This window comes from Paenibacillus sp. FSL W7-1279 (genome assembly GCF_037969845.1).
Taxonomy (GTDB): domain Bacteria; phylum Bacillota; class Bacilli; order Paenibacillales; family Paenibacillaceae; genus Paenibacillus_AQ.
Map to the genome: position 1 here is coordinate 5,303,733 of NZ_CP150215.1, position 57,671 is coordinate 5,361,403.

Annotated in this window: 48 protein-coding genes and 1 tRNA gene (2 of these 49 cut by a window edge); 14 read left to right on the plus strand and 35 right to left on the minus strand. The window is 51.8% G+C overall.

The genetic code is table 11. From position 1 onward, the window contains the following. Together MKY82_RS23995 and MKY82_RS24000 are read right to left on the minus strand one after the other, a co-directional pair. A protein-coding gene (locus MKY82_RS23995) for an HAD-IA family hydrolase (RefSeq protein ID WP_194543839.1) crosses the window boundary here: on the minus strand, positions 1–403 show its 5' portion. The gene continues 227 nt to the left of window position 1, outside the view; only the first 403 of its 630 coding nucleotides appear in the window; its start codon is at positions 401–403; its stop codon lies off the left edge, out of view. 22 nt (positions 404–425) lie between these two features. Continuing rightward, positions 426–977, minus strand: a complete 552-nt coding sequence (locus MKY82_RS24000) for a hypothetical protein (protein WP_339294536.1) — start codon at positions 975–977, stop codon at positions 426–428. Between the two features lie 852 nt (positions 978–1,829). On the opposite strand from MKY82_RS24000, the gene MKY82_RS24005 reads away from it, so the two are divergent. From MKY82_RS24005 to MKY82_RS24020, 4 genes are read left to right on the plus strand one after another with little or no spacing between them, the layout of a single operon-like run. Further along, positions 1,830–2,993: a betaine/proline/choline family ABC transporter ATP-binding protein gene (locus MKY82_RS24005; RefSeq protein WP_339294537.1), complete on the plus strand. Its 1,164-nt coding sequence runs from the start codon at positions 1,830–1,832 to the stop codon at positions 2,991–2,993. A gap of 1 nt (position 2,994) precedes the next feature. Further along, positions 2,995–3,660 (plus strand): ABC transporter permease, encoded by a 666-nt coding sequence (locus MKY82_RS24010; RefSeq protein ID WP_194543842.1) that lies wholly within the window; start codon positions 2,995–2,997, stop codon positions 3,658–3,660. Then, positions 3,657–4,610 (plus strand): glycine betaine ABC transporter substrate-binding protein, encoded by a 954-nt coding sequence (locus tag MKY82_RS24015; protein WP_194543843.1) that lies wholly within the window; start codon positions 3,657–3,659, stop codon positions 4,608–4,610. The genes MKY82_RS24010 and MKY82_RS24015 overlap by 4 nt, the downstream gene beginning before the upstream one ends. Positions 4,611–4,622: 12 nt before the next feature. Continuing rightward, positions 4,623–5,321 carry an ABC transporter permease gene (locus MKY82_RS24020; RefSeq protein WP_339218765.1) on the plus strand — a complete coding sequence of 233 codons (699 nt, stop codon included), beginning with the start codon at positions 4,623–4,625 and terminating at the stop codon, positions 5,319–5,321. A 63-nt stretch (positions 5,322–5,384) separates the two neighbouring features. Here MKY82_RS24020 and MKY82_RS24025 read toward each other — a convergent pair whose 3' ends face one another. The 9 genes from MKY82_RS24025 to MKY82_RS24065 all read right to left on the minus strand — a co-directional run bounded on the left by MKY82_RS24025 (position 5,385) and on the right by MKY82_RS24065 (position 17,186). After that, positions 5,385–6,002: an alpha/beta hydrolase gene (locus MKY82_RS24025; RefSeq protein ID WP_339294538.1), complete on the minus strand. Its 618-nt coding sequence runs from the start codon at positions 6,000–6,002 to the stop codon at positions 5,385–5,387. Positions 6,003–6,081: 79 nt separating this feature from the next. After that, a complete protein-coding gene (locus tag MKY82_RS24030; protein ID WP_339294539.1) occupies positions 6,082–6,609 on the minus strand; it encodes an ATP-binding protein in 528 nt (175 codons plus the stop codon). Positions 6,610–6,931: 322 nt separating this feature from the next. Further along, the gene (locus tag MKY82_RS24035) at positions 6,932–8,671 is read right to left on the minus strand and encodes an ABC transporter ATP-binding protein (RefSeq protein WP_339294540.1); all 1,740 of its coding nucleotides are present in this window, start codon (positions 8,669–8,671) and stop codon (positions 6,932–6,934) included. Next, entirely contained in the window at positions 8,640–10,472 is a 1,833-nt protein-coding gene (locus MKY82_RS24040) for an ABC transporter ATP-binding protein (RefSeq protein WP_339294541.1), read from the minus strand. The genes MKY82_RS24035 and MKY82_RS24040 overlap by 32 nt, the downstream gene beginning before the upstream one ends. Further along, positions 10,462–11,685: an MFS transporter gene (locus tag MKY82_RS24045; protein WP_339294542.1), complete on the minus strand. Its 1,224-nt coding sequence runs from the start codon at positions 11,683–11,685 to the stop codon at positions 10,462–10,464. The genes MKY82_RS24040 and MKY82_RS24045 overlap by 11 nt, the downstream gene beginning before the upstream one ends. Continuing rightward, entirely contained in the window at positions 11,682–11,951 is a 270-nt protein-coding gene (locus tag MKY82_RS24050) for a hypothetical protein (RefSeq protein ID WP_194543850.1), read from the minus strand. Before MKY82_RS24050 ends, MKY82_RS24045 begins: the two co-directional genes overlap by 4 nt. 162 nt (positions 11,952–12,113) lie before the next feature. Continuing rightward, on the minus strand, positions 12,114–13,466 hold the full coding sequence (locus tag MKY82_RS24055) for a HAMP domain-containing sensor histidine kinase (RefSeq protein WP_339294543.1): 1,353 nt from the start codon (positions 13,464–13,466) through the stop codon (positions 12,114–12,116). Further along, a complete protein-coding gene (locus MKY82_RS24060) occupies positions 13,459–14,142 on the minus strand; it encodes a response regulator transcription factor (protein ID WP_339294544.1) in 684 nt (227 codons plus the stop codon). The genes MKY82_RS24055 and MKY82_RS24060 overlap by 8 nt, the downstream gene beginning before the upstream one ends. Positions 14,143–14,531: 389 nt before the next feature. Then, entirely contained in the window at positions 14,532–17,186 is a 2,655-nt protein-coding gene (locus MKY82_RS24065; protein WP_194543853.1) for an adenosylcobalamin-dependent ribonucleoside-diphosphate reductase, read from the minus strand. A gap of 411 nt (positions 17,187–17,597) precedes the next feature. Here MKY82_RS24065 and MKY82_RS24070 point away from each other — a divergent pair, with 411 nt between their 5' ends. The 3 genes from MKY82_RS24070 to MKY82_RS24080 all read left to right on the plus strand — a co-directional run bounded on the left by MKY82_RS24070 (position 17,598) and on the right by MKY82_RS24080 (position 21,597). Continuing rightward, positions 17,598–19,355 (plus strand): SNF2-related protein, encoded by a 1,758-nt coding sequence (locus MKY82_RS24070; RefSeq protein ID WP_194543854.1) that lies wholly within the window; start codon positions 17,598–17,600, stop codon positions 19,353–19,355. A gap of 1 nt (position 19,356) precedes the next feature. Then, positions 19,357–20,319, plus strand: coding sequence for a YqhG family protein (locus MKY82_RS24075; protein ID WP_339294545.1), 963 nt, complete (start codon positions 19,357–19,359; stop codon positions 20,317–20,319). A 144-nt stretch (positions 20,320–20,463) separates the two neighbouring features. Then, positions 20,464–21,597: a hypothetical protein gene (locus tag MKY82_RS24080; RefSeq protein ID WP_339294546.1), complete on the plus strand. Its 1,134-nt coding sequence runs from the start codon at positions 20,464–20,466 to the stop codon at positions 21,595–21,597. Between the two features lie 213 nt (positions 21,598–21,810). Here the strand turns inward: MKY82_RS24080 and MKY82_RS24085 are convergent, their stop codons facing one another. Then, complete coding sequence (locus MKY82_RS24085; protein WP_071221747.1) at positions 21,811–22,011, minus strand: YqzE family protein; 201 nt, start codon at positions 22,009–22,011, stop codon at positions 21,811–21,813. A 151-nt stretch (positions 22,012–22,162) separates the two neighbouring features. Here MKY82_RS24085 and MKY82_RS24090 point away from each other — a divergent pair, with 151 nt between their 5' ends. Beyond that, entirely contained in the window at positions 22,163–22,966 is an 804-nt protein-coding gene (locus MKY82_RS24090; protein ID WP_194543856.1) for an N-acetylmuramoyl-L-alanine amidase, read from the plus strand. Between the two features lie 299 nt (positions 22,967–23,265). On the opposite strand, the gene MKY82_RS24095 is transcribed toward MKY82_RS24090, so the two are convergent. Both MKY82_RS24095 and MKY82_RS24100 read right to left on the minus strand, forming a co-directional pair. Next, a complete protein-coding gene (locus tag MKY82_RS24095; protein WP_194544900.1) occupies positions 23,266–24,153 on the minus strand; it encodes a divergent polysaccharide deacetylase family protein in 888 nt (295 codons plus the stop codon). A gap of 318 nt (positions 24,154–24,471) precedes the next feature. Further along, a tRNA-Leu gene (locus tag MKY82_RS24100) sits at positions 24,472–24,555 on the minus strand. A 181-nt stretch (positions 24,556–24,736) separates the two neighbouring features. Between MKY82_RS24100 and MKY82_RS24105 the strand changes: the two genes are divergently transcribed. Beyond that, on the plus strand, positions 24,737–25,156 hold the full coding sequence (locus MKY82_RS24105) for a hypothetical protein (protein WP_194543857.1): 420 nt from the start codon (positions 24,737–24,739) through the stop codon (positions 25,154–25,156). An 82-nt stretch (positions 25,157–25,238) separates the two neighbouring features. Here the strand turns inward: MKY82_RS24105 and MKY82_RS24110 are convergent, their stop codons facing one another. The 4 genes from MKY82_RS24110 to MKY82_RS24125 form a co-directional block, all read right to left on the minus strand. Further along, positions 25,239–25,568 (minus strand): carboxymuconolactone decarboxylase family protein, encoded by a 330-nt coding sequence (locus tag MKY82_RS24110; RefSeq protein WP_071221734.1) that lies wholly within the window; start codon positions 25,566–25,568, stop codon positions 25,239–25,241. A gap of 69 nt (positions 25,569–25,637) precedes the next feature. Next, the gene (locus tag MKY82_RS24115) at positions 25,638–25,856 is read right to left on the minus strand and encodes a hypothetical protein (RefSeq protein WP_071221735.1); all 219 of its coding nucleotides are present in this window, start codon (positions 25,854–25,856) and stop codon (positions 25,638–25,640) included. Positions 25,857–25,973: 117 nt separating this feature from the next. Then, positions 25,974–26,303 carry a hypothetical protein gene (locus MKY82_RS24120; protein ID WP_071221736.1) on the minus strand — a complete coding sequence of 110 codons (330 nt, stop codon included), beginning with the start codon at positions 26,301–26,303 and terminating at the stop codon, positions 25,974–25,976. 218 nt (positions 26,304–26,521) lie between these two features. Further along, complete coding sequence (locus MKY82_RS24125; RefSeq protein ID WP_071221737.1) at positions 26,522–27,091, minus strand: xanthine phosphoribosyltransferase; 570 nt, start codon at positions 27,089–27,091, stop codon at positions 26,522–26,524. 249 nt (positions 27,092–27,340) lie between these two features. Between MKY82_RS24125 and MKY82_RS24130 the strand changes: the two genes are divergently transcribed. Further along, the gene (locus tag MKY82_RS24130; RefSeq protein ID WP_194543858.1) at positions 27,341–28,387 is read left to right on the plus strand and encodes a hypothetical protein; all 1,047 of its coding nucleotides are present in this window, start codon (positions 27,341–27,343) and stop codon (positions 28,385–28,387) included. Between the two features lie 48 nt (positions 28,388–28,435). On the opposite strand, the gene MKY82_RS24135 is transcribed toward MKY82_RS24130, so the two are convergent. From MKY82_RS24135 to MKY82_RS24145, 3 genes are read right to left on the minus strand one after another with little or no spacing between them, the layout of a single operon-like run. Further along, the gene (locus MKY82_RS24135; protein ID WP_339294547.1) at positions 28,436–31,648 is read right to left on the minus strand and encodes an AAA family ATPase; all 3,213 of its coding nucleotides are present in this window, start codon (positions 31,646–31,648) and stop codon (positions 28,436–28,438) included. Further along, positions 31,645–32,952 (minus strand): DNA repair exonuclease, encoded by a 1,308-nt coding sequence (locus MKY82_RS24140; RefSeq protein WP_194543860.1) that lies wholly within the window; start codon positions 32,950–32,952, stop codon positions 31,645–31,647. Before MKY82_RS24140 ends, MKY82_RS24135 begins: the two co-directional genes overlap by 4 nt. Before the next feature lie 9 nt (positions 32,953–32,961). Next, positions 32,962–34,098: a glycosyltransferase family 4 protein gene (locus MKY82_RS24145; RefSeq protein ID WP_194543861.1), complete on the minus strand. Its 1,137-nt coding sequence runs from the start codon at positions 34,096–34,098 to the stop codon at positions 32,962–32,964. A 109-nt stretch (positions 34,099–34,207) separates the two neighbouring features. Between MKY82_RS24145 and MKY82_RS24150 the strand changes: the two genes are divergently transcribed. Both MKY82_RS24150 and MKY82_RS24155 read left to right on the plus strand, forming a co-directional pair. After that, entirely contained in the window at positions 34,208–35,371 is a 1,164-nt protein-coding gene (locus MKY82_RS24150) for a GGDEF domain-containing protein (protein WP_194543862.1), read from the plus strand. Between the two features lie 192 nt (positions 35,372–35,563). Beyond that, positions 35,564–36,952 carry an RsmB/NOP family class I SAM-dependent RNA methyltransferase gene (locus tag MKY82_RS24155; RefSeq protein ID WP_339294548.1) on the plus strand — a complete coding sequence of 463 codons (1,389 nt, stop codon included), beginning with the start codon at positions 35,564–35,566 and terminating at the stop codon, positions 36,950–36,952. Positions 36,953–37,158: 206 nt separating this feature from the next. Here the strand turns inward: MKY82_RS24155 and MKY82_RS24160 are convergent, their stop codons facing one another. The 13 genes from MKY82_RS24160 to MKY82_RS24220 form a co-directional block, all read right to left on the minus strand. Beyond that, positions 37,159–37,308 (minus strand): hypothetical protein, encoded by a 150-nt coding sequence (locus MKY82_RS24160; RefSeq protein ID WP_220687571.1) that lies wholly within the window; start codon positions 37,306–37,308, stop codon positions 37,159–37,161. Further along, on the minus strand, positions 37,305–37,532 hold the full coding sequence (locus tag MKY82_RS24165) for an MbtH family protein (protein ID WP_220684352.1): 228 nt from the start codon (positions 37,530–37,532) through the stop codon (positions 37,305–37,307). Before MKY82_RS24165 ends, MKY82_RS24160 begins: the two co-directional genes overlap by 4 nt. Beyond that, positions 37,516–44,751: an amino acid adenylation domain-containing protein gene (locus MKY82_RS24170; protein ID WP_339294549.1), complete on the minus strand. Its 7,236-nt coding sequence runs from the start codon at positions 44,749–44,751 to the stop codon at positions 37,516–37,518. The genes MKY82_RS24165 and MKY82_RS24170 overlap by 17 nt, the downstream gene beginning before the upstream one ends. A gap of 12 nt (positions 44,752–44,763) precedes the next feature. Next, positions 44,764–45,741, minus strand: coding sequence for an isochorismatase family protein (locus tag MKY82_RS24175; protein WP_339296713.1), 978 nt, complete (start codon positions 45,739–45,741; stop codon positions 44,764–44,766). 20 nt (positions 45,742–45,761) lie between these two features. Further along, positions 45,762–47,414, minus strand: coding sequence for a (2,3-dihydroxybenzoyl)adenylate synthase (locus MKY82_RS24180; RefSeq protein ID WP_339294550.1), 1,653 nt, complete (start codon positions 47,412–47,414; stop codon positions 45,762–45,764). Positions 47,415–47,417: 3 nt separating this feature from the next. Further along, a complete protein-coding gene (gene dhbC / locus MKY82_RS24185) occupies positions 47,418–48,662 on the minus strand; it encodes an isochorismate synthase DhbC (RefSeq protein WP_339218804.1) in 1,245 nt (414 codons plus the stop codon). Positions 48,663–48,731: 69 nt separating this feature from the next. After that, on the minus strand, positions 48,732–49,517 hold the full coding sequence (locus MKY82_RS24190) for a 2,3-dihydro-2,3-dihydroxybenzoate dehydrogenase (protein ID WP_220684347.1): 786 nt from the start codon (positions 49,515–49,517) through the stop codon (positions 48,732–48,734). Next, positions 49,498–50,373: an alpha/beta hydrolase-fold protein gene (locus MKY82_RS24195; RefSeq protein WP_339218807.1), complete on the minus strand. Its 876-nt coding sequence runs from the start codon at positions 50,371–50,373 to the stop codon at positions 49,498–49,500. The genes MKY82_RS24190 and MKY82_RS24195 overlap by 20 nt, the downstream gene beginning before the upstream one ends. 13 nt (positions 50,374–50,386) lie before the next feature. Further along, on the minus strand, positions 50,387–51,442 hold the full coding sequence (locus MKY82_RS24200) for an ABC transporter substrate-binding protein (RefSeq protein WP_339294551.1): 1,056 nt from the start codon (positions 51,440–51,442) through the stop codon (positions 50,387–50,389). Between the two features lie 48 nt (positions 51,443–51,490). Next, complete coding sequence (locus MKY82_RS24205; protein ID WP_339294552.1) at positions 51,491–52,705, minus strand: helix-turn-helix domain-containing protein; 1,215 nt, start codon at positions 52,703–52,705, stop codon at positions 51,491–51,493. Between the two features lie 262 nt (positions 52,706–52,967). Then, positions 52,968–53,768, minus strand: a complete 801-nt coding sequence (locus MKY82_RS24210) for a Cof-type HAD-IIB family hydrolase (protein WP_194543872.1) — start codon at positions 53,766–53,768, stop codon at positions 52,968–52,970. Between the two features lie 38 nt (positions 53,769–53,806). Next, positions 53,807–54,559: a pseudouridine synthase gene (locus tag MKY82_RS24215; protein WP_220684343.1), complete on the minus strand. Its 753-nt coding sequence runs from the start codon at positions 54,557–54,559 to the stop codon at positions 53,807–53,809. Next, positions 54,556–56,160: an RsmB/NOP family class I SAM-dependent RNA methyltransferase gene (locus tag MKY82_RS24220; protein WP_339294553.1), complete on the minus strand. Its 1,605-nt coding sequence runs from the start codon at positions 56,158–56,160 to the stop codon at positions 54,556–54,558. The genes MKY82_RS24215 and MKY82_RS24220 overlap by 4 nt, the downstream gene beginning before the upstream one ends. A 159-nt stretch (positions 56,161–56,319) precedes the next feature. Here MKY82_RS24220 and MKY82_RS24225 point away from each other — a divergent pair, with 159 nt between their 5' ends. After that, a complete protein-coding gene (locus MKY82_RS24225) occupies positions 56,320–56,847 on the plus strand; it encodes a thioredoxin family protein (protein WP_194543875.1) in 528 nt (175 codons plus the stop codon). Further along, complete coding sequence (locus tag MKY82_RS24230; protein WP_071223092.1) at positions 56,844–57,299, plus strand: PCYCGC motif-containing (lipo)protein; 456 nt, start codon at positions 56,844–56,846, stop codon at positions 57,297–57,299. Before MKY82_RS24225 ends, MKY82_RS24230 begins: the two co-directional genes overlap by 4 nt. A gap of 83 nt (positions 57,300–57,382) precedes the next feature. Here MKY82_RS24230 and MKY82_RS24235 read toward each other — a convergent pair whose 3' ends face one another. Continuing rightward, positions 57,383–57,671, minus strand: the 3' portion of a protein-coding gene (locus tag MKY82_RS24235) for a DUF309 domain-containing protein (protein WP_220684341.1). 155 nt of this gene lie beyond the right edge of the window; 289 of the gene's 444 nt are visible here — the last part of the coding sequence; its start codon lies off the right edge, out of view — the gene reads right to left on this strand; the stop codon is at positions 57,383–57,385.

Genomic DNA, 57,671 nt, shown 5'->3' on the forward strand with positions numbered 1-57,671 from the left:
TTAAACCTACTTGATTTGAAATCGTTATGCTCTTTGTATAGGGTTCTACTCTTTCTAAAATCGATTCCAACCATTCCTTACAATGGTTACTTAAGATATGGATATCTGCAATTTCACTCCACTCCGCCAAATAATTTAATCCAGGGAGAGGTTCCAGTGATTGAATTAATAACGCTCTGGCTCGCTCTTTGTTAATTTGCTTTATTCGCAGACTCATCCATTCCCAAAAATCATCTTCTTTGATCTTTCCAGTCCATAGATCTTTTCGAATCTCATCAAATTGTTCTCGGATGCCTTGAAACGAGATTTCGGTACCCTTAGATAATTGGAGCCAAAACGTAGATGAGAAATTACTGACTAATACACCAGCTAAATCTAATACCAGTTGTGGCTTTGCAGTCATTGAATCGTTTCCTTTCTATACTCTATGGCAATTGAATTTCTTTTCTTAAATCCGTAATGTATGCGTATGCATCATTAATATCAGTAATTCCTTCAGCAACCTTCTCCCTTAATTCCTCAATAAAGAATTGAAGTTCACTCTCTCGTGAATCTATGTCCTTCAAATAATTCTCGTTATAATCCTTGATAAAATCCGATTGGCTCTTATAATATTCAAAACGTTCTAGAACATAAATTTCCTTAAGGGTGATGAATAAAGCTAGAAAATCCCTAAGGTTTCTCGCAACCAAGTTTACTGCATTCTCAAACATAGGTTGTATAAAAATAATCGGGGCCTCTTCTAAATCTTTTAGAGTTTGATTAAACGTGTAAAAAGCGAAGTGGTCCCCACCTACTCCTGTTCTGCCAAAAACTACAGCGTCCTCTGGTGTGCATTCATATCTGTCATCATCATTATTAAAGCTTATATAAAAGCCTATGTAATCATGGACAGTTTGCCCATGTAATTGATGAAGTTCCTGATCCAATTGAACAAGCTTTTCTAATGTTTCTGGCCTTTTGTAATTTAACGGCATCTAAGATTCTCCTGCTATATCAGATATGTACAAACATTAATTATTACTATTTTCAAGCGTTTCATTTAAATCTCAGGCAATCTCTTCCATTATTATACATCCGAATACCTAGCGAGGGTAGTCCAATGGTTTGGATACTGTGTTATATGATGCTATTCCTTCTCAAATCAACTATCGCTCCTCACGAGTCAATCATTTATCTACCCTTGGGCATTCTGGACCCGAGGTACCACATATTCAATATCGTTCCATATACATGTTTCAATCCAATGCTAACTGGGTAATAGAATTAAACATATTATTGCATTAGCAGTTACACGGTCCTACTCAAAAGGGAATCGTTGCTTGCTTACGTATTTTGCATATATCCATTTGGGCCGAGGGAAGCAGTGACACAATGACATTGCTGCTTGATTCGCGCAGGTATAACAGGGATTCATGTATGAGAACGCATATTTTCCCGATACGAACAGGGGCATACAGGCTTGGAATACTTCTTCGGATGGATGTAACAAGGGATTGCATAGTTTGGAAAGCTACATTGCATATAAAGGTGGAATTTTGGGTATGTAAGTCAATGCCATAACGAAGATTTTTAACTTAAATTGTTAGTACCCTCAGGGCTTCCCTCTTAGATCTTTCTCCACCCCTTAATCATGCGCTTAATCCTATTCCATTTTGATTTCTTTTAATGCTAACTTGCTTAGGTATTTTCCATTTCTACATAACAAGGCTGAAGCCTTCTCATATCTCTGGCACCGCGCTTTTCCCCTCAACAGTTTTTGGGTCCCCGATGGATGATATGCCAAATGCTCCGCATAATATGGATACTGCTTGCAAAGGGGCGATTGAATGATAGTACTGGAGCATGTGAACAAGGTTTACGATAATGGCTTTCACGCGCTGAAAGACATTAATCTGGAATTCAAAAAAGGGGAAATTACCGTCCTCATCGGACCGAGCGGCTGTGGCAAATCGACTACCATGAAGCTGATCAACGCGCTCAATACGCCATCCTCGGGCAAAGTTCTGATTGACGGTAAGGATATCTCGAGATTGAATCCGGTTGAACTTCGACGCAATATCGGCTATGTCATTCAAAGCGTTGGTTTATTTCCGCATATGAATATCTCCAAGAACGCGGGCGTGGTTCCGCGTCTGAAGAAATGGGATAAAGACAAAACAGATCAAAAAGTAAATGAATTGTTGGACATGGTCGGACTGGACCACACCATATATGGTACGCGCTATCCATCTGAGCTTAGCGGCGGACAACAGCAGCGTGTAGGCGTAGTGCGAGCGCTGGCAGCTGAACCCGATATTATCCTGATGGACGAGCCATTCTCCGCACTGGATCCCATCAGCCGCGAGCAGCTTCAGGATGAGCTGATCCGTCTTCAGCAGGAGCTCAATAAAACCATTATTTTTGTGACGCATGATATGGATGAAGCTATTAAAATCGCGGATACCATCGTTCTGATGAAAGATGGCGAAGTAATCCAAACAGGTAGACCGGACACCATTTTACGGCATCCCGCAAACGAATTTGTACGTGACTTTATCGGTTCGAAACGTCTGCAAAATGAAAATGAAAGCGCCTATGAAATTCCGCTTGTGGATGAAGTGATGATTACGAATCCGGTCACGGCATTCCCGAGCCGGGGATTGGCTGAAGCCATCAAGATGATGGAATTGAAGCGAGTCGACTCGCTGCTGATTGTGGACCGTAACCGTCAGCTACAAGGCGCGGTTTCGATCTACCGCGTGCTCGACCAATACGGCGAAGAAGGCAAAACCGTGGCAGACGTTATGCATCCGGTCCGTTTTTCCGTGGCTTCGGGAAGCACGCTTCCACAGGCCATCGAGATCATGGACAGTCATCAGCTCAGCAACCTCCCTGTCGTAGACAGCAATAACCGTTTCCTCGGATTAATCACAAGAGGCAGTGTGGTTAAACATTTGGCCGAAGTCTATCCTACGATGGTTCCTCCGGTGCTGATCGGAGAGGATGAGTGATATGAACGCATTCTGGAGTTTTATTACGGATCGTTATCCAGATATTCTAAGGGCATTGCAGGAGCATCTGGTCCTCTCATTCTCTGCCGTTCTTTTGGGGACTGTTATTGCCGTACCGATCGGTATCCTGCTCGTATACAACCGGGTAGGCTGGATGAACAGCATCGTATTTTTCATTACGAACCTGTTTCAGACGGTTCCGAGCCTGGCGCTTCTGGCTATTCTGATTCCGCTGCTCGGCATCGGCATGAAACCGGCCATCCTTGCGCTGTTTCTGTACTCCCTTATGCCCATCCTGCGGAATACCTATGACGGTTTTCACTCCGTGGATAAAGGCGTGCTCAATTCGGCCAGGGGGATGGGATACAGCACCGCCCAAACGATTTTGCGGATTCAGCTTCCCTTATCGCTTCCTTACATCATGTCCGGTGTCCGCATTACGACCGTGTATATCATCAGTTGGGCAACACTGGCTTCGCTGATTGGTGCTGGCGGTTTAGGCCAGCTTATTGTATCTGGACTTGGTGTCAACAAGCCCGAGATGATCTTCATCGGTGGCATTGGCGCTATTCTCTTGGCACTTGTAGCTGACGGATTGCTTGGGCTGCTTGAGGGCTGGCTAAGCAAACACTACCACCAGACTCAGACCCGGGACGCTGCGATATGAGTCACATCAACCGTAGACAGCGAGCCGGACGGAACAAGGAAGGCGTGATGAATCTGAAAAAACTTAAATGGACTCCGTTGTTCATCTGCATGATAGCTTTTGCTGCTTTTACCTCCGCATGCGGAATTCAAAGCGAGATTACAATCGGGACGCAAACCTATACCGAAACCAAGATTATTGCTGAAATGTATAAAGCGCTCATTGAAGACCAAACCGATCTGAAGGTCGATATTATCCCGGATCTGGCATCAAGTTCATTGGTCATCAATGCGATGAAACGAAACGACGTTCAGATGGCGACACTATATACCGGTGAGATTTTCAACAACCATTTCCCGATCAGCGGCACCAAAGACCGCGATAAAGTCTTGAAGGAAGCGCAGGATGGATTCCAGGAACACTTCGGGTTCACCTGGATGAACCCTTTGGGTTTTGAGAACACCTACGCGTTCACGGTAAGAAAGGATCTTGCCGAAGCCAACGGGTACACCAAAATCTCCGATGTCAAAAAAGACATGGGCACCATGAAGCTTGGGGTAGATACGACATGGCTGGAGAGAAGCACGGATGGATATCCTGCATTCTCTAAAGCGTATGGCATCAAATTCGGTCAGGTCTTCCCCATGGAAATTAGCCTGGTATACAGCGCGGTAGCCAATGAGCAGGTGGATATCGTGCTGGCCTACTCAACGGATTCCCGGCTGAAAGCCTACCAATTGCAGACGCTTCAGGATGACCAGCAATTCTTCCCTCCATATGATGCAAGTCCGGTATTGCGTTCGGACCTTTTGAAGAAGCATCCTGAAATTCAGGATACGATAGCGCCTTTAATCGGTCATCTGGATGCAGATACGATGATATCGCTTAATTATCAGGTGGACATTGAGAAGAAAAGCGAGCGAGAGGTCGCAATCGCGTATTTGAAAGAGCAGGGCCTCTTGAAAAGCTAAAGGAGGGTAAGCATGGAAAGTGAACATTTAACATTTGCCGACTTTTTGTCGTATATATCACGAAATCAGGGGTTGCTCTGGGAGTATTTCATCCAGCATATTACGATGGTCGTTATCGGTCTGGGCCTGGCATTCATCGTCGGAGTGCCGCTTGGCATCCTCTGCTCTAAGAGCAAATGGGCAGCCAAAATCATTTTGTTTATCACCAATATCCTACAGGTGGTACCGAGCTTGGCCATGCTCGTGGTGCTCATGTTATGGATGGGACTCGGGACGACAACGGTCATGGTGGGACTCTTCCTGTATTCCCTGAATCCAATCGCGCGGAATACGTATGTTGGGTTAAAACAGGTGGATCCCAGCTATCTTGAATCCGGAAAAGGAATAGGAATGAGCCCCTTCCAAATGCTCGTGAACGTGCGTTTCCCGCTTGCGCTGACGTATATCATGTCAGGCCTGCGTATTGCGGCCGTCATCGCCATCGGTGTGGTAACAATTGCCCCTCTCGTAGGAGGAGGCGGGCTGGGACGGGAAATCTACGCTGGACTGAACAGCAATAACTCCCTCCGTATCTTTGCAGGTGCCATTCCAGCCGCAGTGCTGGCAATCGTTGCGGATCTTGTGCTTGGCATGCTCCAGCGTAAGATGGATCTAGCCAAACGAAAGTCAGGTGCGGCTCCATCGCCTGCAAAAATGCAAAATATCAACTGAGCTTGCAAAACGTACATTTTAAAGGGCATCCCAAAAGATCCAAGATCTTACGGGATGCCCTGTTTACTTATTTAGGAATTCCATATATATCCTTACAAGCTTACTTAATATCTCAATACTTTCCTCAACATTATTGGTCTCTAAAGCATGATTTACATTAGGAATTTCAATGACCTCTCTGACATTGTCTATGTTGATTTGGTTTGCATGTTCCTTACTAAACACTTCATCCTTTGTTCCATAAACCACAAGTCCATTGAATTTGTTGATATAGTAAATGGTGTCTTTAATTGGTGTCAAAAATATATGTTTGATTGGAATTTCGAGTTTCCCATGAACTTCTCCAGCAACGATCGTTCCTATGCTCTTACTAATAAAAACAACTTGTTTATACTTGCTAATGATTCGTTGAACCGATTCGTGGCTATCTTCTATTACTCTTTGCAGTTCATTAACATCCAAATCCGTTCTCGCAGCTTGATAGCCGTATTCCAATATCATTAAGTCAAAACCACATTGAAGTGCGGAGGTTCCAGCAAAATGTAGAATTGGTTTATCACAAGGAAAGTTTTTTCCGGGAAACAGAACAACCAACTTGCTGTTTTCCTCATAAAGTTGAAAATATTTTTGCTTCATTTCAGTTTTCCAATACGAGGGAACATTTAAAATCTCTAATTTCATCGTTTCCCATCCTTTCCTGTTTTAAATGATTTCGTCTAATGCTTAAATAATATTCACAAAGAACCTTCAAGCGTCGATTTTACTCGATGATAATTTCCCCTTCACCAGTAGGTACTTCAAAACCCTTGAGGAAAGAAGACAATATTTCTTCTGTAATTGTAAATGCAGCATTAGCATCGAATCTCTGGCTCCGAATGCGAAGTCGTTCACGCAAATCATTAGGATGAACTTTCAAATAAATAAGCCTCCACTCTCCTCCTCCATCTTCAATTAGCTTCTTATAATCATTTCGTTTCTTACGTTGCCAGAAACTGAAATCAATGACCACATTGCGCTTTTCCTTTAACAGATTTACTAGTTCCTTATACAGCTTTAACTCGGCTTGAACTTTAAGTTGCTCATACATTTCAACTGGATAATCAATTCCGTATCGACCATTTGTAGACCATATCTCTTCATCTATGGAGAGACGTACAAAGCCCCTCTGCTCTAGCCGTTGAGCAAATGTTGTTTTTCCTGACCCAGCCACACCACACATCATGACTACTAATGGAATTGAAACATCTGCTTGATGGATCAGATTTTCTAATTCTAGATTTTCAAGCACCCACATTCTCCTTTCAGCCTTGAGTCCGGTTAATACTGATGTATCCATTGCGGATTTGCGAATATAGTAAAGAGAATACCATGAGAATTTCCATCTTGGATACAGCTATTTCTTTAGAAAAGCTTTATATTCCACTTCTCCTATGGCTGCTCGCTGTAGTAGACTAGTGCTCGATGCCCTGCGGATCTCAAGGTTTATAAAGTGCTGGAGAATTTGATTTAATTAGAAAACGGAGCCCGTAAAACCACGTGGCTCCGTCTCTGATTCGGATCATAAGATGGCCATAGGATGGAAACGTCAGGATTGCCGGTTCGTATGAACTCTATCCAAGCCCTGCTGACAGCATTCCTGCATCATGCTGCCGTCTCCACAGCCGGGCATACAGGCCATTCGACGAAAGCAATTCGTCATGGCGGCCTTGCTCCACAATCCGCCCTTGATCTAATACAACAATCTGGTCGGCATGCTGCACGGTCTTAAGCCGGTGAGCGACGACGATGACGGTTCGGCCTCGAACAAGCCGATCAATCGCTTTCTGAATCTCCGCTTCGTTCTCGGGATCAAGAGAAGCGGTTGCTTCATCAAGGAGAATGATTGGCGCATTTTTCAGCATCGCCCTTGCAATGGAAATTCGCTGTTTTTCACCGCCCGACAGTGTGCTTCCGCCTTCACCGACCATCGTGTCGTAACCCTGCGGCAACTTCAGGATAAAATCGTGACAACAAGCAAGCCGGGCCGCTTCCTCGATTTCCTCGTGCGTTGCGTCGCTTCGTCCGAACCGGATATTGCCTTCAATCGTATCCTGAAAGAGGTACACATCCTGAAACACCATAGATACTTTACGCAACAACGCTTCCGAGTCCATTGCGCGAATATCCTCCCCGCCCATCGTCACCATCCCCTTATCCGGGTCGTAAAAACGGGCAATGAGCCGAAGAATGGTACTTTTACCGCTGCCCGAAAGGCCGACCAATGCGGTGAAGGAACCTGCCGGCATGCTTACGCTCACGTCTCGCAATACGGGTTGATCCAGATAGCCGAACGTAACCTGCTTCAATTCGATATCATGATCTGCAGGGGGCTGCCGTTCTCCTTGCATGATCGGCTCCCGCAGGAGCTGAACGATGCGTTCGCCCGCCTGCTCGAGATAGCGAAACTGTGCATACCCGGCGAGCGCTGTCGTCAGCGGATCGAAGATTCGGGTTCCGATGATCAGGAACGCTGCGAATGTGATAACATCCAGGCTCCCGCCGAGCAGCAGATGTACCCCAGCCGTGACCATCAGGGTAAGGCCGGCACGAAAACAGGCAATCGCGCTCAGCACTATCGGCCCCAACAACCCTTCGAGGCGGATGCTCTGCCGCATCAATTCCCTGAATGACCGATCAAGCCGGACAAAACGTTCTCCGGTCAAATTATAAGCTTTGATCACCCGGATACCGTTCAAGTATTCTTGCAGTCGATTGGAGGCCTCGATCTTGGCCTGGATATGCTGCGAGCCGAGTTTGCGCTGGATGCCGGATGTCAAAAGCACCAGCAGGATTGCCACCGGCATCGCAGCGAATAGGGAAAGCGCTAGGCGCCAATCGAGGAAAAACAGGCCAATCAAGGCCAGAACCGGCATGACGGCGGCTCCGATCATCTGCGAAACCACATGGGAGATGCCATGTTCCAGCATCGCAAAATCGCCCATCATCATATTGGCAAGATCGCCCGGATCGCGTTTGTTCAGATACCCTAATGACAGCTTGCGCAAATGCTCGGCCAGCCGCGTCCGTCCGTCCGCCGCCGCGCTGTATGCGTCGCGGAATTGAGAACGACTGGCGAGAGTTTCGCAGGCGAACAAGAGAACAAGCGAAACCGCCAGCCCGCCGCACACCCACCAGAGCCGTGCCGTATCCAGGGGGATAGCGGGATGGACAAACGGGGTAAAGAACAATCTTACTGCTTCCACCAACAGCACAAAAGGGATCACGCCCGCCAAATTGGCAACGGTCGTGTAAATTACAGGTTTAACCAACGAGCGCGGATTATCCGCTGTAAGGTTGCGCAGGATGTTCATATTCTGCATCCACCTCCCTTTTGCCCATATGCCATTGCGTTGCTTGGCGGTACGAACGCCACATGCGTGCGTACAAGCCGTCAGCAGTTAAGAGGGCTTCATGCCTTCCCCGCTCGACGATTCTCCCGCTTTCCATCACGAGAATTTGCTGTGCATCCTGAATGGTGGACAGGCGATGGGCAATGACGATGACCGTCTTGTTTGCCATCAACGCTTTCAACGCCAGCTGCATCTCATATTCATTCTCCGGATCGGCAAACGCCGTCGCTTCATCCAGCACAAGAATGGGGGCGTTCTTCAGAATCGCTCTGGCCACGGTGATCCGCTGTTCCTCTCCGCCTGACAAATAGACGCCTCCTTCCCCAATCCGCGTGTCATATCCAAGCGGAAGGTTCTCGATGAACGGATGACACTGCGCTGCCTGCGCCGCAGCGTACACTTCTTCCGGTGACGCGTCCGGCCGTCCGACCGCAATATTGTTGTATACCGTATCGGAAAACAAAAACGATTCCTGAAACACGAATGCGACGGTGTTCATCAGATCGGAGGTCGCTATTTCGCGAATATCTATATCGCCGATGCGGATCGCTCCCATGTTCGCATCCCAGAATCGAGGCACCAGATGGGCAATGGTCGATTTGCCCGCTCCCGACGGACCTACGAGCGCCGTCACTTCCCCTTGGCGGGCGGTAAAGGATATGTCCGTAAGTACGGCGCCATCTGCCGATTCCGTTTCATATGAAAAAGAAACATGATCAAATGAAACATCAAATGTAGTCGGCCGTCTCGGACTCTCGGGCTCCGGTACAAGCCCTTCCGCCAGTATGCGGTCCATGCGCTGAACGCCCTCGTTGATATCCTCGAGCGTATGAATCAGGAACATGATTTTAAGCATAGGAGCAGATATGCCCGGTGCCATGATCAGGAAAAACAGCAGAACGGAGGCGAATGAGACGCTGCCCGGATCGCGGCTCAATAAAAACACGCCGACAGGCAGAACAAATACGACAAACGAGCTGATTATCACTTTAAACAGCACAAATCCGTTTTGAAACAGATCCGCCAACTTCACGCCATAGTCACGGTAGCGGATCATGTCCTGGTAAAATTGGCGAAACGATTTCACGGTTTGCCCGAACACCTTGACGGCCGGCATCCCCCGCACGTACTGGATGGCGGAAGCGTTCATCCGTTCCAGCGAATCATGATACTGTTTGAGGTATTCTTTTGTCTTTGGTGCATTAAACAGCGCGATCTGAACCGCAATTGCGGGGACAATCGGCACGACGCACGCAATGGCCAACCAAACATTCAGAATAAACATCACGGTGATCGTCAAGACCGTGGTCACAACAACATGAACGAGGTCGGGCAATTGATGAGCGATGAACGTTTCCACTTTCTCCACGTTTTGTTCCAGCGTATTCTTCAGGGCTCCCGTCGAATGACGGTTCAGCCATCCAAGCGGGAGCTTGCCGATATGTCGGGCAAGCTTGACCCTCAGTCCGTAAAGAATGCGAAACGCGGCAACATGCGCTGCCATTGCCCCCGCGTACGTCGTGATCAAGCCGGCTGCGAAGCCGATCAAAGCGATCACGCCCCAACGAATCATCATCGCTTCGTTCGCCGAAGCCGGGGACGCTGCGTGTTCCAACAACTCTTCCAGAATGAAATAGACGGAAGCATAGGGCACCAGCATGCAAACGGCGCTAAGCGACGATAAAAGGCCGGAGACGATCAACAATCCGCGCTTCTCTCCGGCGATTTCCAGAAGTCTGGCCACTCCTGTTTTATTTGTCATGGCTCTCCCTCCTCATTGAAGTAAAGGCAACCTTTTTCTTGCTGAGTATAATGAGAAGAGAAAGCCCGAATAAAAGCGTGCAAAACGAATACGGAACTGCCATATGAGCCGTGTAAAGCGCAGTCCCTGTAATCGGCCCCAGGAAGGCTCCTCCTCCCAGCAAAGTCGCGATATAGGAAGCAACGCTCCGTTGTTCATGATCTTGTACCGCATCGGCAGCTCCCGCACTATATCCAAGCCAGGTAAGGCCGAAGCCGATGCCAAGTACGGCAAAATCCAGATAGGCATAACGAATGAATGATAACAGCCCTAACAATCCCAACACGACAATCCACATTCCGAGTCGTAACATTCGCTCGGGTCGCCATTTCAGATATTTGCTAATGACAATTTGCGTGACCACAACCATGGATCCACAAATGGCCAAACCAAGTCCGATCAGTTGCGTCGCTTCCCGTGCTTCATACCCAAACGAATCTTGAACGTAAAAACCGATGGTCACCTGAAGTATATTGATAGTGAGCGAAAGTAGAAGACCGGTCCACAAGAAAAATCGAATTCTTACATCGAACGGCGAAAGCGATGGAGCAAATTGATCTTTCTTTTGTACCGCATCGTTGGGAATCGATATCCATAATAAGATAATCATCATGAAAAGCAGGGCGGCAGCCGCGTACATCGGCGATGTAAGCCCGATTGCCGCCATACCGCCGCTCATGGCAGGGCCCAATATGAAACCGAGTCCATTGGCGGCACCAAATATGGCCATCCCCTGCGTTCGCGTCTCCTGTGTCGTCCAACTCATCACATAGGCTTGCGCTTTGGAAAGAAAGCCTCCGAAGAAAAATCCCGAGATCGCACGCAACAGCAAGAAGATCCAAAAAAAGCCCGACGAACCGTTGCGATGGGTCCCCGCATAATCGGCGAGAAGGGCAAACAGGAGCAGTGTCGCCAAATATACAAACATGATAAAAGCCAGCATTCGTTTTCTGCTCATAAAGGTCGTTTTTTCCCAGAAGAATCCGCCGAGCAACCAGCACAGCCCCGTCACCGACACCAAACATCCCGATTGAATCTCGCTGAGTCCCAGTTCGCGCGAGAGCAGGCCAATAATCGGATTGAACACCGCGACCGAGATTGTGCCGCATAGGATAATCATAAACATTATGACAAACTTGTATTTCAAAACCAGTTCACCTCTATCGTAAATCATATTCGCTCACTCCGGCAGGTTGACCGTCGAGCTGCCGATTTCAAACGGTGACAAGACGCCTTCATACGCGATGTGAGAACGATCGGCGTCGCTTTGACGAAAAAGGCCAGTCCACTTATTCCCGTCCAAATGAGCGACGACCGCATACGGGAATATAACTTGCCTTTTGTAGGTGCCCGATAGGCTCGGCTCGCATTCCAAGCGGCAATTCCGCCAAAAATGGGCAGCGAAACGGTCATCGCAAAATTGACCATCAACCACAGCATGAACGATTTCCTCCTCGTAGATTGATCTATTCTGATTCGATTACTCAACCGATACTAAGCGCCCTGTATGAACGTAATATGAACTAGATGGAAGAAAATGCAAAAAAGGTGAACGGATCGTTCACCTTTTCGTTCGCTCGTATTTTCGATTGTGTGACGGAGTTACATGGCTGGCAGAAAGACGGTTATCGCCGTGCCTTTTCCTACAGCGCTGTCGATTTCGATCGAGCCGCTATGCAATTCGACAACGCGCTTGACGATCGCAAGACCAAGTCCGCTTCCCCCCGCTTCGCGGTTGTGCGACTTATCGGCCATATAAAAGCGTTCGAAGATGCGTTTACGGTCTTCTTCGGTAATGCCGATTCCCGTATCGCGAATGACGACTCCGATTTTTTCATTTCCTGACACAAGCTCGATGGAGATGTCGCCGCCCTCTGGCGTAAATTTGATGCTGTTGCTGAAAATATTAAGCCAAACCTGGTTCAGCAGGTCTTCATCCGCATGAATCGTCGTTTTTGGAAGCTTGAAGTGAATATTTAAGTGTTTGTCCGCCCATTGCGGTTCAGCCGCTATGACAATGCGACGCAGCTGCCTGTCAAGCCGAAAGAGCGTCGGATGGAAGGGATAATGGTTCGAATCGATCGTGGCCAATCGAAGCATGTTCTCGCTCAGTCGGGACAACCGCATGCTTTCCTCCCGGATAATGTTCAGACAGCGCAGCTGCTCGGCTTCATCAAGACCGTCTTTCTGCAGGATGGAAACAAAGCCCGAAATGGACGCCAGCGGGGTTTGAATCTCGTGGGATACATTGGAAACGAACTCCTGCCGCATCCTTTCAACCTGACCGACCTCGTAGGCCATTTGCTGAAATTGCTTCGACAAGACGCCTAATTCATCCTTGCTCTTCGTCTGAAGAACGATATTATAGTCTCCCTTGGCCACTTTTTGGGTTGCGGCCGTCAAAGCCTTTAAGGGTTTCACCACTACTCTAGTAAAGAGTATGAATTTGAAGCTGCCGATCGCGAGCGCAATCAGAATGAACGAACCTATAATGGTGAATAGGAGATACATGTTGGAGCTTTCCGGATGGATGACGAGCGCCAGCGGCTCATCAGCTGTTCGCAAAGGAAAACCCATTTGAAGGCTCGTCGGCAAGGGCAGGACGGACGTGCTCCTCATGATTTCGGCGCCGCCCTGGACGAGTCGTATTTCGTCATCGCTAAGGTTGGGTTTGCTTGTGTGGCCGTACGCGTAAAGCAATCCGTTCCGATCGTAGATCCATAGGGATACCTTCATTTCTTCGGACAACTGATTCAGATAATGACCGCGTTCAGTTGGCGCCAATCGGGAATAAACATCCGCAATCAACCCGCTTCGCATCGCATATTCGTCCCGGATGGATTGCGTGACTTGGTTTTGAAACAAAGATACGGTGATCGGAATGGAGAGTCCGAAACCTACCGCTAATGCAACAATAAAGATCAATAAAATTTTGAAGTTGATGCTCTTAATCATGGATTTCCGTCTCCAACCGATATCCGAGACCGCGAACCGTTACGATGCGAAACAGATGGGTATAGGCGGCGAACCGCTCCCGCAGCCGCTTGATATGAACGTCGACCGTCCGCTCATCCCCGTCGTGGTCGAATCCCCATACCGATTCGATTAACTGCTCTCTCATAAAGATTTGGCCGGGATAGCTTGCAAGCTGATATAACAGTTCAAATTCCTTGGGCGGCAAATTCCAATTCACGTTGCCGTCCGAAACGGTTCCCCGAAGCCGATCCAGCTTGAAGCTGCCCAATATAACTCTCTTATCGGCCGCAATACGGTACCGGCGCAGCACCGCTTTGATTCGGATCACCAGCTCCTGCGGATCGAAAGGCTTGACCAGGTAATCGTCGGCGCCCAGGCCGAATCCTTTCACCTTCTGACTCGTCTCGTGCTTGACCGTTATCATGATTATGGGTAGTTCGGGGTACAAAAGCCGCAGTTCGCTGCACAAATCCCACCCGTCCATGACAGGCATCATGACATCAAGCACAACCATATCCGCAGGCGAGCTTTCCATTTCTGCAAGCGCCTCTTTGCCGTTAACCGCGCCCCGGACATGATAGCCTTCGCATCTTAAAACAAGTGATATCATTTCCAACATATGAGCATCATCTTCTACTATAAGAATACTTGTCATTCCTTATCCCCCTTACTTCATTTTGCTGTTTGAACGCTCAAATGGGAACGATAAGTAACCAACCGATTCGTTTATTCCATTCCGATAGTTATTCTGAAAGGTTATCTTCTTGCCATTATAATCGCTTTGTTAGATATTTTCATGGCAATGTAGTTCTCTCTCTTTCGTAATCTCAAAATTGTTGAATACCAAAGATTGCTTGTCGTTAGGTACTAAACGACAAATAAGGGTAGGCAATGTTCATCATCGCCTACCCTATATTACATTTTATTTAGTTGATTCCATACTTTCCATTCCAACAAATGGTTGGAATGGAACCGTCTAACGAATTATGAAACTGGAATTTCACTCACATGATATCTACGTCGATATCAGACAGAACAGCTTCCTCACGAACACTTACTATATCCGCAGTTCCCGCACGTCTTGCATCCCTCGATATTAATCAAGGATGCCCCGCCGCAGGATGGACACAGATCCAGCGACATGGTGCTCCCGCCTGTGTGGGAGCCGTGTCCGCCATACCCCGCGGCTGCTGGTGCCACAGCTTCGCCTGCATCAACAGGCGCCATCGTGGCTGCGACCGGTGCCGGATCATGGTCATGATCCGCCCCAGCGTTGTTCGCCACGTGCGTCTCGAGCGCCTTCGCCACGGCGTCGGCGATGGATTCTACGCGGTTTGCGCCGAAGCCGATCGCGCCGGTGCCGCCGATGCCCTTGAGGTGCTTGATCAGCAGCTCCACCTTATTGCCGTGGTCCCCGTAACGCAGGAACAAGGAGCAGACGCGGCCCAAGGCTTCCGCCATTGCGAACACATCCGAACCGGCCTTGCCGACGTTCAGGAAGATTTCGCTTGGGATACCGTCCAGATCGTTGATGGTAATATACGCCATGCCGAACGGCGTGTTCATTTTATAGGTTGCGCCGCGCAGCACTTGCGGACGCTTCTTGTATTGCTTATCCAACCCGCTCTTGCTCGGTGAGGCTGTCACGGCCACGCTTGCAGCCGCCGGCTCCACGTTCGTCGCATCCTCTGCGGCTTGGCCTGCCGCGCTTTGCTCAAGCGCTGTTTCCGCAGTAGAAGCTGTGGTCGCTTCCGCGGCCTTATCTTCTTTTTTCTCCGTCTGCAGCACCTGCACGTCGCGGCTGCCGTCGCGGTAGATCGTTACGCCTTTGCAGCCCAGATCGAATGCCAGCTCATATAGGCGCTTCGTATCTTCAACCGTAAAGTCCGACGGACAGTTGGCCGTCTTCGAGATCGAGCTGTCCACCCAGCGCTGAATGGCCGCCTGCACCCGGATGTGATCCTCGGCGGAGAGACTCATCGCCGTGACGTAATAATCCGGAAGCTCTTCGCCCGGATGGCTGTCCAGCCAATCCTGAGCAATCGGCACGAACTGCTCGTCGAAGCCGAGTCGGCTCTGACGGAAGTATTTGAAGGCAAAGTACGGCTCGATGCCTGTCGATGTTCCGACCATCGTACCCGTGCTGCCCGTTGGCGCTTGGGTAATGACGGTGACGTTCCGTGCACCTTTTTCACGCACCGCTTCGGCAACTTCCGGATACACCTCGGCCATATTTTTCATGAAGCCGCTTTGCAGGTACAGCTCGGCGTCGAATGCCTGGAACGAACCCTTCTCTTCGGCAATATCGGCGGAAGCGAGATAAGCTTCGCGCGCGATGAAGCCATACAGCTTATCCAGGAACTCCAACGATTCCGGGCTGCCGTAACGGATGTTCAGCTTGATCATCAGCTCCGCCAGACCCATCGTTCCAAGACCCACGCGGCGCTCTTTTTTCTGGTTCAATTCGTTTTCTTCAAAATGGTACGGCGTCCGGTCAATGACATTATCCAAGAAACGCACGGAGTACCGTGTCGTTGTAGCCAGCTCATCCCAGGCAACGTCATGGTTCGCCTCATCATAGAACTTCGACAGATTCATCGCGGACAGGTTGCATACGCCCCAGCCCGGAAGTCCTTGCTCGCCGCAAGGGTTCGTACAAATAATCGGGTTGAAATACCAGCTGTTGGACATCTGGTTATAGTATTCCATGAACACGACGCCCGGTTCTGCGGATTTCCATGCGGATTCGATAATCGTGTGCCAGACCTCGCGTGCTTTTACTGTTTTATATGGAATGATACGGTGTCCGGCTTTCTTCCATTTATCCAGATCGCCGTCCCACAGCTCATCATAGTCAGGATCTGTGGTATCCGGGAACACCAGCTCCCAGTCCAGATCTTCCTTCACTGCCTTCATGAAATCATTGCTGACACATACCGACAGGTTCGCATTCGTAACTTGTCCCATCGTCTGCTTCACGGTAATGAAATCCTCCACGTCCGGGTGCCAATCATTAATCATCAGCATGAGCGCGCCCCGGCGGCTTCCGCCCTGCTCGATCAATCCCGTCGTATAACTGAACAATCCGCCCCACGATACCGCACCGCTGGAGGAACCGTTCACGCCTCTTACGATCGCGCGCCGAGGACGCAGGGAAGACAAATTAATGCCGACTCCGCCGCCGCGCGCCATGATCTCGGTCATCTCGCTCAGAGTTTCCATGATGCCGCCCCGGCTGTCCTTCGGTGAAGGAATCACGTAGCAGTTGAACAGCGTCAATTCATCGCTTGCACCAGCTCCAGCCGCAATCCGTCCGCCCGGCACCAGCTTCCAATCATCCAGAATCTCGCGGAACTTCCCGCGCCACTCTTCCTGCAGTTCAGGCGTTGCCTCAACCGATGACATGGCAGCCGCGAGTCGATCCCACATTTCTTCCGGCGTTTTCTCGATGGTTAACGTCAGCTTCTCCACATCCGATTCCACAAGCTCGCCCTTCCGTGTCTTCACCGTGACCTTGCGGCCTTCGCGTTTCACGATTTCGCCAACTTCCTTAGTCGGAAATTTAGGATCATCCTTCGTCAAAACGAGCACCACATCGCCTACCTTAGCGTTGTTGGAGTCCGCATCCTTCCAGGCATACCGGTCCAAAAAGATCTTCTCGCTTAAACCTTCCAGCCGCTGATTCTGCATCGTACTCAAGAGCAACTACCTCCTATATAAAATATAAAATTAAAAAGTTCCGCAGTTATGCGCTCACCAACAACATAACCTGTTATGTAGCCGGTCAAACATTCAAAACCACTATATACACCATATATAGTGCTACCAATTCATTATACTACACTATATATAGGTTAACTATGCCGATAATGTGAAAATTAAGCCAACAGATCCAAGCTCCCGCTCGCAAGCTTCCGCTTTCTTCCTCTCGCTCTCTTTTTCGGCCTTCCCTATGAAAAAAAGGATGAAAATATCCAATTCCAGCAGCCGTGCGCCCTTTGAGTTATTCCACGCCTTCCGAATCCGTGCAAGGTTATGAAGACTTCTTTTTTCGTCCATACTACATATACACCGCTGGCCCGGAATCTTTCACAACAGGAGGAGATCGACATGAACCATCAGCCATCTGCCGACTCAGGCATGATTTTCGACGCGCGTCTTCCCGTTCCATTGCAGATCGACCGTTCCTGGTTTGACGATCTCGCCGGTCGACTGGACAAGGGCGGACCTTGGGGTGACTATCGTCTGGCCCAGCTTGCTGTGGAGGGCGAGAAATCGCGTCTCGTTACAAGCTTTGAAGAATTGCAATGCCTCAAGCACCTAGGCGGCTTATCCCCGCTCCCCCATCAGACCGATACCGCCAGACGCGTATTGTTCGAGATGTCGGGTCGAGCCATTCTCGCTGATGAAGTGGGGCTTGGTAAAACGATTGAAGCCGGCCTTATTTTAAAAGAATACATCGTGCGCGGCCTGGTATCCAAAGTGTTGATTCTCGTTCCCGCTTCCCTTGTGCTGCAATGGGTTCGCGAGCTGAACTCCAAGTTCGGCATTCCTGCGATTGCGCAGAAAAAAGCGTACTCCTGGGGCAATGATATCGTTGTCGCCTCCATGGACACGGCGAAGCGCGATCCGCATCAGGAGATTCTGCTGAACGAGGAGTACGACATGCTCATCATCGATGAGGCGCACAAGCTCAAGAACAAAAAAACCTCCAATTATCAATTCATTCAAAAGCTGCGCAAAAAATACTGTCTCTTGCTGACGGCCACGCCGGTGCAGAACGATCTCAGCGAGCTCTTCAATCTGATCACCCTGCTGAAGCCGGGCCAGCTTGGAGGCCAAGGGCAGTTTGCCGCTAATTTTGTTGTCGATAAACGAAGACCCAAGAATCAGGAGCAGCTCAAGGATGAGCTGTCCAAGGTCATGATCCGTAACCGCCGCGGCGAAGGCGAAGTGAAATTCACCAAGCGATCCGTCCGCAATGTAGGGCTTAGCCTCTCGCCCGAAGAACAGTCATTATACGACGGCGTCACGTCCTTCGTCAAAGATCAGTATCAGGCAGCAGGGGGAAATTTAAGCAGTATGCTGTCCCTTGTTACACTCCAGCGTGAAGTGTGCAGCAGCCGCGATGCCGTTTTCGTGACTCTTGTTAATCTGTCCAAGAAGCTGCCCGAGGACTCTCCGCTGCGCGATAAAATCTGGGAGCTCGTCTATCTCATCAAGGCCATCAAAGCCAACACCAAGGCGGAAAAAACCATCGAGCTGATCCAGCAAATGAACGAGAAGGTCATCGTATTCACGGAATACCGCGCAACCCAGGAATACTTGCTCAATTATTTCCGCGATCACGGGCTCATCTCCGTACCGTACCGGGGCGGAATGAACCGCGGCAAGAAGGACTGGATGATGGATCTGTTCCGCGGCAAGGCACAGGTCATGATCGCGACGGAAGCCGGGGGCGAAGGCATCAATCTGCAATTCTGCCACCATATGATCAACTTTGATCTGCCCTGGAATCCCATGCGAGTCGAGCAGCGGATCGGACGCGTCCATCGTCTCGGCCAGACCAATGACGTGAAGATTTACAACCTGTCCACTTCAGGAACCATTGAAGAGCACATTCTGAACCTGCTGCACGAGAAGATCAACATGTTCGAGATGGTCATCGGAGGTCTGGATGTCATTCTCGAACGGTTCGAGAAGAAGGAATCCATCGAGAAGAGCCTGTACAAAATCATGCTGGAGTCCGGCAACGATGATGAAATCCGGCAGCGCATCAGCACATTGGGCGACTCGATTCACCATATCAAGCAGGATATCGAGCAGGGAAGCACCGTCGAAGATAATCTAAGAGAGGAAGAAGCCTAATATGACCATGACGCCGCAGGAGGTGCAGCAGCACTTCATGGCCTATTTGGAAGCCACCGAATGCACCGTCATTGAAAAGTCGCCTGAGCATGTCACTGTGAAACTGTCGCCGCAAGCCGACAAAATGCTCACCAACCGCCCGTATTACTGGGGTTTCGTGGAGCGTACCGGCGCTCCCGCCGAAACGTTATCGTTCAATTTCGTGTTTGATCCGGAAAAATACGACGAACGGCTTGCAAAAACCAAGGAAGCCGAAGCCAAAGCGCAGCTTGCCTCGCCTACGCAGGATCCGCTCCTGGCCCGCTTTTACGGGAATGCTCCGGTTCTGCCTATCCTTGGTCCCGGACGCATTCAGCGGGAGAACATTGGCTACGGCAGCAGCCGGCTGGCCCAAATCTGGAATGCTTCCCGGGAGGAAGGCAAATGCGTCTATCTGTTCCAGCAGCGCGATACCGAGCCGCGTCCGAGAGCCCGTTCCACGCCGTATGAGCAGTGGCTGGGCGTCTGCTTCAAGGTGGAGTTCAGCTGTGATCTGAAGCGGGAGGAATTGTTTTTTCTCGGAATCTCACTTTCTAGTCGTGCGATTGCCCAAGACTTCCCGGCGATCCTGAATGGACGCGAACTGACGCCCCGCTTGCCCGAGAGCGTTCACGTCCGACCGGCGGCTCTTACGCTCGAACAGGCCGTAGATGCGCTAGAGAACCATCTTATCGACAAGATAAGCAAGCTGGACTACGACTGGGCCACCAAAGCAAGAGAACGTCTTGAAGAAGAACTGCTGGTGATCGACAGCTATTACGAGGACCTGCTCAAGGAGCAGGATGAAGTGAAAAAAGCGCTCATCGAGGAGCAATATAAGAACCGCCGGTCCGAAATGCAATGGCAGTACGAGCCGAAAGTGAGCTTGTCCGTCATAACCTGCGGTCTATTTCATCTGTGTTCGCTTGTGGGTGCGTCATCATGACGCTCCTCTACAAAAGCAGGCAAAAAAAGAACCATTCTCCCTTCTCCTACCGCGACAGCTTGCAACAGCCTTTGCAAAGCTTGTCCGATATGATGATTCCAACACATCCACGGCGCGTAGGGCCAAGGAAAGGCGGTTAATGATTTGAAGCGTTGGAACATGGAACTTCATAACCATGATGTCAAGGATTACAAGAACTTTAAGCCCCAATCAGCCGATAACAAGCAGAACAGCCGATATCGAATGTTGTCTGTTTCCATCATTGTAACGACTATCCTCTGGTTCAGCACGGTCCAGCCGCAGGCAAGCTTGGCTGAAGCAAGCCAGGCCGACGTTTCCAATTATGCGAACAGCCTTAGTCTGACTGGCACTCCATTTACTACGGATCATCACACATCAGGCGTTTCAGGGGTTAGTCAGAACAAAGCTGTAGCTCAGGTTCCTGGGAATTTGATGGACTTTGCCGAGGAGACTGTCGCTCAATTATCGGCCCATGCGCCATTTACGACATGGGACGAAGCAACGCTCGAGTTCACACCGCTCGGTCCGGGCACGCACGGCTGGTTAGTCACGATATCCGATGAAGGACTGCCGCAAGGATACATGATTATCAGTGCAGGCGAAGACGGCGGATATATCCTGAGTGAATACGGGATCGGCTCAACCCTTCCCTACAGCCAAGCGCCGCTGAAAGAGCGGCTCGCTGCGGAAGGCCTTGTGAAGGCTGGAGGGTCATTGCCTCAAGGCAGCACCGTGCGCAAGCTGTATGACGTGTCCCCCGTCTGGCAGGTCCAGCTGCCCGGCAAGAAGCCGGTTTATTTTAATGCACTAAATAGTGAAGCCCTACCGGATGAGCCCCAGCAGACGCATTCAACGACGAAGCTGGTATCCGTATCTCTGCCTGCAGCAGCCAAAGGACTCGTGACTTCATCCACCAATCATTGGTTTGCCGGAACGCCCTCCATCGCAACCGGCGCCTCCGTGGATCCTTACGATAATCTGCTGTGGCTGACCACTGGAAATCTCACAGCCCGAAGCAGCGCCGATCTGCGGAATTTACTTAAGGAGCACTCCACCCTGATATTTAAGTCCGCAAAAGGCAATGCCGCCTACGGCGCGCCTTTTAACTTAACGGGCTGGCATCGATGGTCCTCGGAGAATCAGGAGAACCCGGCTGCGCTTTATGTTTCGGTTCCCTTGCGGAACACAGACACCCTCCGTTTCCTTCCGGCATCCCGTTTAGTCGGACAAGGGCAATTTTATGCCCAGCCGGAATAATACGGGTTTTTCCATGCCGATACCATGACTGACAAAAGGACGCTGCCCTTTAACGGGCAGCGTCCTTTATTTCAAAACGGTTTATAAGTGTGCACTCAGCACGCACAAGGGACTATAGCCGTCAAGTATCCATGTTCACTTCGACCCTGACATCGTGCGCACAGGAGGCAGTTCACACAATCTGCAAAATGCGATTTCATGATTGAACATGCATCAGCTGTTACTTCGTCCCTTTTTTTTGCGCTTGGTGGTTACATCCTCTTTCCATAGCGACATGGAGAACGGAATCATGCCGAACCACCTTGTGGTCCAGGATTCCTTCACCTTCGCCTGACGCCGAACGTCCTTAGGCGTATCTATAAAATGAACCACGCGCTCGGTAATGTACTTGATCAATTCGTCGCCGCTAGCCATACGAATCAACTCCTTTTGGTTTATCCACATCCCAGTATCAGTTTGCTCCATTTCAATCATTTCTAGACGCTCGCACTTGAACAGCATGATTTTTCCGCCATATGCACATTCTAAAAAAGCCGAAATTTTTACGTGAAAGAAGGAAACCATCATGATTAAGACAGCCGTTGTATGGATGCTTCTCTTGACACTGGCACTCCCGGGTTCTGTTATGGAAGCATATCCAGTGAAGGAGCAAGCCATGACGCGTCCAGCGCATGCCGTTCATAAAAGTCCAATATCGACAACCCGGCTTCTGACCGAAACGCCCGAATCCACCCACTCTTCAGGTCAGGAAATCGACCAGTCCGAACTAAGGCAGCTGCACCCTTTTGCCCATGATGTCATTCTGATCGATGTGGGTCATGGCGGAATCGACGGAGGAACGTCGTATGGTGAAATTCTCGAAAAAGATATTAACCTGGCCATTTCACGGAGACTGTTCATGCTGCTTCGCAAGGAAGGCTATCATGCCGTCCTGAACCGCGATGCCGATTACGCGCTTAGCGATGACAATCGCTGGCATCGAAGCTCCTCGAGGCATCGCCGCGATCTGTCGCAGCGTAAGCAGCTCAGCAGCGAGATCCCGACCAAGCTGGTGGTCAGCATTCATGTGAATTGGGGGAAGAACTCGTCCAAGCGCGGAGGCATCGTGCTGCATCAATCCGAGGGACGCAGCACCCTGCTTGCGGACACCATCCAGGAGCAGCTGAATCTGGTTTACCGCAGCAGCAATCACATCATGGTAGGTAAACCATACTATCTGCTGAATCAAACCCAAGTACCCGCCGTCATCGTCGAAACCGGCTTTCTCAGCAATATGGAGGACCGGAAATTATTAACCGGCCGCAACGGTCAAATGCAGATCGCTGAAGCCATTGCCGACGGGATTATCAGTTATTTAACGGCCCTGTAATTTGGGGCTTTTTTTTGCTTATATAGGGTTCTCAGCCATATCTATTAAGACGCCTAGCATCGATCTCCGCAGCCGATGAATAAATGCAGCCTCCACATATGTACAGCCTTCCATACAGGGATTGGAATCACCGGATCCCTGTATGGGAGGCTATTAATTTTTTTTGGGTGTTCAAGATATGGGCGGGCCTTTTCGGATAAGCTTTTTATCGCCGGTTGCTTCACGGCATGCCGAAACCGACTCCGTTTCTGCTGCTGACACTAATACGCTGCCTGCGGATTAGGTTCTGCTAACCAACGCTAATTCGCAGGCAGCGGATTCGGCCGCCAGCTTGATCGTTCCCTAACCAGATCGCTGATACCCACAAACTCCACCTTGGCTTGCAGTTTCGGAATGGTTCCTTTCAGCGCTTCTGCCGTCCGGGTTCCATATTTGCCGACATGGCCAATTGCAATGCAGGATGTTCTCTCTTCCGCATGCTGTACCGCGGTCAGGAGCTGTTTGCTCACGTGCTGAACGGTATGAACATCATCCAGGAATATATCGTTGGCGATGGACGGCATCCCCTTCTCCGCTGCCAGTTTGCCAATCACGCTATGGTAGTTTGTCTTGCTGTCGATGAAGAACAACCCTCTCTCCCTGCATACATCAAGCACAATGGACATGACCCGCTCATCCCCGGTAACCTTGGAGCCCATATGATTATTAATCCCAACGGCATAAGGAACCGAATCGATTGCCTCCTCCATCCGTTCACGAATCTCCTCATCGGTTAGTGAACTTAGAATGGCGCCCGGTCCGAGCCAGGAAGATCGTCCTTGCTTCGGCTCCATGGGCATATGGATGATGACGTCATGCCCTTGCCGATGCGCAGCTTCGGCATCCTTCACGCTTGTCGGCAAGAAAGGCATTACTGCCACCGTGATCTTAACAGGAAGACTCAGCATTTCCTGAGTCCCTTTCTGATCATTGCCAAAATCATCAATGATGACGGCCAGCTTATTAACTTTCGCTTCCTGATCAGGCCTGCCGCGTCCGGATTTTTCGTGCATTTCTTCCGTTTCCTGATTGGGAGGATCAGCAGTAGGGGTAGAGGCCACCCCTGCGCCATATCCGATCTGTGCTCCGTACACGATCATCCATATCGTACATAGCAAGATAACCAATTTTTTGAATGCCTTCCGCATGGTTACTCCCCTTCCATTCATGTTCATGCTAATCACACCTAACCGTATTGTTTGAGAAAAGGTATGTAAATATGTAAGAGTGATTGTATTAGCACAGCACAGCCCAGGCACAGAAACTTGCCGCCACCGTTGGATCGTCGGCTTTCTTACTCACAGCTGCTTTCTCCGCAGCTCCGCGGTAATTTTGAACTTGTCGGGTTGGCTGTCAACGGCATCGCATTATTTTGGTTAAAGTCTTTCATCCCGCCATCTAAAATCTCAACACAAAAAAAGCTCGTAAACTGCTAAAAAGCAAGTTTACGAGCTTCTTTATAAGGATGCGGTCGAGAGGACTCGAACCTCCACGGGGGTTAGCCCACACGGACCTGAACCGTGCGCGTCTGCCAATTCCGCCACGACCGCATATCATGTTCATCGCTATTAGGAGACAAGTCCTTATCAGCGGCGACAAGATATATAATATCACGCTGCACGAATTGAGTCAACACTTTTTTTGAACTTGATTAAAAACCTGTTTTTCGGTTAAAATAAGAACATAAGTTCTCATTCAATAACCATTTTCTATATAAAGGCGGTGATGTTGATGGCCATACCGGCTGTTACGACGGAAGAACGTGCATTGATCAAGAGTTACCTGCTGCTGATGTTCATTCATAAGGTGTTTGAAAGGGATTGCCGAATCATTCAAGAGAGCGGTGTCTTCAAGAGCCCTCAATTGTATGTAGAGGTTGTGGGGAATGGCGCCAAGCGTGCTGCTGTGCTTCTTCGTGAGGTGAAGCAGGAATTCACCAAGCGGGCGATCAAGGTGTATGATATTGGACAAAACCAGGAAGGAATCCAGGCACGATATGCTTGTCGGGGTTACATTGGTTCGATGAACATTCTATGGCCATCCTTCCGTGAGGAGATGATGGACCGCATGCGAGCCTACCTTGGGCTGGTTTCGCCCGAGACCGAGTCCTCTGAGCAAGCCCATCCTCCTGCCGCTGTTTACGCCCGCTAAATCGCTGCCCTTAAACAGAGAATAACCGTCTCCCCACTGAACATGAATGTTCCGGTTGAGACGGTTATCGCTGACACGTGAATCAATGAAGATTATGCTGCACGCGGGTCAATCCCTGCGAGAGGGCATGTCCCGCACTGGCGGCAGACGCCACGGCTACAGCCTCCATAATCTGAGCATCCGAGGCTCCCTTCGCACGGGCTTCTTCCATATGATAGAAGGTACACAGCTCATTATTGGCAAACAGTCCGATTCCGAGCGCGATCAGCTGCTTTGTTCGCTCATCCAGTTCGCCATCCTGAAAGCAAACGCCGGTGAACTGATGATACGCTTCTGCCATTTCCGGCATGCTCTGCTTCAAATTCAGAATTTCATTCTTGTAAGCCGAGACCTTGTCATTGGACATTTCCATAACCTAAAGCACCTCTTCCACAAAAATTTGATGCGAGGTTAAGTTGTCCGACGAGTTCGAGATCTATGCCTACTCTTCGATCGGGCTTACTCTTGGTTCCTTTTTAAGCTGGTAGCTGTAACGGCGATCCAGTTTAACGACCCGCCGGTTTCTGCGGCGTATAATGACCTGCTCCGGGTCCCAGGCTACAACAAAGCCTATAATATCATTGGTCTCCAAGCCGTCCCGGACAACCCGGACCAATTCGCCGGAGAGCCGAAGCTCATCGAGTCTTTCATCGCTAATCATCACCATACCCCCTTCATAAACTTTGTGCAAAAAAAGACCTAAATGAGATCATTTAGGTCTTTTGAATGCGTTGCGATATCGACAAACATCCCGACTAAGAGATGTTCTATATACCCATTAACGCTGTGCCGGCTCGATACTGTCATTCTTCTCGTACCAAAAATCCAGAACGGTTGAAGACATGACACGCTTCTCGATATATTCTACCTGCTGAGGCGTAAACTGTTCCTTCCATTCGAAGGAAACCTCCTCACACAATCCGGCAATCGTCAGCAGTTCTGACCAGGCAACATAGCGTTTGTACCAGAAAAACTGAGGATGTTCAATCATATAGGGATATAGATCATCAAACTCCGTATGTTTACAATCCAAAGCACGTTCAAAATGTACCTTTGCTTCATTCAGCTTCTCAATCAAAAACGGCTCGGTTACAGGTTGTTTCCCCATGGTGCTGCCTCCTCTCTCTTGCCTACCTCTTTATTATAAGCGAAAATCATGGAGGCGAAAAGATTTTGTTGTGATTTTAGGCTGAAATCCACTTAAAATTGACTACGAATTTACACTATTACGCACGGCAAAGGCTAGGGTACAAACGTTCATGACGGAAGTCCTGCCTTTCTGCTCTACTCCTGACATGCCATGAAGCGGTTGGTATATTCCTAAACCTAGCTGAACGTAATCTTGCCGTCCTCAAGCGACGATATGGTGACCAGCGATTCCACATGAACATTCTGTTCGCGCAGCGTTCTCGCTCCAGCCTGGAAGCTCTTTTCAATCACAACGCCAAGCCCGATTAATTCTGCCCCTGCCCGTTCAATAATCTTGATCAGGCCTCTTGCAGCGTCACCGTTCGCGATAATGTCATCAATGAAGAGCAGTTTATCCTCTTCGCCGATAAACTGGCGCGATACCATAATGTCCGTGACAATGCCCTTGGTGAAAGACGGAACCCGCTCACACAAGGCGTCTGGATCGGCGAGCAGCGTTTTTTTGCGCCGGGCGAATACCATCGGAACTCCCAATTCAAGCGCCGCGGCAAATGCAACAGAAATGCCGGAGGATTCCAGCGTAACGACCTTGGTCACGCCGCTCTCTTTAAATCTAGCCGCAAATTCCCGGCCCATATCCATAATTAATGCCGGGTCTACTTGATGCGTCAGCAGGGCATCCAGCTTCAGCACTTGATCCGACAACACGACACCTTCTTTGATGATCCGCTCTTTCAACCAATCCATCCAAAAGACCTCCCACGATTCCTTTGTCGTAAAAGTAACATATTCCTCCCTGTACGGCAAGTACAAACGGTGACTCCGTCATTTAACTGTACGGTTCCCGTCAGAATTCCTAACATTGATCTCCTTGCCTGGCCATCATCATGTACATGCCTCCGGTAAGGACCTGGACAGGTAGGAGTCATGTCCCAGCTGAGCCAAGCATACCTTGTACTAAGCAGAACGTATTAACTTTCAAGGGGGATGCGGGGCTTGCGTAATTCTGTTCGTGTTTTACAGATCGCGTTTACATATATCGGAACCATCGTTGGCGCTGGCTTTGCAACCGGACGTGAAATCCTTCAATTTTTTACCCAATATGGACACTGGGCCACACTTACCATTCTGCTTGCGACAGGAATATTCATTTGGCTCGGCACAAAAATCATGACGATATCCAGGCGGATCGGGGCCAAATCCTTTGAGGACTTAAACAAATTCCTGTTTGGAGAGAAAGCCGGCGTCTGGATCAGCCTCTTTATGTTTGTCATTCTGCTCGGGGTGAACAGCATCATGCTTGCCGGCGCGGGCTCTGTTTTTGTGGAGCATCTGAATTTGAGCTATCAAACCGGATTGTTTGTCACGATGATCGGAACCTATTTCATTCTCAGAAAAGGCATCCAGTCCATCATGACAATGAACAGTCTTGTTGTGCCCATGATGCTGACCTTATCGCTTGCGATTATTTCTCAGACGATTCAAACACCGGGTGCCACCCGATTCTTAACCTTGACTACGGACCATACCCTGCCTTCGGTTTGGCTGGCGCCCCTTCTCTACACCTCCTTTAACCTGGTAATGGCAATGCCGGTGCTGGTCCCGCTCGGCAGCCAGACCAAAAGCGCGCGTGCCGTAACCTGGGGAGGCATCATTGGAGGTACGGGCGTAGGATTTATGCTGATGGCGGCGCATTTTGCGATGTCTGCGCATATGCCCGGCATTAGTCAATACGAGATCCCGATGGGCAGCATCGCCAACCAGCTGGGCTGGCTCGTCCAGATCATCTATCTCATTCTGATCTTCCTAGAAATTTTTAGCACCTTCGTGGCCAATATCTACGGGATTACCCTGCAGGTTCAGCAGCGAACCTCGCTCTCGCCCAGAGTGATTACCCTTGGCATCATGGTGTTCTGTTATTTCTTCAGCCAGTTCGGCTTCAGTTCCTTGCTCTCTCTCCTCTACCCCATGTTCGGGGGACTGTGTCTGCTCTGGGTGCTCCGACTGACTTTGTTCGGAACACCCGAAATCAGGAGAAAATAAAGGGGCTATCCCAAAGGTATGGTAAAACTGCCTTTGGGAAGCCCCGTTTTATGGCTGCATCGTGATGAATCGTGCACCCGGTATGAGTTTCATGGTTTGCTCCGCTACATGCCGATGACACGTCATCATTACGACTTGCCGGTCCTGCGATAATTCCGAGAGCAGTTCGAGCGCATGTCCGAGCCGTTCGCCGTCAAAATTTACAAACAGATCATCAAGCAATAACGGCAACCCCGATGCATGCGGCATCGATTGGATCAAACCGAGCCGCATCGCCAGATATAACTGCTCCGCCGTACCACGGCTTAACCGGCTGCTCTCCACCAATTCACCAGTCGGGCGCTCTGCCAACAGGCTCTGATCTCCCATCCGCATGACAATCCGGCTGTACATGCCGCCGGTCAGCATGGTGAAGTAGCGGGAAGCCAACTGCAGCACCTGCGGCTGTTTCTCTTCCTCGTACATGCGGCGCGTACGTTTGATAAATTCGGAAGCCATCGAACGTACCGCATATTGCGAGACTAATTCCCGCAGGGCGGTGCGCTGCTCCTCCAGCTGCTGCAGGGCGGAATCCTCGTTCCCCGCTGCTTCCAGCGACTCTCTCTCCTGAAGCAGCCGCCCCCGCCGTTCCTGGAGCTCGTCCCGCAGGTGGAGCGCAGCGGATACGGCTTCCTCCTTCTTCATGCATTGAGCATCAAGTTCCGAAGCATCCATCAGCTCCAGCAGCTGTTCAAGCTGCCGGCGGCCCCCTTCATCCCATCCGCTGAACATGGTAATTTCGTGATGGCGGATCGTACGAACAAGCTCCTCACGACGCTTCGCAGCAGCTCCCATACGAAGAAAGGTTTCTTCGTCTGCCGATTGGGATGATGCAATCAGAGCTGCTTTGCGCATCTGCAGCCCTTCCCGCTCCTCTGCAATCGCAATCCCCTCCTTGCGCAGCTCTTGAATACGCTCGGCAAGGACCTTCCTCTGTCTCGATTCCTCTTGATAGGACTTCCATCTGGAATAGACGTTACCGAGCTCGGCAACGGCTGGGATTCGGTTGCCGTTAACGTCACCTTGGGGATCCGCCGCAAAGATCTCATGGCATTGGATGATATAATCCTCCGCCTCTTTTAACAGCACGTCCATTTTCAGTCCAAGCGATTTCTGCTGCCGGATCAGCTCCTGCCCCTGCTCCACTTTGACGAATACGTCCAGCATGGCGTCAGGCGACAGGCTCTGCGGGAGTGATCGGGACATAAGCCAATCCTCCCACTGCCGCTCCAGCTCCAAATATCGCTTCTCTTCCTGATCAATAGCGCCCTGAACCGTTTGTAATTCAGCCGCTTGCAGCGCAGCTTTCTCCTCAGCCGCCGCACAATCGGACGTCAGTCGATCCAGCCGCTGCCGCCATGCTTGCCAGCCCTCCATCACGGATCGAAGCTCGCGCATTTGAGCCTCCACCATGATGGGGTCACGCGCCAAGGCAGCGTTTTTGTCCCTTCGTCTGCCCGGAATCGTGCTCGCAGCTGCCGCCGCATATGGGTCAGAGACGAGCCTTGAATAGAGATGATCTATATGTTCTGTTCCCTGCACGTCTTGAAGATGGGTCTCATTCGAAGCTGCACCATGAACCTCCCGACCTCGTTGACCACTCCAGAATACATAACCCATACCGAGCAGCATCACGATGCCTGAGACCACGGCAGCTTCCGTGGTTGACGTCCATAACAATACGACCACCAGCAGGAATGTCATAACAGCCATTCCCGCCAGCAGACCCGCGTGCATCCCAGGTAATCTGCCTCTACCCGATGGACGCGTGGAAGCAGGCTCAGGCTGAGTCCGGGTCAATCTCCGTTCACGCCAGCGCTCAATCTCCAGCTGCAGCTGATTCCACAGCACAGCGGTCTCCTGAGGCGCTGCCGACTTAATCATGGCAAATGCTTCTTGTCCCCGCTCCATCTCCTCGCGCAGCTGCCGCCTGGCTTCCCGCAGCGCCGATTCGGCTGCCGCCGCAGAACGCTGGGCCCCGCGCTGTTCAATGAACAGCGCCTCCATCCGGCGATCATACCCAGCAAAGGCCGCACTGATTCGCCGTACCTCCTCGCGCTCCGAAGCGGATAAAGACAGAGCCAGCAGCTCCTGCCGGGTCCATGCCGGGTCGATATCCCGAAGCAGCTGTTCCAGCCGGATCTCCTGAGATTTGTATTCGGTCGTAAGCTCGGCAAGCTCCCGGTTAGCGGCTTCGTGTAGGCTGCGTTTCGCCCAAAGCTCCTCAATCTGTTCGCCATACTGTTCCATGAACGAATTCAGAGGGAGTGCTCTCAGCTTATCTTCCGCATCCTCGATCGCCCGCTCGGCGCGAATCGACTGAGTGTGGAGAAGGCGCTCTTCCTCCTGCATCTTTTCGTATCGGGGGAGTCCATCAGGAGGAAAGTTGTCACTGTCCATCAGATCCTTTAATTCCAAACTGGCCTCACGCCATTCCAGCCAAGCCGGACGAATGTCCTGCGCTTTTCGAAGCAGCGACAGATCCTCGGCGTCCATAATGCGATCCTGTTCCAAAAGATTCAACCGTTCCTGTATTTCCAGAATGGATGTAACGGTCTCGTTATAGCGGGAAACGTACGTCTTGCTCTCCGAAACCCGGGTTCTTAAATGCTCGATGGCTTGGAGCAGCTTGGCGGTATGCTGGACCTTTCCGCGCGGCTTATACAGCTTGTCCATCTCCTGGGATAACTTGCGCTCGGCTTCCAGTATATTGGCCCCGCCGCCGATTCCGGCATGGAACAAGTAACCGCTCATCTCGGCAGATTGCAAACTGCGGATTTCCTGAAGCTCGCTTAACGAGATGGCAAACAGCTGACGAAACATATCCTTGGACACACCGCCCAAAGCATATTGCTCCAGTTCTTGTTGTCCAAGCTCAATGACAATTCCATTATCCGCTTGTTTATGAATATGTACGCGCTCGCCTCTGCCGGTGGCTGGATTTCCTTCTCTGGACCGGTTGTAGCGCCGAACCACCCAAGGCACTCCCTCCTTATCCAGAAACCGCAGCTCGCCGCCGTGAATGCCTTCCTCCGAAGGCTCGCCGCGTTCTGCAGGCGAGCCTTTGCCAGGGAATCCGTACAGCATGGCTCGGATAAAATACAGGACGCTGCTCTTTCCCGCTTCATTCGGCCCATACAGCACGGTCACAGGCGCATCTATCTCAAGACTCTTGTCCCGAACAGCTCCAAAGCCTTGAATGTTCATCCGCTCTAGTCTCATGTTCCGACACCTTCCCCTTGCGAACGTTCGCGCAGCAATAACCCTAAGGTCAGTTCCTCCGCTCTGCGAACCCATTCCAGCAGTTCTTCCGGACTGATCTCGTCCAGCAAGGAGCGGATTTCCGCATGCTCAAGCAGAGGCTCCAAGCTTTTGGCAACAGCCCCGCCAGGATCTTGAAGCCGTTCCTGTTCCCCTCGAACAAGACGAAGCAAGTCCCCTGCAAAGCTGTCTTCCGCAAGCAGCCTCTGCCTATCGATCGCATCTCCGGAATGAAGCGAGAAGCTCTCGATCCAGACGCATCCCCGATAGCCGCATGTCTGTCCCTTCGCGGCCTCTCGTCTCCGCAGATCGGTCAGCAGCTCATCGAGCACATATCCGCCTTCAAGCTGACGATGAACCGGCCCCCGTCCCGTAATCCGAACGCGGATCATGCTCAGCCCATCCGCGTTCTCTCTGCTTATTTCGGTGAGAATGGATTCCAGTGAGCGTCTCCATTCATCGACGTCCTGACAAGAATCCAGAGGTGCTTCAACGATGTGCCAGCGCATGGAATCGAGCTCATGGAAGCTCAGCTTCGTGTTGGAGCTCTCATCCACATCGACGATATAACATCCCTTGGGTCCCGTCTCCCGGACATGACGTCCCTGAATATTGCCCGGATACACAATATAAGGGGATTCCTGCAAGGTTCGACGGGAGTGAATATGCCCGAGCGCCCAGTAATGAAATCCGGACTGGATTAAATCCCTTTTCGTACAGGGTGCATAGGTTTCGTGTTGGGGATCCCCATCCACGTTTGCGTGCAGAAGTCCGATATGGTATAGCCTGGATGACGGAGCAGGATAAGTTATTGCAATATTATCGGTTACCTTCGAGGTCGGATACGACATGCCGGTAATGACCGCCACTTCTTGATGATCCGAGCGGCGAACGGCCGTTACGCTTGCAGGCTCCGCCCCAAACACATGGACATGGGGAGGCAGCGCCATGCTAAGCTTGGTGCTGTCGAGCGGATCATGATTGCCATGGATGACATATACCGCAATCCCTTCCATTCCCAGACGGTTAAGGGAATCCAGAAAGCGAAGCTGCGCGCGCAGCGAAATGTTGGAGCTATCGTATATATCTCCGCTGATGACAATAAAATCAACCTGCTGGTCGATGGCCAGCTGAACGAGCCGTTCCAGCGCACGGAAGGTCGATTCCTGAACGTACGACCGCAGAGTGTCATCGAGTCCGCTTATCCCGATAAACGGACTGTCCAGATGTAAATCCGCAGCATGCATAAATCGAAAAGAAGCCATAACCGATCCCTAACTCTCTATCTTAGGTTGAAATTTCAAATACATTTTTTTCAGTTCATTCACGGATCGGGACAAGGAATATTGATTCTTCGCCTTATCCGAAGCGGTCCGGGCAAGCTCGTATCGATAGAGCGGATCACTGATGACCTTCTCGAGCGCAACGCTGAGTGCTATCGGATCCTCCGGCGGTACAAGCAAGCCGTTTACTCCATCCTCGATCTGCTCCGCGATGCCGCCGACGTTGGTGCCTACCAGCGCAAGACTGCTAAGCGCCGCTTCCGCGAACACGGAGCCGAATGCCTCCGCTCTCGAGGGCAGGACAAAGATATCAAAGAACGGCATGAACTCCTCGGGATGCAGCGTATATCCGTAAAAAATCGTCTCCTGGTAGATGCCGAGTGTTTTGGCCATCTCCTCGAGCTCCTGACGGGAAGGGCCGTCGCCGATAATGTGAAGGACGTAATCATATCCTTTGCGTTTCAGTTCCGCGCAGGCTTGGAGCAGAATGTCCAACCCTTTTGCAGGGACCAGACGGCATACCGTAATCAACTGCGGCACTGCATTTTCATGAGGCACCGGCTTAAATCTTTTATCGTCGAATCCGTTATGGATAACCCCGATCGATTCGGGTTCATTCACGTACGGAGCCATGTAAGCCTTGAAGGAGTTCGACACCGTCAACAGACGGTCGCTGATATATTCAAGCTCCTTATATAAAGAGACCAGAAATCTGTGCTCCAGCCCACCTTCTTTGATTCTTCCGTTGAGGATGAGCTCACGCTCGTAACTGGAATGCACGGTTTGGATGAGCGGAACCTCTGGGAATGCCGCTTTCATCGACATGCCTGCAATCGGATGATGGCTATGGATAAGATCATAAGGCTTTTGAAGACGCAGACGTGTCCACCACAGGTAATCCCGGTAGGTTTGAAGGTATTTGGCCACTACGGCACTCCCTTCAAACTCTTTCCAATCAAAAGTGTGGAATATCGGATCCTCCTGGCCTTTGTTGCGGATCCGCTTGGGCAGCCAGAACATCTCCATCTCCCAACGGGATGAATGAAAACGCTCCTGCAAATAAGGAATCATGGACGAGACGCCGCCTGGCTGTTCAGGAGGGAAGAATAATGCTTGAAGAAGTTTCATGGGGATCCCCCTTTCTCTAAATCTCTTTTCAGATTCTTTTTCGATATGATATATTAGAACATATGTTTCATGCAACGAAAAACCTATTCCTACTCAGGAGTGAATCGATTTGTCCTATGAATTGAGCTACTGGTCCACTTCTCCTCTACCCACCATATTTGCTGTATGCGGAGCCTATATCGCGCTCATGATGCTGATCATGTGTCTCTTTATGTACAGCAAACAACGCAAGAATGCTTACATATATATGGCGGCAGCCTTCTTCTTCATTATGACATACGAGAGTTTGAACATCCATTCGGCTTGGACGGGAAAATCTGTTTTTCCACCGGAATCGGACATCCTCCGTTTCATTCAGCTTTTTTCGTTTGTCCTGCTGAACGTCTCGGTTGTCATGCTGTACCGTAAGATCAAAACCATGCATTATTGGCTTCCCTTGTTGTCAGCCGCACTACTTATGCTTCCGCTCATTCTTCCCTCATTTCTTCCTTACACCCTGGACCCGATATGGCAAAGCATATATTTTGATGGTTTTCAGCTCGCTGCGCTCTACCTGGCTTATACCCAAGTCACTCCGCGGATCGGACAACCGATCAAATATGCGATTGGACTTGCCGTCTACGCCATCTCGGCAGTTCTGCAATCCATCCATACCTATTCCGGCGGCCTGTCGCCTGCGTTTCAGGGACTCGCTCTCGCTCTGCCGGTGCTCTTCTACAGCATCGTGTTCTTCATCCTGTTCAGACGCATTGTGGAGCTGATGCAGTCCATCTACCGGTCTGCCATTACGGACGGATTAACAGGACTCTACAACCGCAGGCATTTTATGAAGTATCTGGACCATTACGCCTCGCAGGAATTGAAAATATCCGCTATCTTCTGCGACATCGACAATTTCAAGAAGCTGAATGATACCCAAGGCCATGCCCGAGCCGATGAAGTGCTGAAGCAGGTCGCGGCCATTATGGAGGAAGAGCTTGACGGTATCGGGATTACCGGCCGGTATGGCGGCGAAGAATTGGTGGCCCTGGTGGTTGACCGCAAAGTCAAACCCGCACAGGTCGCCGAGAGCATCCGGGCCAGAGTGGCAAGCGAGAGCATCGTCACGATCAGTATCGGCTACAGCGTACTGCGCAAAGGCGTTCGCGGCGATGAACTCATGAAACAGGCCGACAAAGCGATGTATCATTCCAAAACGACCGGCAAAAACAAGGTATCCGATTACCGGTCCTTAACAACCTCATCAACCGAACCAACGGAATCCGCCGGATAACTCTGGCGCAGGCTGCCCACGATATAAAGTGGGCGGTCTTTTTTTGCTTGACATTTCTTTACTACGCCTGCGGCATCGTGATAAACTAATGACCGATTCCTTAAAGCCAGAGAAGAAATGAGGCTGAACCAGGATATTTTTGCCTTTACACTGCAGCATGTACCTTATTCTAAAGAAGGAGCAATCTAACGAATGCGAAAGGAACTATTGCCTGTTGGCTTTGTTGCCAGCATGAATGATATTCTCGGGGATGCCTCGTGCGATTTTTGGGACAGCTACGATTTGCCCCGCACCCACGGGCTGCGCCTTAACCGGCTGAAAGCGGTTCATGCCGCAGACAGCGTAAAAAACCTCATCCGGCAATTCGAGCTGACGCCCGTGCCCTGGTGTGATACCGGGTACTATTATGATGAAAGCCTGCGTCCAGGCAAACACCCCTATCATGCCGCTGGACTATATTATATTCAGGAGCCCTCGGCAATGTCCGCAGTCGAGCTGTTGAATCCTCAGCCCGGAGAGACCATCCTGGATCTTGCGGCAGCTCCCGGCGGCAAGACAAGCCATATTGCCTCCAAGATGATGGGCCTAGGACTGCTTGTCTCCAATGAGATCCATCCCGAACGGGCACGGATTCTGGCCGAGAACGTGGAACGTATGGGAATAACGAATACCGTCGTTACGAGTGCGGCACCGGATCAGCTATCCCGCCGTTTCGTTGCCTGCTTTGACCGGATCATGCTTGATGCGCCATGCTCCGGTGAAGGCATGTTTCGAAAGGATGCCGCAGCGATTGAAGAATGGTCTCCTGAACATGTGGATCTGTGCGTTGCCCGGCAGTGGGACATTGTTCAGGAGGCGTACCGGATGCTCAAACCGGGAGGAACCTTGGCTTACTCCACCTGTACGTTCAACACGGCTGAGAACGAAGAGATGATTGAGCGCATTCTTTCGCAGTATCCCGATATGGAGCTGCGTGAAATGAAGCGCTTGTGGCCGCACTTGGAACGGGGTGAGGGGCATTTTGTTGCCATCTTGGTCAAATCGGCGGCTGCCGAAGTTTTAAATGAAGACCTCGCATACTCTGCGGTCAGCAGCAAATCCCCGGCCAAATCAAACCGGGGCGGCAAACAAGGACCTGCGCTCTCGGCCCTGGCCGACTTTCAAGACTGGGCGAAGCAGGAACTACCCGGCTTTGAGCTTGACTGTGGCACTCCGATATTATTCGGTGAGGAACTGTACTGGCTTCCGGTCAGCGAGAACTTGGCATGGAATGACAAGCAGCTGAAAGGCTTGAAGATGCCGCGGGCAGGTCTGCATCTGGCTCATCTGAAGAAGAATCGAATCGAACCGGCCCATGCGCTTGCCATGTCCTTGCATCCTGGCCAAGCTGCCCGCAGCTGGGATCTGCCTTCAGATTCAGCCGAGACGGCTGCTTATTTGCGGGGAGAGGTGCTCTCCATTCCTTCCGAACACCGGGGCTGGACGTTGGTAACCACGGATGGATTACCTCTGGGGTGGGGCAAGGCCAGCGGCGGACAGCTCAAGAATCATCTGCCCAAAGGCTTGCGTAATCCCAAGTAACGCTTCTATTCGCAGTTCTATAATGAATGATAAGCCGATCCGAACCGAATACTGTATAACATACGTTCAAACGCGTCATTAAAAGGGGCGTCTCTCTGGATTACAAACAGAGAGACGCCCCTTACTTTATCCACCTAATCAAAACCGGATGCTTCTTTCCTCATCTTAGGCTGCATCCTTATCTTTAAAACGGCGGCAGTTACTTCCTATAGTTCCGAAGCCGCAGGGGGCACTCCAAGTTCGAGGCTGATCGTCTGAAGCGCAACATTCAGCACGGTGGCGTCCATAGCGACAACAAACATCGCTGCCACATACACGATGCACAATACCTTGTGCGGGTTCAGCCAGGTGCTCATGATCTATGCTCTGCTGACGGCCCGGTGTTGGCATACAGGCTTCGCGGCCGCAGATCAACCCAGTTCTCGTTGATAAAGGCTGTGCATTCCTCCCGCGTGCTAAGTCCAAAAGCCTCTGTCCAGCCGTTCGGAACAGCAGCGAAACCCGGCCAGAGCGAATATTGCCCTTCATGGTTTACCAGCACAAGAAACTTGCCTTCGACTTGCTCAAAAGGATTGGTCATGGATAAGTTCCCTCCTCTCCGATGTCGTCAGTCCTCGGGTTATAGCTGCCTCCAGCTTGCTTAGAATGCACTTGCCGATATAATCCAGTGGGCCCGGCTGGCATAAATCCTTATGCCGGCATTCGATATCGTGCCGCTCGATCTTACCGCCCACGTAAGGCCCCCACATCTCCGGTTCAATGGGATCGAACCAATCGGGGATGATCGTCGAATGGAAGAATAACATGTCTCCCTCAAACCGTTTCGGAACGTAAGCCTTCAACAGCTGCACCGAATTCTCATAGGTCGCCTTCAGATTCATGATCGTCCCTTCCTCAAGGGACGAGAGCGCGCTGCTCTCATTCCGCAGCAATTCAAGGGCGGCCGCTATGGTTAACGGCGCGTCTCCAAGACCCGCTTCAATGCTCTCTCTATCGAAGCCTCCCAACGCCAGCAGCGCGGTTAAAGCCTCGTCTTCATCGGGGGTTTCCTTGATCGGCAAATAATGACTTGGGTAAGCATCCAGTATGGCTAGCAATTCAATGTCCTCACCCGCCTCCTGCAGTTGTACCGCAATCGACTGAGCGACATTGCCGCCCAGAGACCATCCGAGCAGCCGGTATGGCCCTTGTGGTTGAAGAGAACGAATATGGTCGATATAGTCTTTTGTCATCTCTTCCAGTGATTTCGGCAGCTCCTCTGCTTGCGCAATCCCCCTCGCCTGTAAACCGTAAATCGGATAATCCATGCCGAGATGCTTCATTAAACCGGCGTAACACCAGCTTAATCCTCCTGCCGGATGCACGCAGAACAGCGGTATTTGTTCTCCATGCGCCCGAAGCGGAAGCACGACCTGCAGCGCGCTGTGTCCGCCGCCCATCTCAAGCTTGTCGATAAGCCCCGCTACCGTAGGCGCTTCGAATAAAGCTGCTATGCTTAATTCTTTGCCGAGCGCTTCGCGAACCCGGCTGATAAGCCGGACAGCCAGTAGCGAATGGCCGCCGAGCTCGAAGAAGCTGTCATCGATACCCACCCGTTTGACTCCCAATATCTCCGCAAATAACTCGCATAACACTTCTTCCAGCGGAGTTCGTGGATGGCGTCCATCGGCATCGGGCCCCATATCTGGAGCCGGCAGCGCTTTGCGATCGAGCTTCCCGTTAGGCGTAAGCGGCAGCATGTCCATAAATACGTACGCCCCGGGAACCATGTAATCAGGAAGCATTGAGGCCGCATAACGGCGCAGCTCAGCACCTGCAGACAACTCGCCGCCGGGCTTGCTCACAACATAAGCCGCAAGCCGGCGATCCCCGGGCTGATCCTCGCGCACGATGACTGCCGCCTGAGCGACATCGGCATGACGTGTGAGGACCGATTCGATCTCGCCGAGTTCGATCCGGAAGCCGCGTATTTTCACCTGATGGTCGGACCGCCCCAAATAATCCAGTGTACCGTCGGCCAGCCGCTTCGCCAGATCTCCGGTTCGGTACATTCTCGTCCCCGGCGGACCATACGGATCGGCCACAAAGCGGTCGGCGGTCAGATCTGGACGACCCCAATACCCCCGCGCAAGTCCTGCACCCGCGACATACATCTCTCCAATTACGCCATACGGAACCGGCCGAAGCTTGGAATCCAGGACATATACCCTAAGGTCCGGAATCGCTTCTCCGATCGGACTGCCGGCTCCCGGCAGCGCAAGGTTCCGGTTTAATTCCATATAACTGACGTGCACAGTCGTCTCTGTAATGCCATACATGTTGATCAGACGCGGGGCATCGTCGGCATGACGCTCATACCAATCCGTGAGCCGTCCGAGCTCCAAGGCTTCACCGCCGAACACAACATACCTCAGCGATAGTTTCTGCTGCCCCAGTTCCGCCTGCTCTCGATCCGCCTGAATCAACGGATAAAACGCCGAGGGAGTCTGATTCAGCACGGTTACGCCTTCCCGGACCAGCAAGCTCAACATGTCGTTCGGCGATCTGCTGGTCGTATGCGGAACAACCACGAGTCGACCGCCGTGCAAGAGAGGCCCCCATAATTCCCATACCGAGAAATCAAAGGCATACGAGTGGAATAAGGTCCATACATCAGTCTCATCAAATTGAAACCAATGTGCGGTAGAGTCAAACAATCGGATGACATTCTGATGCGGTACAAGCACGCCCTTCGGTTTGCCGGTAGACCCGGAAGTATAGATGATGTACGCGGCACTCAGCGGCGTAAGGGGCCTGTGACGTTCATGGTCGCTTGGATTCTCATGAGAGTAGCTCTGCACCCGTAAAGCTTGTTCAGGTTCATCCATGACAACATGCTTTATGCATGCGAAGCTCGGCAGCTGATCCATCACCTGAACGCTCGTAATGACGCATACCGGACAAGCATTCTCGATCATGTAAGCCAGCCGATCCTCCGGATACTCCGGATCCAGCGGCAGGTAAGCAGCCCCTGCCTTAAGTACAGCCAATATGCCGATGACCATGTCCAACGAACGCGGCAAGGCGAGCGCTACGATCTGATCCGTCCCGATGCCGGAGGCAATTAACAAGTGAGCAAGCCGATTGGCTCGCTCGTTCAGCTCCCCATAGGTAAGCGATAAACCATCATGGACAATCGCGTTCCTTAGAGGCGTGCGGATGACCTGCTCCTCAAACCGCTGAGGCAAGGTTGCCTGCTTGGTAAGAGGCAGTGGAGCGATCCACTGTCGACGGGTTTCCTCACGCTCATGAACGGTTAATATATCGAGTTGACTGATGGCTTTACTTGGTTCATTGGCAGCACTCTCCAATACGCGCACATATCGTTCCGCCATCGCTTCCGCCGTTCTGTGCTCGAACAAATCCGTACTAAATTCGATCATACCGTGAACTCCGTCAGGTTCGCCGTGCATATCCCGCCGCTCCGTCAGCTCGAAGGTTAAGTCAAACTTCGCGGTACCTACGCTTTGCAGCTGCAGTTTCGAGCTGACTCCCGGCAGTTCAAGCGAAGTTTCCGGCGTATTTTGCAGTACGAGCATCACTTGGAAGAGCGGATGTCTAGACCTGGAACGCGGCGGATTCAATGTCTCGACAAGCCGCTCGAACGGCACATCCTGATGCTCGAAAGCCGCCAGGCTCCTCTCCTGCACCCGCTGCAACAGCTCGTCGAACGATGGGTCATCTGACGTGTCGACACGAAACACAAGCGTATTGATGAAGAAACCAATCAATTGATCCAGACTGTCGTCATTCCGGCCCGAGACCGGACTGCCGATCGGAATGTCCGTACCTGCACCCAGCTTCGTAAACAGCGCAGCCATCGCTGACTGAAACACCATGAATAAAGACGCCCGATTGCTCTGCGCGAGTGTATTCAGCCGCCGATGCAGTTCACGCGAAATCGGAAACGACACGCTTCCGCCCTGATAGCTGGCAACAGCCGGCCTCGGATAATCGGTGGGCAACTCCAATTGCTCCGGTAAATCGCAAAGTGCCTCAGTCCAATAGTCCAGCTGGCGGGCAATCAGACTGCCCTTATCGCCTGTGCTGCCAAGAAGCTTCTCCTGCCAAACGGCATAGTCTGCATATTGGACCGGTAACGGAGACCATTCCGGCTCACTCCCCAGGCGCCGTGCCATATAGGCATCCGATAGGTCTCGTGTCAGGGGGGTAAGCGACCAGCCGTCGCCAGCTATATGATGCAGCAGCAACAACAGGACAAACTCTCCATTCCCCAGTTTGAACAACTCTGCCCGCAGTGAAGTTTCGGTGGCAAGCTCGAATGGGTGCCTCACGGCTTCCGCCAATCGATCGGGCAGCGCCGAGTCGCTGATTTCGGTCACGATCAGTTCCGGTCGTGCCTCCTCGGCATCCAGGATGTGCTGATAGGAAGTCCCGTCATGATCCGGGTAAACCGTGCGCAGCGTTTCATGACGAGCGGCCACATCACCCAGCGCCATCCGCAGCGCTGCCAGATCAAGCTCACCTGACAAGCGAGCCACGAGCGGAATATTGTAGGTCGGGCTCGGACCCTCCAGGCGATATAAAAACCATAACCGCTGCTGGGCAAAAGACAACGGTGGATACTCAGTCCTTATCACGGGACGTACAGCCACTCTGGCCTCTTGCGCATGATCAAGCCGTTTGACAAGACTCGCGGCCGTCGCTGTTTCAAATAGGCTTCCTATGCTAAGCTCCACGCCGAAGGCCTCCCTGACTCGTACCATCACTCTGCCGGCAAGCAGGGAATGACCGCCGAGGGCAAAGAAATCATCATCAATGGTAACCCGCGATAAACCAAGCACCTCGGCAAAAATCGTGCAGAGCATTTCCTCCTGCGGTGTCCGCGGCATGCGGCCGCCCGTTAACGGATGATCCGGTGCAGGCAGCGCCTTGCGATCCACCTTCTTGTTCGGCGTTAACGGTAGCGCGTCGAGTGCCACGATGACAGACGGGACCATGTACTCGGCCAGCTTCTCTGCGGCATAATCCCGTATTTCTGCTGCATTGATGATATTTGAAGCAGATGGCGATGCTACGATATAAGCAACAAGACGGCGATCACCGGCCCGATCCTCGCGGATGATGACGCAGGCCTGCTCCACCTCCGGATGATCCACAAGCACGGACTCAATCTCTCCCGTCTCGATCCGGAAGCCGCGCAGCTTGATCTGATGATCGGCACGCCCCAAATAATCAATCCAGCCGTTCTCCAGCCAGCGGGCAAGATCGCCTGTACGATACATCCGGGATCCGGGAGGACCGAAGGGATCCGCTACAAACCGTTCCGCTGTCAAATCGGGGCTTCCCAGATACCCCCGGCCAAGACCCGAGCCTGTAATGTACAGCTCGCCCGTTACGCCTGGCGGAACCGGGGACAGTGACGAATCAAGCACATATAACCTCGTATTCCAGACGGGCCCCCCAATGGACGGCTTGTCCCGTTCATAATCGAGCTTGGCCGCTGTCGAATAAATCGTTGTCTCCGTCGGTCCATATTGGTTATTCACTTCGCAGTTCAGATCTTGAAGCGCAAGCTTAAGTCCCACCGGGAGCGCCTCACCCCCGGTTATGACTTTGAGACGCTCAAACTTTCCTGGACGGCAAGCGACAATGGACTGCCACAACGTCGGGGTCGCCTGCATGATGGTCGCCCCCGTTTCCCGAATTCGGCCTATGAGAGCCGCTGCGTCGAGAATGGTATCCCGCATCACGATGTCGAGCGTCGAGCCGCATGAAAGCGGCAGCAGCACTTCCATGACCGAGATGTCGAATGACATCGTGGTAACCGACAGCCAGCGATCCCGCTCCCCTATCTCCAATCGCTCACGCATATCCGACAGCAGATTGGCAAGTCCTTCGAACGTAAGCAGGACGCCCTTGGGCCGGCCCGTTGATCCGGAGGTATAGATAACGTAGGACGGGTGAAGCGGCAGCAGCGGACTTATGCGATCAGCATCAACAGGGTTATGAAACGCCTGCTGCTCCAATCGCTGAAGGGTAGCCGGAGCATCCAGCATAACCACGTCCTCGTCTTTCATGACAGCTGCGAAGCTTCCGGCCAGATCTTGTGTCGTTATCAAACACGCAGGCTTTGCATCTTCAAGCATATAGGCGATCCGTTCGTCCGGATAATCCGGATCTAACGGCAAGTAAGCCGCACCAGTTTTATGCACGGCAAGGATCGCAACGATCATGTCCGCCGAACGGGGCAGGGAAAGGGCAACGATTCGTTCAGGTCCTATGTGGGAGTCAATAAGCAGGCGGGCCAGGCGGTTCGCTCTCCTGTTCAGCTCTTCATAACGTAGCGTTAATCCCTCGCATACCACCGCCTCCGCCTGCGGGGTACGTGCCACCTGCTCCTCGAATAATTCCGGTATGCTTAACTGCGGTAAGGGTCGTGCCGTATCATTCCACTGAAAAAGCACCTTGTCGCGTTCTTCCGGCAAGATGAAAGCCACGCTTCCAACAGGATGGTCCAGCTCCGTTTCGGCAAGACTGTCCAGCAAATACAAATAGCGATGTAAATGGGAAGCTAACTCCTCCAGGCTATAGATCAACGGATTGGCATCCATATCGACTCTCAGCCCGTTTCCATCCAAACTTCCATATACGTTCAAGGTCAGGTCATCCACCGGACCGGAAGCCAGGTTACGGACGATGCCGCCACAGCCTCCAAAGTTCAATTCCGAAGCAAAGGGCATCACATTAACGAGCGGTCCAAATAACCTGCGGTTATCAGCAAGCAGCTTGAGATCGCGCCGGATATCCTGATGCCTGTAGCGCTGATGCCGCTTGATCTCGCGAATCTCCCGTGCGACCTGCTGCAGCAGGTTGATTAGACTCATATCGGGCCTAACGCGCACCCGAAGCGGCAGCACATTCATGACCATCCCTGGAATACGGATGGAGGCCGAACCTAAGCGGCACATCACCGGCAATCCAAGAACAACATCCTCTGCGCCTGTTATTCGATGTATATATAGAGCCGTTGCAGCCGCTATCACGTCCGGCCAGCTTGTCCTTGATGCTTGCGCGGCCGCCTGTATGCGATGGATCGAAGATCCAGGAAGCTGCACCGAACGGCGCAGGAAGCTTCGCGCCGAACGCTGTGCCTGCCCCCCTAAGCTGACGACCTCCGGCTCATCGGCAAAGCGCCGCAGCCAGAATTCGCGATCCGAGTCGAGCTGCTCCGACATGCGGTATGACGTATCTTCTTCCAAGATCATGCGAAACCTGCCGAACGCGCCTGTGCCGGAAGATACGCCCCCCGCCAATTCCGTGTAGACTTGAGAGACTTTCTGCAGCAGAAGCGATACGCCGAACCCATCGATTACGATATGATGAATGCGTTGATACCAATAGTAGCGATCGGCGGAAATCTTGAACAGCGCCTCCGTAAACAACGGCCCTTGGCTTAGATCCACGGCTTGATCAAGGTCATGCATCATCCAGCTTTGGGCGGCATGAACCGGATCCTCATTTCCGCTGACATCCACCACATGAAGCTGCCAATCCGGAGATGGATCAATCGACTGCCAAGGACCGTCCGTATCTTCGCCGAAGCGAACATGCAATGCTTCAGCCTCCCCGACCACCTGACGTAAAGCCCTCTCGAACAGAATCGGATCTACAGGTCCTTGTATTTCAATGCATTCCGCCGTGTTGAATATCGGGTTGACCGGGTCAAGCTGCTGGGCGTACCATATCCCCAGCTGCGCTCCGGACAGAGACCAGCGCTCCTTCTCCCGCTCAAGCATATCCATCCCTCCTTACACCGTATAATAATCATAATTAGGCCGCGACAAGCTTAGCCTATTTGACAGCAATCCCCACCAGCCCGCCAATGTAGGCAGCTCTGCCATTTCCACAAAGCTGATGTCGATGCCCTCGCGCCGTAACCGCTCGGCCAAACTCATGATCCGAATGGAATCCAGCCCCCAGTACTCAATCAGATGGTCGTCTTCACCAATATTTGACGGCTGCTCCTGCAGCAAATCCGCTACGTTCTCTCGCAGCGTTTGCAGCGTCAGCAGCGGTTGGACCTTCGCAGAATTCCCCGTATTCCCCTCTCCGCCCGGAGCTTTAGAATGCTCCGAGATAGAACGCTGCTCTTGAGTTAACGAAGCAACCAAACGTTCCGTGGTCAGCGTAACAGCGCAGCGTTCGGCAGCATAAGTCAGCGCCAGGCGATGCTTCTCTTCCGAGAAATCGGCAAGGGCATCTGCAATGAAGAATGGCTGAATGTCTTTCATAAAAGCTTCGGTTGCGGTCAGCAAACATCCAATATGGGCGTATATCCCGCAGATCATCAGTTGGTCGCGGCCTAACTCGCGCATCATTTCAAGCAAATTGGTTTTCTGGAAGGCGCTGTATCTCCATTTGGTTAACAGCAGATCCCGTTCGTCCGGCGCCACCGCATCCACGAACTTTTTCTGATAAGGACCGTCATTGATGCCGGATCCCCAGAAATCCTGCAGCAGACCGCGCTGCTCCGGTGCTTGTCCGCCAGGCTGTGCCGAATAGATAACGGGAATGCCAAGCTCGGCGCAACAGGACCGAAGTTTCTGAATATGGGCGATCAGCTCCACGACAGGCGATTGATCCGGAGTGAACGCATCGATGAAATATTGCTGCATATCGTGGATGAGCAGCACGGCCCGGTTCGGATCTGCCGTCCATGCCACCTTATTCTTGGGCAGATCCGCCTCCCCTGGCATGGGATAAGGTAAAATTTTTGGAAGTGCCATCATATCTCCTCATTTCTAGGTTAATTGGACATATTCACCCGAACGTCATGATTCTGTAACGCTAGTTCACGCAGACTCTTTTTGCTTACCTTACCGACACCCGTGTGCGGGAAGGAATCCATAAACTCCACCCGATCCGGGATTTTGTACGCAGCTAGCCCTCTATTTCTAAGAAAAGCCTTCAGCTCATTGCCGCTAACCGCAGCATCATGGACAATAACGAAGGCACAGGTCCGCTCGCCCAGATACTCGTCCGGCATGGCGACTACAGCTGCGTCGTGAACGCTCGGATGGGCAAGCAGGTGATTCTCGACCTCCTCGGCCGCAATCTTGTCGCCCCCGCGGTTTATCTGATCCTTGGAACGGCCTTCGATCACCAGATATCCTGAAGGCGTCAAACTCGCCAGATCCCCCGTTCGATAGAAACCGTCTGTGGTAAAGGCTTTTTCGTTAAACTTGTCTGCTTTATAGTAGCCGCGAATCGTATAGGGTCCCCGCGTCAGCAATTCACCGACTTCACCGGGAGCCACCTCCACGTCATCCTCATCGACCAGCCGCACTTCGTCATACGGAGACATCGGACGCCCTTGCGTATGCACCGTTATATCCTCCGGATCATCCAGTCGGGTATAATTCACCAAGCCTTCCGCCATCCCGTATACTTGCTGCAACGTACATCCCAGCACCGTTTTTACCCGCTTGGCTGCCTCTGCGCTGAATTTGGCCCCGCCTACCTGCAGCACCTGCAGATTCGACAGGTCATCCGAACGGGACTGTGCAGCCTCAAGCCAGATTAAGGCCAGGGGCGGAACGACCGCCGTCATGGTTACGCCCTCGGAGGCGATCAGCGGGAACGCCACCTCCGGACTCGCGGACCGGGCAAGGACGACTTTCCCTCCCGCATACAGCGTCCCCAGCACGCCCGGCGAGCTAAGCGGAAAGTTATGGGCAGCGGGCAGTACCGCCAAATAAACGCTATCCTTATCCAGCGAGCAGATTTCGGCGCTCATGCGCAAGCTGTAAATATAGTCGTCATGCGTGCGCGGAATGAGCTTCGGCAGTCCGGTCGTCCCGCCGGACAGCTGCAGGAACGCGACCTCTCCGGGATCGGGGCCATCCTCGTCTAAACGGCGAGAAGGACTGCCCGCATCATCGAGATACAGGTCATCCAGGGACAGAAATGCCCCCGAGGCCGGGCCGCCCGCAACGATGACATGGCGCAGCGAAGGAACCGATGCCTGGACTTGAGCTGCTAAGTTGCGATAATCATATCCCGAATCCTGATCCGGAATAATATAAGCGGCCGCTTCGCTGAAGCCGCATAGATATACGATTTCGCTCCGGCGGTGAACAGGCAGGGCGAAGACGGGAATGGCCCCGATGCGGAACAGCGCAAATATCGTATCGAAAAATGGCGCGATATTCGGAAACTGAACGATAACCCGTTCCCGCGCCTTGATTCCGAGCTTAAGAAATCCCGCTGCCAAGCGGTCCACCCGGTTGTCCAGCTCGGCATAGCTTGTATGCTGATCGCCGCTCACGATCGCAATCCGATCCCCGTGTTCCGCCGCACGCTTCCGCAGGAGCGCTCCAAACGTTTCGCCCTGCCAGCATCCTTCTTCCCGATAACGGGTTGCAAACTCCTCCGGCCAAGCCTTACAACCTGCCAACATTCCTTATTCCTCCCCTAAAATCGTTGTCTGTTGTTCGTTCAAGCCCATGGCTGCCAGAATCGTACGGAATTTGGCCGACGTCTCGGCCAGTTCGGCTTCCGCATTGGAGCCTGACACGATTCCGGCTCCCGCAAACACCCGCAATAAGGTTCCTTCTGTTTCCGCGCAGCGAATCGTTACGGCCCACTCGCCGTCTCCGTTAGCATCCGACCAACCGACGGCCCCCGAATAGAAGCCGCGATCAAACGGCTCGATCGCTTGTATGGCATCCCTGGCCGCATCGGTCGGTGTGCCGCAGATCGCCGGTGTCGGATGCATCGCCAGGGCAAGATCCAACGACGTTACCGAATCATCCTTCAGAATGCCGTTGATTTCGGTAGACAGATGCCACATGGCATTCGTGTGAATGAGGGAAGGTTCGGCAGGAACCTCCAGCTTGCTGCAATATGGCTGCAAAGCCGACGCCACTGCATCAATCACGATGGCATGCTCATTTCGGTCTTTGGCGGATGACAGCAGCGCTGCAGCCCGCCGCTGGTCTTCAACGGGATCGGCGCTTCGCGCCGCAGAGCCTGCCAACGGATTTCCTTTGATTCGCTGCCCCTTCTTCGTAATTAGCAGCTCGGGGCTAGCGCCAAACAGCGTCCTTGTGGATGCAACGGCGTCCGGACTTGAAGTGTGGGACAATTCGGGTGCCAATGGAACGGCAAATGTATATCCATGGGAGTGATGGTAAGCTAAGTGATTCAATATATGAGGAATGGACAAGGCATGAGGAAGCGTGATATCCAGGGTTCGGGAAAGCACCGCTTTATGGAGTTTCTTTTGAGAAATGAGCTCCAGCAGCCGGTTCACGCCTTCCTGGAACGCCGCCGGTTCGGGAACGGACAGTACGTGATAGCTGGAAATTCGAGGCCTTTCCGGGGCTTGTCCTGTAGAGAATAGAAGGGAATCATGCCACTGAACCGAGAGCGGAATAAACAGGCTCGCCGGTTTCAATATGTCAAAAGGGATGGCGCCTACAACAACGGCGTTCGGCCGTCCCGATTGCTTGGCGCGATCCAGCAGTTCCGTAACGCGTTCCGACAATGATCTATGGTCGTTCCCTGAAGGAACCGAAAGTCTCGAATACTCTCCATGCGTTAACAACGTCTTGCGCGGGGATGAGAAGAAGAAGGACGAACCGACCCGGTATTGTTCCATAAGTTGCGCAGCCTCGGCTGCGGTTGGAGTTTCATAGTGCAACATTTCAGTCTCCTCTCTGCTTATGAGCCTACCATTTATCGAATTAGTAAAAAAAATAAAACGCGCGAAGCCTCAGCAGCCCAACGTCGCACCGCCATCCACGCATACATCCTGCATGGTCATGTGCCGGGCACGATCGGATACGAGAAATACGACGGCATCCGCAATATCGGAAGGAAGCGCGATTCGACCCAGCGGTATGCCGACACGGTAATCATCCAGCGACCCTGCGATGATGGGCTCTGCGCCCTGATCATCCTTCCATAGCAAGCGCTGCATCCCGGTGTCCGTAGAACCCGGGGAAACCACATTGCAGCGGATGTGATGACGGGCATATTCCAGCCCCAAACACTTCGTGAACATCGTAGACGCTGCCTTGGATGCCGCATAAGCCGACATCTGGGCCCGCGGAACTTTGGAGGCATTCGAGCTCACGGTCACGATAGCTCCGGAATTACGGCTCGCCATCCGCCTTACGACGGAGCGTGACGTATAGAATACGCCGTTGGTGTTGACGTTGAAATGCTCCTGCCAATCCTCGTCACGAAGCGACTCAACTCCACCGATTCGCAGCACTCCGGCAACGTTAACGAGAATGTCGATCGGTCCGAGCTCCTCCTCAATCCGCTCGATCATCTCTTCAACCTCGGCACTGCAGCTGACATTTGCCCTGTAAGCCGCAGCCTGTACACCTGAGCTGCATAGATCGGCCGTAAGGCGGATCAACTCGGCTTCCTTCTGATCGCATGCCGCAACGACAGCTCCTTGACGGGCGAGGGCTCGTGCCACCGCTTCGCCAATCCCTTGGGCGGCACCGGTCACGAGGGCTACTTTCCCGCTAATACCTGTTAACTTCAAGGTGATCACCTCCTTCATCTTGAGGAAAAAGTGCAAATCGTAACCCTCGGCTAATGAGGACAGGCAGCACGGAAAGATGTCCCTCATCCTCAAACTGATTGAATTCGGCTTGGATGCCATACGCAGACACAGCAGCCAGACGCTCGGCGAGCTCGGATGCGCTGATGCAATTGCCGGTGACATGGGACCTCTCGTGCTCTCCTGCGCCAAGCAGCAGTCGAACATGGCAAGGCTCTTCCTTGACGCGTTCGACAAAGCGCTGCTCCAGCTCTTGTAAATATTCCTGATTCCAATGAATAGAAGGACTGCCCGCGATATAACACGAGAATGCCTGCGGTTTGCTGAACATGGCATAGAGCGTGAACAGCCCGCCAAGGGAATGGCCGAATATCGTCTGACGACGGCAATCGATGTTAAACTCGCTCTCGATCTGCGGTTTCAGTTCCTCCTCGATGAATTGCAGGAATTCAGCCGCTCCGCCCTGTTCCGGGACGGAGGCGCTGCCCCACTTGTGCTTAAAGTTCGTGTTGGGGTAGGGCGTGTAATCATAGAACCGGTCCGGAGCATACTGCCCCTCCGTCTCGTAACCGATGCCGACTACGACCGCCGGCAGTATCCCTGTTTTGTCCGGTCTGTGGCACTGCAGGCGCAGCGTTTCGACCATCGTGTGAAACACGCTGTTGCCGTCTAACAGATAGATGACCGGATATCCTGACGGGGGAGCCTGCCCCATCGGCTGTGCGGCAATGATTCGATAGCGGCGCTTCCTTGCCCTCGAGCGCATCACCCAATGCTCCGCATGGGGCAGCTCTACGCTGCGCCGCAGCATATCAACGGAAGGTGTATGATTGCTCATGTCGTGCCTCCCACTATAGACCCGTAATGGAGCGAACGACATCATCCACGATTTTCTCGTAGGCGATCAGGCCGCTTCCCAGCCAGTATTCGTTATTCGCTTCATAGACCTGCCCGTTCTTGACGGCCGGCATGCCCTTCCAAATCGGGCTTTCCGTCATTTCCTTTAAACGCTCCGTTCCCTGATCATAGGCGTTAATGACAAAAATATAGTCCGCATCCAGCTGCGGCAGTATCTCCAGCGAGATGTTAGCTGCATTCTCGTTCTCGACCAGCTTGGATTTGCCCAGTCCCAGGTCCTGATGGATCACAAAGCCGCAGAGATAATTTCCGCCCATCAAACTGACGCCTCTAGGTGCAAAACGAATGATGGCAACGTTCTTGTCCCCCACCACGGAACTCAGCTTAGCCTTCGCTTCACTTGCTTTTTGCTGGTAATCCTTTAGGGCGGTCTCCGCCTCGGGCGCTTTCCCAAGCAGATCCCCCAAGGTGGTCAGCGATTTCTCGACATTCCCGGATGCATTTTTGAACACGTACGTTGGCGCGATTTTGGCGTACTTCTCATATGTACCGTCCGCTGCATAAGTTTCGGTATGGAGCACGATAAGGTCCGGCTCGTAGGACATCAGAGCTTCCGGTGAAGGTAAGCCTCCTGAAAAATCAATCAGGGGAACGCCGTCCAGCTCCTGCTGCAAATAGGTGTGTCCCATCTTGCCGTTCGCCCATTGTGCAACAGGCTTCACGCCGAGTTTCAGCAAAGAGTCCTCCATGTTCGGTGCGAACACGTTTCTCACGTCTGCCGGAATCTTCACTTCATGCCCAAGCTCATCCGTTACCGTCCGCTCCTTCTCCGCGGGCGTCTCCTCCCGGTTCGTCCCTGGTTCCTCCGTCGACGCTTGACTGCTCCCTGCCTGGCCGGACGTTTCCACCGCCGCGGTCTTCGCTGCCGGCTGATCGCCATCCACCTTCTCTCCACAGCCTGACAACAAGCCTATGACGATGACACAGCACGCAAGTGCTGATATTTTGATTCTCCAACTTCTTTTTCGGCGATTAAAACGTTCTGCCACAATGTATCTCCTCCTGTGATAATGATTCTCAATTAAGTAGAGTATATATTACGTGGCAAACGATTCACCATGGCTTTTATCCAGAACTCCGTTTGGACTATCTCCTGTAAACAACAGCAATGCCTCATCCAGCATTCTCGTCACGGCAAGCGCGGAATATTCGAACCACGGATCGGACGAGATCATGTAGACGCTGCCTCGAGTGACAGCTCGGAGTGTCTGCCATTTCGCAGAATGCTGCAGTGCAAGCCAATAACGGCGTGATGTGGCTTCAGGGCATACCGCGATCAGGATGCGGTCCGGATTGAGCTGTTGCAAATCTTCCAGCGTGATCTGTTGATTACACGTGGTATCCAGACCGGAGGCTTCCTTGAGCTGCAGATCCTGATACAGCACCTCCTCGAGTCCCCGGTTACCATATGCATACAAGCTTTGTCCATATATTCGCAGCGCTATAACACGCTCGCTCCCCACGACTTGCCGCATTCGGGAGCGTGCGAACTGCACCCTTCGTTCATACTGTTCTATCCAGGATTGTGCCTGTTCTTCTTTATTCAGAAACGTTGCGATACGCTCCAGCTGCTTCCTCCACCCTGCATGAGACGGAACAATCAAGGTAGGGGCAATATGCCCCAGCTTGGTGATTTCCTCCGGACCGAGATGGTCCATGCCAATAATAACGTCAGGCTTTGCACGGAACAGCTGCTCGATATTCTCCTCGAAGCGGCTGTCCGGATAAGGAGACGTCAGCTTCAAGCGGGACTTGATCTCCGAATGATACGCATTGTAATAAAACGGGGTCCACTTCGCATCAAGAGGCGCAGCCGCAGGAATAACATTCAGTGCTACCAACTGCCCGATGATAGAGGAGGAACAGGCCGCGATTAGCTGCCTCGAATTTCGGGCATATTCGGACGGCGACATGCCCACCTTCTTTTTAAAAATACGGCTGAAATAGAACTCATCTTTGTAACCGACTCGCTGTGCGATGTCACGAAGCCGTTCGTCGGATTCGGCCAAATAACGCTTGGCATGATTCATACGAACATGGGTCAGGTAATCGATTGTGGTTTGGCCGAATGTCTTTTTAAATAAATCCACAAAGTACTTAGGACAAATATTAGCCATACTGGCTAATTGGCCAATGGTAATCGCCTCTTTATAATGGCAATCTATATACTCCTTAATCTCAACCAGGCTGGTTCTCCCGTTACGATCCGAATCCGATAGGCTATCTATTTTCAGCTCTTCTTCCACACTCATGAATTGCCTCCTTTTTTACGATAAAACGAGTTGCAGGCTATGCAGGCATGTTGACCAGTCTTAATTAATTGATAATGATTATCATTTTCATTGATAAAAATAGCATGCCATTTCCATCGTGTCAATCCAAATTTGGAAGGAAATGCTTAACCCCATGCCCCGCGCGATACCTGTTAACAGGCTCCAATCCACGCAAAAAACCCGTCATCAGGCACTTTTGCCAAGTGTCCTGTGGCGGGTTCTCATGTATAAAAAAATCGATTTACGACAAGCAGTATTTCACCAATGCCTCGTGTACGCCGTCCTCGTTATTCGAGGTTGTCACCGCATTGGCTGCAGCCTTGACCTCGACCGGAGAGTTATCCATCGCAATCCCCATTCCGGCGTAGGACAGCATCGTAATATCGTTGAAATAATTGCCGATGGCAAGCACCTCGTCCGGCTCATAACCTCTTCTTGCAGCCAGCTGCTGAAGCGCACTCCCCTTGGATGCTTGGCTATGCATGAGATCGATGAAGTATTCTCCGCTTCGCAGCATGTTGAAGGGAAGAGTCCACTGACTCCAATCCGCATAGACACGGTCGATATCGGCGGATTCGCCAAAGACCGTAAATTTGACGACCGGGTCTGACAGCTCCTCCCATGACGGCAGGTTGCTTGGCAGCATCAAATAGTTCTCGTACATCGAACGAACCGGACCAGCAAGCTCCTCCACCTGGTCCACATACATCTCAAAGGCGGTGTTCACATCAAAATGCACCCCGTGCTCACGGCAGTATTGCATGAAAGGCTCAAGCTGAATCGGGTCCATGCCGAACTGATGCACGATGTTATGGGTCTCCACTTCTACCGTTGCCGCACCATTATGACTGATGACATAACCGCCTAAACCCATGCTTTTCATAAAAGGAATCGAATTCAGCGGTCCTCTGCCTGTGCACAGTACAATTTCCACGCCTTGTTTTGCGGCTTCCATCACGGTGTTCCTCGTTTTCTCCGTGATTTCATGATCATCATTCAGCAGCGTTCCATCCACATCAAGTGCTACCAATTTATATGCCATTCTCCATCCATCCTTTAGTCTCTATTTCTCTATCGTAATCATGCCCTTCCGATCAAAGACAGTTCATGCTCGGTCAGCTCCCGGTACGCTCCGATCTCGAGATTTTCATCCAAACGAAGTTCGCCCATGCTGACTCTTTTGAGATACACGACTTTTTTGCCAACTGCCTCAAACATCCGCTTGACCTGATGAAATTTCCCTTCATGGATCGTCAGCGAGATGCGGGACAGCTGGACTCCATCGCCTCGTTCCTCATGGGAATGGATCACCAGCTCTCCGGGCAAGGTCACGTACCCGTCATCTAAGGTAACTCCCGCAGCAAACATTCGCACGTCCTCATCGTCCACCCTGCCCTCTACCATCGCTTCATAGGTTTTCGGGATATGCTTCCGCGGCGACAGCAGCTCGTGGGCCAATTTACCGTCATTCGTAAGCAGCAGCAATCCCTCCGTATCCTTATCCAATCGGCCCACCGGAAACGGCTCGAAGATCAGATATTCCTCATCCAGGAGATCCAGCACCGTTCGGTCACGAAGATCCTCTGTCGCCGAAATGACGCCAGGCGGTTTGTGCAGCATGAGATATATGAATTCCCGGTACTGCACGGTCTCCCCCTCAAACTCGATGATATCCGTATAAGGATCAACATGTTTACCGGGGTCCTTCATCACCGTTCCGTTGACCACGATGCTCCCTTGTTTGGCCTTTTTCTTCAATTCGGCCCGTGAGCCGAATCCAAGATTGGATAGCACCTTGTCCAATCTTAGCGTTGTTCTGCTTTTAGCACTCATATCGCTGTCCACCTCCACCCTGCCGGATACTCATTCTTCAATATTCCTGTCTGCCATTTGGCCCAACCGGCTGAATATCCGTCTATACACACTAACACATAACCCTTCGCTTCAGCACCCGATCGACGAATCACGCGCTCTTCCGGAATCGACAAGGTTTCCCCTTTCAAATACCGGACCGCTTCTCCGTCCTCGGAGGACAGGCTGACATATCGAACAGCCTCATCCGCTTGCAGCGCTGTAGCCAAGGGATGTCCAGGTACAAACCGTTCATTCTTCAACTGTCCCATGTACCACCCGGGTCGAATCACTTTGAGCTGCTTCAGACGCTCTTCCGGCAGGGGTGATACATACACATGGTTCCCGTAGGTTACAGGATATCCGGTCAGCTTCAAATCCAGCTGCTCGCGGATAAACGCTTGGAACCGATTAATCGAAATTAAACCCGATTGAGAATCTATTACGCTTCGGCGGGATGCCTGTTGGCGCGCTGCATCTTTACCGTATTTCCCGGGTTTACCCGGGCGCTCCTCCTTGAAAGCCGCTTTTCCTTTACGCTCACGGGGATGCTCCGCTCGGGAGGAAATAGCAAGCGATTCATTGGCCAAGGTGCCCGAATTGAATATTGGAGCTTGTTCCTGTTCAACTTCACGTTTATCCAGCTCGCCGTCCCGCTGAAGCACGGCCATGAAATGCCCTTCGCCTCTAACCTTATGCGGCCATAATCGAGCAGTACCGGCAAGCTGCTTAAGCACATCGTCCTTCACATTCCCTTGACCCGCCATCCAGTCCGTTTCTCCCGGGGAAAAGATTTCCGAATGCTCCACCGGGACCACGCGAAAATCCGGATGTTCGCTCAGAAACTCGGCAATCATCCCTTCATTCTCCTCCGGCGAGAAGGTACAGGTGGAATACACCAGCCGGCCTCCCGAGCGGAGCATGGCTGCCGCCGATTTCAGGATGTCCCGCTGCATATCCGCAAACTTGAGTGGAGAGGATTCGTCCCAGTACTTCAGCATGGACTCGTCTTTGCGAAACATCCCTTCGCCGGAACAGGGAGCATCAATCAATATTTTCGTGAAAAATTCGGGAAAAGCCCCGGCAATCCGATCCGGGTCCTCATTCAGCACCACCGCATTCCGAACGCCGTACATCTCCAGATTCTTGGCCAGTGCTTTGGTGCGATCCGGATGCAGATCATTGCTGACGAGCACTCCCTGCCCATTCAACTTCGCCGCAATCTGCGTAGATTTGCCGCCTGGAGCCGCGCACAGGTCCAGCACCAAATCCCCCGGCGTTACGCCAAGCAGTTCGACCGGAGCCATCGCGCTAGGCTCCTGGATGTAATATAATCCCGCATGATAGTAAGGATGCCGTCCCGGACGCTCCCCGGCCTGAGTATAGTAACCGGTTGAGCACCAGGGGATGGGCGCAAGGTCAAAGGGGGACAACTTCATGAATTCCTCTCTGCTGATCTTCAGCGTATTCACCCGAATGCCGGCATTCGGAGCTAGTTCGTAAGACTTCATAAAATTGTCATAGTTTTCGCCAAGCAGCGATTTCATCTTCGCCAGAAACGGCGAGGGCAGTCGTAATGCCATACAAGGTACCTACCTGTTCTGTATCGTATCGTTTGAAGTATATTTTCACTGTGCTGAAGCAGACATTCGCATGTTCCGCTTCGACTTTTAATATTGTATAATAAACTACATTAAAAAGGACAAGTCCTTATTTATTATTAATCATTAGGGGGTGGATCCATGAACCGCAAAAAAAAGAATAAATACACCGCATTATACGCCTTCGGCGGAGTCTTCGTCTTATTGATTGCTGCACTCGTTTTCTTGAACGGTCAAGGAGCAGCAAGCGAATTGTACGGCGGTAAGAAGGTCTCCAGCCTGAACCCGGCTACGCAGGAGCTCCTTAATGATCCGAACTACCAGCAAATCATTTTGCCGGATCAGCTGAAGAGCAAGGTCGACAACAAAGAGAATTTCTTTGTGTACTTCTTTGCATCCGACTGTCCGCACTGTCGTGCGACGACCCCGGAACTGATGCCTTTGGCGGATGATGCCGGCATTACGATGCACCAGTACAACCTTCGCGAATATCAGGAAGGCTGGAGAGAATACAACATTGAGTTCACCCCGACGCTGGTCTACTTCGAGAACGGCGCAGAGAAAGAACGCATGGTCGGCGGATTGAAACCGGAAGGTTCCAGTGAAGGCTACTCCATCGATGACTTCAAGCAATTCCTGGATAAATACAAGGGGAGCGTGACGAAATGAACCGCACTCGCGCCATCCTCTTTACCTTTGTCATTTCGGGCATGCTGCTGACTGCATGCGGCGGTAAAGAATCCGCTGCCGGGCATCAGCACGGCGCCGATTCCGAACGATACGAGACAACGGCCAGCCTGACGGTGATGCCGGAGTTTCTGTCCAATTATACCGACAATACGCAAGCAACCTATGCTACGGTCGGCGAACTTGAGGACATTATCAAGGAAATCAAATGTTATTGCGGCTGCATGGACGAGGAGACCGGCTATCATGATTCCCTCCATCGCTGCTTCATCGCCGAGAATAAGGACGGCGAAGTCAAATGGACGGACCATGGCGCCCAGTGCGGCATCTGCCTGACCGAGCTGCAGGATGCCAAACGGCTTCATGACGAAGGAAAATCCGTCGAGGAAATCAAGGAGTTCATCGATAACAAATATAAAGGTACCGAATCCTGATCCTATAATGATCCTAAAAAAAGAGCTGCCCAAAAGTAGATTACTCTACAGACAGGCAGCTCTTTTTTCACTTGTTCCCACAATTACTTGGAATGTGCCCGCTCCGGCTTTCGCCGCTGCGGAATGTTCGGCTGGATGCGCTCCGATGCCAACTGAACTGCCTGCTTAAGCTCAGTATCCCCAATTTCGATCGTCAAATCCCTATAGGGAAACGGACGAAGGTCATACGAAGATAACTGCTCGGCGTATTCCCGAACTTCGCTCACCAGCTTCCCCATCGAGATTCCCAGTTCATCGCCAGGATAACGCTCGAGGCGCGATACAGCGCTTATGAACATTTTATATGCTCCTCTAACGTTATTGTTCCGGAAA

Bases quoted from the DNA above. Each gene is read 5' to 3' on its own strand.
- MKY82_RS24230 (WP_071223092.1), top strand. From the start codon at position 56,844: ATGAACCGCACTCGCGCCATCCTCTTTACCTTTGTCATTTCGGGCATG.
- MKY82_RS24025 (WP_339294538.1), bottom strand. From the start codon at position 6,002: ATGAAATTAGAGATTTTAAATGTTCCCTCGTATTGGAAAACTGAAATG.
- MKY82_RS24140 (WP_194543860.1), bottom strand. From the start codon at position 32,952: ATGGCTTCTTTTCGATTTATGCATGCTGCGGATTTACATCTGGACAGT.
- MKY82_RS24180 (WP_339294550.1), bottom strand. From the start codon at position 47,414: ATGTTGGCAGGTTGTAAGGCTTGGCCGGAGGAGTTTGCAACCCGTTAT.
- MKY82_RS24085 (WP_071221747.1), bottom strand. From the start codon at position 22,011: ATGGCTAGCGGCGACGAATTGATCAAGTACATTACCGAGCGCGTGGTT.
- MKY82_RS24125 (WP_071221737.1), bottom strand. From the start codon at position 27,091: ATGGATTGGTTGAAAGAGCGGATCATCAAAGAAGGTGTCGTGTTGTCG.
- MKY82_RS24175 (WP_339296713.1), bottom strand. From the start codon at position 45,741: ATGGCACTTCCAAAAATTTTACCTTATCCCATGCCAGGGGAGGCGGAT.
- MKY82_RS24120 (WP_071221736.1), bottom strand. From the start codon at position 26,303: ATGGGGAAACAACCTGTAACCGAGCCGTTTTTGATTGAGAAGCTGAAT.
- MKY82_RS24060 (WP_339294544.1), bottom strand. From the start codon at position 14,142: ATGACAAGTATTCTTATAGTAGAAGATGATGCTCATATGTTGGAAATG.
- MKY82_RS24040 (WP_339294541.1), bottom strand. From the start codon at position 10,472: ATGACAAATAAAACAGGAGTGGCCAGACTTCTGGAAATCGCCGGAGAG.
- MKY82_RS24045 (WP_339294542.1), bottom strand. From the start codon at position 11,685: ATGATTTACGATAGAGGTGAACTGGTTTTGAAATACAAGTTTGTCATA.
- MKY82_RS24220 (WP_339294553.1), bottom strand. From the start codon at position 56,160: ATGGCATTACGACTGCCCTCGCCGTTTCTGGCGAAGATGAAATCGCTG.
- MKY82_RS24160 (WP_220687571.1), bottom strand. From the start codon at position 37,308: ATGAGCACCTGGCTGAACCCGCACAAGGTATTGTGCATCGTGTATGTG.
- MKY82_RS24095 (WP_194544900.1), bottom strand. From the start codon at position 24,153: ATGCGGAAGGCATTCAAAAAATTGGTTATCTTGCTATGTACGATATGG.
- MKY82_RS24010 (WP_194543842.1), top strand. From the start codon at position 2,995: ATGAACGCATTCTGGAGTTTTATTACGGATCGTTATCCAGATATTCTA.
- MKY82_RS24205 (WP_339294552.1), bottom strand. From the start codon at position 52,705: ATGAGTGTGGAAGAAGAGCTGAAAATAGATAGCCTATCGGATTCGGAT.
- MKY82_RS24015 (WP_194543843.1), top strand. From the start codon at position 3,657: ATGAGTCACATCAACCGTAGACAGCGAGCCGGACGGAACAAGGAAGGC.
- MKY82_RS24225 (WP_194543875.1), top strand. From the start codon at position 56,320: ATGAACCGCAAAAAAAAGAATAAATACACCGCATTATACGCCTTCGGC.
- MKY82_RS24210 (WP_194543872.1), bottom strand. From the start codon at position 53,768: ATGGCATATAAATTGGTAGCACTTGATGTGGATGGAACGCTGCTGAAT.
- MKY82_RS24005 (WP_339294537.1), top strand. From the start codon at position 1,830: ATGATAGTACTGGAGCATGTGAACAAGGTTTACGATAATGGCTTTCAC.
- MKY82_RS24035 (WP_339294540.1), bottom strand. From the start codon at position 8,671: ATGAACATCCTGCGCAACCTTACAGCGGATAATCCGCGCTCGTTGGTT.
- MKY82_RS24050 (WP_194543850.1), bottom strand. From the start codon at position 11,951: ATGCTGTGGTTGATGGTCAATTTTGCGATGACCGTTTCGCTGCCCATT.
- MKY82_RS24105 (WP_194543857.1), top strand. From the start codon at position 24,737: ATGGCCATACCGGCTGTTACGACGGAAGAACGTGCATTGATCAAGAGT.
- dhbC (WP_339218804.1), bottom strand. From the start codon at position 48,662: ATGTTGCACTATGAAACTCCAACCGCAGCCGAGGCTGCGCAACTTATG.
- MKY82_RS24195 (WP_339218807.1), bottom strand. From the start codon at position 50,373: ATGAGCAATCATACACCTTCCGTTGATATGCTGCGGCGCAGCGTAGAG.
- MKY82_RS24090 (WP_194543856.1), top strand. From the start codon at position 22,163: ATGATTAAGACAGCCGTTGTATGGATGCTTCTCTTGACACTGGCACTC.
- MKY82_RS24115 (WP_071221735.1), bottom strand. From the start codon at position 25,856: ATGATTAGCGATGAAAGACTCGATGAGCTTCGGCTCTCCGGCGAATTG.
- MKY82_RS24055 (WP_339294543.1), bottom strand. From the start codon at position 13,466: ATGATTAAGAGCATCAACTTCAAAATTTTATTGATCTTTATTGTTGCA.
- MKY82_RS24110 (WP_071221734.1), bottom strand. From the start codon at position 25,568: ATGGAAATGTCCAATGACAAGGTCTCGGCTTACAAGAATGAAATTCTG.
- MKY82_RS24145 (WP_194543861.1), bottom strand. From the start codon at position 34,098: ATGAAACTTCTTCAAGCATTATTCTTCCCTCCTGAACAGCCAGGCGGC.
- MKY82_RS24020 (WP_339218765.1), top strand. From the start codon at position 4,623: ATGGAAAGTGAACATTTAACATTTGCCGACTTTTTGTCGTATATATCA.
- MKY82_RS24155 (WP_339294548.1), top strand. From the start codon at position 35,564: ATGCGAAAGGAACTATTGCCTGTTGGCTTTGTTGCCAGCATGAATGAT.
- MKY82_RS24215 (WP_220684343.1), bottom strand. From the start codon at position 54,559: ATGAGTGCTAAAAGCAGAACAACGCTAAGATTGGACAAGGTGCTATCC.
- MKY82_RS24070 (WP_194543854.1), top strand. From the start codon at position 17,598: ATGAACCATCAGCCATCTGCCGACTCAGGCATGATTTTCGACGCGCGT.
- MKY82_RS24165 (WP_220684352.1), bottom strand. From the start codon at position 37,532: ATGACCAATCCTTTTGAGCAAGTCGAAGGCAAGTTTCTTGTGCTGGTA.
- MKY82_RS24135 (WP_339294547.1), bottom strand. From the start codon at position 31,648: ATGAGACTAGAGCGGATGAACATTCAAGGCTTTGGAGCTGTTCGGGAC.
- MKY82_RS24000 (WP_339294536.1), bottom strand. From the start codon at position 977: ATGCCGTTAAATTACAAAAGGCCAGAAACATTAGAAAAGCTTGTTCAA.
- MKY82_RS24170 (WP_339294549.1), bottom strand. From the start codon at position 44,751: ATGCTTGAGCGGGAGAAGGAGCGCTGGTCTCTGTCCGGAGCGCAGCTG.
- MKY82_RS24075 (WP_339294545.1), top strand. From the start codon at position 19,357: ATGACCATGACGCCGCAGGAGGTGCAGCAGCACTTCATGGCCTATTTG.